Source organism: Colwellia sp. Bg11-28, assembly GCF_002836245.1.
In the GTDB taxonomy this organism is placed as follows: Bacteria; Pseudomonadota; Gammaproteobacteria; order Enterobacterales; family Alteromonadaceae; genus Colwellia; species Colwellia psychrerythraea_A.
Window position 1 is genome coordinate 807400 of sequence record NZ_PJBA01000006.1, and the last position, 57671, is coordinate 865070.

Here is a 57671-nt window from a genome sequence, read left to right on the forward strand (position 1 = left end):
ATTTCAAAGCGCAGTGATGACATAATAGTTATTTGAGATAATATGCTCAAGCACTTCTATGATAGGTTTAAACGTAATTTCAATTCCTACTGAAATCCTACACTTTGATTGGTAACGGCTATAGAGGTACGTTATGATAACTTTAATTTATACAATGGATTAATTGTCGCAAATTAGTGAATTAAACTAAAGCGCTGTTTTAAGTTTTCTATGATTTATAAATATGATGGTAGAGGAGAGAAATGTCCTGTGCCTTTGGTTAAATTACGTTTATTACTAAAAAAAATGCAAGATGATGATCAATGTATTATCACTATTGATGATACTGGCTCTATTAATGATATTCCTAAATTGTTAGATAAGCAGGGATATTTTTATCAAAAACAAACTACTGAGATCGGTATTGTCGAGATAAGTATTAGTCGAACAAGTCATACAAGCAAAAATTAAAGAATGGGTAGTTATGTTTAAGTTATTTAGTGATTGGTATACACGTAAGTTTTCAGATCCTCACGCGGTCACGTTGGTTGTTATTTTAGTCTGTATAGCATTATTTATTGCTTTATTTAGCAATTTATTGATGCCGGTATTTGTTGCAATAGCATTAGCTTTTTTGTTAGACCTTCCAGTTAACAAACTAATGCAAAGCTCAATGTCGCGTTCTAGTGCTACGGTAGTAGTTGTTGTTACTTTTCTGAGTTTCTCCTTATTAGCTGTATTAGGTTTAATGCCTATTATTTGGAAGCAAAGCAGTAATTTATTGCAAGAAGTTCCTCATATGATCAGTCAAGGACAAGGTTACTTACTGACCTTGCCAGAGAAATACCCTGATTTTGTCCACGTCTCGCAAATTGAAAGTTTCATTGTCATGGTTAATGATAATTTACTTGAATGGGGGCAGGTTGCACTTAGAGCGTCTTTGAACTCAATTTCCGATATTGTCGCCTTAATGGTTTATTTGATCCTTGTACCCTTAATGGTGTTCTTCTTTTTAAAAGATAAAACAGAGTTAATGAGCAGTATTGCCCACTTCTTGCCTAAAGAACGCCGCATGGCAATTAAAGTGAGCCAAGAAATGAACCAACAAATTTTAAATTATATTCGCGGAAAAGTGATTGAAATAATTATTGTTGGGGCATCTACTACTATTGCTTTTATCTTTCTTGATTTGCAATATGCCTTACTATTGGGCGTTTTAGTCGGCTTATCAGTACTTGTTCCTTATGTAGGTGCAACCGTTGTCACCTTACCTGTGCTCTTAGTTGCTCTTTTTCAGTTCGGTGTAAGTAGTGAGTTTGGTTACGTTATGCTTGCTTATGGTTTAATTCAGGCGATTGATGGTAATGTTATTGTGCCTTTGCTGTTCTCTGAAGCTGTTAATTTACACCCCGTGGTCATTATTATCGCGGTGATATTTTTTGGTGGTTTATGGGGATTTTGGGGCATATTTTTTGCAATCCCTTTGGCAACATTAGTCAAAGCTGTCATTAATGCTTGGCCGTCTATTCCGGGACCTGCCGTGACGAGTGAAAGCTAGAAGTAGTGATAGCTAGTAACCATGCTATCAAAAGGCTATAAGGGCGTTAGCTAAATGCCTGTGCCATACGACTTTAAAGTAAAATAACGTAAGTACTTTACTCACTTGTACATTAAAAAAGCCCTAAGCTAATTTTATTTAGCTTAGGGCTTTTTATTTATAACGTTAATTAGCGCTATAACATTTCAATACGTTACTTCTTTAACTCGTTTAAAACGGCTAAGACTACATCATGATGCTCTTTAGTTTTAAACTTATTAAAAACATGGCTGATTTTTCCATCAAGTCCAATTAAAAAACTCAAACGGTGAATACCGTCATATTCTTTCCCCATGAACTTTTTCAAACCCCAAACTCCAAATTGATCAGCTACTTGATGATCAACATCAGATAACAATGAGAAATTTAGTTCATCACGTTGGCAGAATTTAATTAAACGTTTTACTTCGTCAGGACTAATACCAAAAACAACGGTATTTAATTCAGTAAGCTCAGCTTTGATATCACGCAAACCTTGGGCTTGAACGGTACAACCCGGAGTCATTGCTTTAGGATAAAAGTAGATTAATACTTGCTGTTTACCAATATAATCAGTTAACGAGATTGGCTCATCATTTTCATTGTTTAGTGTAAATAGTGGTGCGGTATCACCAACGTTTAGAGTATTCATAATAAAGTCACTTCTATTTGTTTTTAAATTGTTTTCTATGGACTGTTGATCTTTCGATATTACTTTACAGCAGTTTGTTTTATAAGTTAGCAAGGCAGAGTTCATTAAGTGGCTACATGAATGTGCAATAACACAATTTATCTTTCAAACAAAAGCTGCTTTACATTTCAATCCTGAATAATCAAGAGTCTATCACTGTAATAAATTGGCATTAGCTTTGATGATAAAACCTTGTACATCGGTTTGCTGACAAAGCTCTAGAAAATCATATTCCAGTTCATCAATACTAATTTTTTCCGTTAAAGCAAACAATATGTTCGCACTCATATGATTGGTTTTTGGATCTATTTTCGACTTTAACGAAGAAATGTCTATTTTACGAGTGGCAAAAAAAGCGGTCATTGCTTTTAGAATACCGGGTTGGTCTATGCCAGAGTACTCAGCTCGGTAATGTTTTACTAAATCAAATGTTCTGTGACCAGACGTGCGCTTCATCATAGTGATTAAATCTAAACTATGGGCAAGTTGAGGAATCTTCATCTCAATCTTATTAATCGCCCTGGTATCACCTGTAAGTAACATAATGAAAGTAAATTCAGAGCCAAAAATGGCCATTCGGCTATCTAGTATATTACATTCGCATTCACTTGCTAATTTAGTTAATTCACTAACACAACCTGTTCTGTCAGATCCCATCGCTGTTAGTACTAAATATTGTGGCATTTATTACGCCTAAGTTGTCTAGAAAGGCGCATTGTAACTTATCATGATAAAAGTTGGAATCATCTTACATTTTTGTGGTCATATACCTTGTGTTTGTAAAATCAGGCAAGTACCATGGGGCGCAATATTAGCCCTGTCTTATATCGATTTTATTTTAGAGATTTTAAGTATTTTTTAGTGAGCTTAGCAGGTTTTGAATATCAATAACCTAAGCCACAGGAGTTTTAATGAGTTGTAGAGCATTTTATTTATCACTGTTAGCCTTGTCGATCACAGCTTGTGGTTCTGTTAATAACAAGCAAGCAGATGGTGGTTTTGATTATCAGCACAAGCTTGAAGCTAACGATCTCGTGATTCCTGCTAATTTGAGTAAACCAAAGCAAGCGAATGATTTTTTTGTTACCAATAAAATAAATCACCAAGGTCCTGTTGGTGAAGACATGGATATTAGAGCACCTTCATTGGTGATGCCTGTTGCTGCATCTTCACGTGTTGTTGAAGAGTCTGGTATCGCTATTATTTGGTTTGATAAAGTTTTAGAAGATAAAGATTTATTGGCGTTTATTGAAAAGGTTGTCATAGAAAAATTAGCAGAAGATAAAATTACCTATGACTACATTGAAGAAGACACTGAAGTAACCTTAAGCAAGGTTACTGAAGGAGCAACTAGTTTAAAAGAAACTAGCATTAAGAGAGAAGGTATTAAAACGGCCATTATTGAGTCCGATTGGTATCACAACGAAGTTGATGTTGGTTGGATCTTCACAGATATTCAGTTTTCAAAAAGCGTACGTTTTCGTTTTCAATTGTTAGCTAAGTCTCATGGTCGCAGTGTTTCATTACGCGTTTCATTAGTCGACTTTTTACAAACAGATGAAAAGGGCGGCAGTAAAACAATGGATCCAATTGATAAGCAAAGAGCTGAAAAAGCCATGCTTAATGAGCTCATTGCTGCGGTTGATTATAACTATCGTCTTCAACAACGTGCGGATCGCTTAACTCGTGCGAATCAAAAATTAGTGACCATAGGTAAAAACATTGAAGCGGAACAAGCGTATATTGTTGAGATGGGCTTAGAAGACCTATGGGGTAATATGCCATTGTTCTTTGAAAAACATGGCTTTACGATTACCGATTTAAATGAAGATAAAAAGATTTATTATGTAGAGTTTGTTAAACCTGAGTCGAGTGTTTGGGATAGCATCTGGGGTGATGATGTACCCGTCATTGATGTTAGTGATGCTCAGTACCAATTTGTGTTAGGAGCTATAGATGAGCTTAACCAGAAAACCTCGGTAACTATCTATAATTCTGATGGTGAGCCATTGACCTTAGAAGCGCTTGAGCGAATTTTCCCAGTGGTAGAGAAGGGACTATCGTTTAGAGATGTATTCTAATCTTGGCTTTCGCGAAGTAATTATGAAGTAGTTACTTCGTTACTAAACAGGCATAAAAAAAGACATAAAAAAACTCCACTAGTTGGAGTTTTTTTATATCTGAAATCTGACTTCAGTTTTTAAGAACGAGCATTACGTTAGTTCTTTTTTTTAGCGACCGGCTCCATTTTATGCGAACTTTTATTCGTTCTTGGTAGTGTTTCTTCTCGGTCGTTTAAACTGTTTTTACGCATTTTTTGCTTTGAGCTTTTTTGAAATGTACTCAAATTCCCTATGATAATAACGACTGTTATTACGATTATAAAAATAGCTAACCAATTGTCCATTGGAGTGCCTCTTGGTAAGTTTGTGAAGTTAATTCGCTAAAATTAGTATTCTAGGATAATTATTTAGGCAGTATAACATTGGTTGGTGCTGCACAAACATTGTTAATATAACGCTTTGCTATGTCATCTAAGTTTTCAATAATGACATGCTTGCCTAAGATACTGCTGTTACTTAATGTTAGTGTTAATAATTCAATATCAAAAGCTTGCTGGTACTGCTGAGCTAACGGCAGATATGATATATGCCAAGGCTCTTCGGCAACACCACCTTGGAAGCTCTCATAAGGGAAATAAAAGCCAAACTGGTGCGCGTGGTGAGCAAGCCAAACAGATAGCTTTGCTAGTGGCCCTTGTTCACTGTATTCCCATGGTTCAAGTTGAAGTTGATAATCTTTAGCTAATAAATTTGGCGCATAAACATCAATATCACAACCCCAATGATGACGGCTCGCACCGGGGAGCGCGGAATAAAGTAAAATATTATGAATTAATTCAAGTGGAGATAAGTGCTCTGGAGAAACAACTTCTCCAGCTCTATTTTTAATCGATGTTTTCCCAGAAAATTTGTTATTCCATAGCATAAGTTGTCGTTCGAAAGATCTAAAACCACTAGCAATCGTTAACTCAATAGCGTCAGCTTTAGCCGCATTCACCATATCATCAAAGGCGTCTTTCATCTCTTGATGAATGGCAACTCGTTCACTTACATAGTAGAGATGCTCTTCATTTTTCCCCAATAATTGAGTTGGATTTACACTCTTAATGTGATTGATCGTTCGCATTGCTAAATGAAACCTTATAACTAACTAATGGTTTTATGCGTACATAAAACATTAACCAAACAATGATAATAAATATCAACGAGCTTTTCTAAATCATCACATGAAACAGATTCATTTACTTGGTGGATAGTTGCGTTACATGGTCCAAGTTCAATGACTTGTGCCCCCGTTGGCGCAATGAATCGACCATCGGAGGTACCACCTGAAGTGGATAACTGAGTTTCTGTACCGGTAACTGAAAGTATTGCTTGGCTTACGGCGTTCAAAAATCCATGTTCTGATTCAACATGTTCTGTGATAAACGGCTTACCATTAAAAGTCCACTTTATATCATAATCAAGTTGATGTTTATCAAGAATAGACTCTACTTGTTCAACAATAATTTGATCAGTTAATTCAGTGCTATAACGTAAGTTAAATAAGGCGTTGATATGCCCAGGAACAACATTTGTTGCACCAGTACCCGCATTAATATTAGACAGTTGAAAACTGGTCGCCGGGAAATAATCATTACCATTATCCCATTGTACCTGACTTAATTCTGTTAATGCTGGCATAGCTAAGTGAATCGGATTTCTCACATGATCAGGGTAAGCAACATGACCTTGTTTACCTTTAATATCTACTTCAGCAGAAATAGAACCGCGTCGGCCATTTTTCACGATATCGCCGACGGCGTGAGTACTTGAAGGTTCACCGACTATGCAGTAAGTGATTTTTTCATTACGCGCCTCTAACGTATCAATCACTTTAGTGGTGCCATTGATGAAGGGGCCTTCTTCATCACTTGTGATTAAATAAGTGATTGAACCTTGATGATCTGGGTGGTCTTGAACAAAGCGTTCTGTCGCCACTATCATTGCCGCGAGACTACCTTTCATGTCTGCTGCGCCACGGCCATATAACATACCATCAATAATCGTTGGCTCAAATGGCGGGGTATTCCATATTTCAAGGTTGCCTGCTGGTACTACATCGGTGTGGCCAGCAAAACAAAAAACTAAGTCATCTTCTTTCGTAGCATTAGTGCTGTCACGACGAGACCAAAGGTTTATGGTATCGGCAAAAATCATGCTTTCATTAGTAAACCCAAGTTGTGCCAATCGTTGTGCCATCAATTTTTGACAGCCAGCATCTTCTGGGGTAACTGAGGCTCTAGACATTAAGTCTATTGCCAGCTCAATAACTTCACTTTGATTTTTTTGTTCAATTTTACTCACAAGGACTACCTTTACTTAGTTTTTGATGATGTGGCTTATTTTATGTAAATATATATTTATTTGTCTGCGAAAAGTGTTTGGTACTGATCAACTTTAAAGCCGAGGTTGAGTTCACCATTTAATGGTAACAGAGGTCTTTTAAGTAAGGTGGGTTGCTCAAGTACCGCAGCAAACATTATTTCATCTGTTAAGTTATTCTTTATCTCATCAGGTAGATTACGAAATGTTGTACTACGTTTGTTTAATAATAATGACCAATCACTTTGGCTGACAAACTCTGTTAGTAGTTCGGCTGTTAGCGGTTGCTTTTTAAAGTCATAAAGTTGATGAGCTATATCGTTTGCTTCAAGCCATTTAGTGGCTTTTTTCACGGTATCGCAATTTTTTATGCCGTATAAAGTGATCATAGTATTCCTGTTTGAATGTTATTTATTAATTGAATGATAACGAGTATAAGTTTGATTTTATATTACCAGATAATGATTAACCATAGTGCTTCAATCGCTGTATTTATAAATTCATCTTTAACAAAAGGTAGACTGTTCAACTATAGCACTAGTTGCTTGTTGTAATGTTTAATTTGTCGAGATTACCTGACATTCTGCTAAGGGCTGCGTCTTAACAAATGCATGGTTCTAGGGGAAAGCTGTTTAAAGTGGCTATTTACGAAGGTTTTACTAAGATATTTAATATAAACCCTGCTAGTTATCTTTGAAATTTATATCCACAGAAGCTGTGTGTATGGTTGTGGATAAGTCTCAATGTACGTCTTTATCGATTGATTTTAAAGAAAAAAATAAGCAGTACGTTTTTTGTCTAACAAGCGTTTAAATACTAATGAATAGGATAAGTGATTAAAATATGACGTTGGATCTGTTTATCTATAAAAATAAAGATTTAATACGGTTAAACCTCTTGAAAGTAAGTTTAACCGTGGCTTCATAAAAAATAGCGAGTATATATCAACCGTATCTGTTGCTACATGGTCGCTTGTATCGCCGTTAAGGCAATAGTATAAACAATGTCATCGACTAGGGCGCCGCGTGATAAATCATTAACAGGTTTATTCATTCCTTGTAACATGGGTCCAATGCTCACTAAGTCAGCTGAACGCTGTACTGCTTTGTAAGTAGTATTACCAGTATTTAAATCAGGGAATATGAATACTGTCGCTTTACCTGCGACTGGGCTATTTGGCGCTTTTTTCTTAGCAACATTCTCCATAATGGCCGCATCATATTGCAGTGGTCCATCAATAATGAGATCAGGTCGCTTCGCTTTAGCAATTTCAGTGGCCTTAGCAACTTTCTCAACGTCAGCACCATGACCCGATCTGCCGGTACTGTAGCTGATCATGGCAACTCTTGGTTCAATATCAAATGCTCTAGCTGAGTCAGCAGATTGAATGGCTATATCAGCCAACTGTTCTGCATTAGGCTCAGGGTTAATAGCACAGTCACCATAAACAAGTACTTGATCAGGTAGTAACATAAAGAAAACTGATGAAACTAATGAGCTGTCAGGTGCAGTTTTGATTAACTGCAAAGCGGGTCTTATGGTGTTTGCTGTCGTATTTACTGCGCCAGAAACTAGGCCATCAACTTGGCCAAGTTGTAACATCATAGTCGCTAAAACAACATTATCTTTTAAATTTTCTAGGGCAATAACATCCGTTAGGCCTTTATTTTTACGTAGCTCGACCATAGGTCCAACGTAATTATCTCTAATGGAGTCGGGATCTGTTATTAATAAGTTATCTGGTAAGTTAATACCTTGATGTTCAGCAATCTGAAGTATTTCTTCTTTGTTACCTATTAGTTGGCAGCGAGCAATGTTTCGTTCGCAGCAAATTGCAGCCGCTTTAATGGTACGTATATCTGTTCCTTCAGGTAAAACGATTAATTTATTTGCTTGGCGAGCTAGCTCGGTTAATTTATGTCTAAAAGCAGGCGGTGATAATAAGTTATAACTATTGTTTTTCGAGGTCAGGCTTTCAAGCCAACTACTACTTAAATTATCGGCTACATGTTGCTTTACTTTATCTTGGCGTTGGATATCGTCTTTAGGTATTTCAGGATTAAAGCCCATGATATGACGTGATGTTTGCCAAGTATCCCAAGGTACAGATAAGACAGGTAAACCCGCATCAAGTGCTTGCTTACATAGCTCCCAAACTTGCTCGGATGGTTCAAAGCCATTGGTTAAAATCAACCCGCCTAATTTAGTACCATTTAACGCGGATAAACAGGCAGCAATAATAATATCGGTGCGATCACCTGGCGTAACAATGAGTCGACCAGGAACCAAGTAACTCACTAGGTTTGATACGGTTCGGGCGCAAAATGCGACACTGCGAAAACGGCGATGTTCCATATCGCCATTATTAATTACTTTAGCTTCAAGGTAGTTACTGATATCACAAACACGTGGAGCGATGAGATCAATTTCCCATTGAACCGTGCCAAGTAAATCAAAGTGTCTGCCTTTAAAAATTGATAAATCTAACCAATGGTTTAGATTAAAATCATTTTCAATTTCTTCTTCTTTGGGTAATAAACCAAATTCTTCTTGGTCAGGGCAATTGAGCTTGTTGATAACACAACCAATGAGGTGTCGGTTCTTTATACCACCATAGGTCTCGGCACTGACTTCAAGTCTATCTTCAAATTCTTCGGCGCTGTCATTTCCCGGGCTAGCAACTAAGACAATATTTGCCCCAAGTGCTTGAGCTACATCACGGTTAATGCGACCAGCATAAGGTTGTCTTGGTGTAGGGACTAGACCTTCAATAATGATGACGTCGTGATCTTCTTTAAACGCATTGAAATTCGCAACGATTTCTTCTAAAACAACATCGTGAAGTCCATCGCCCATTTTCCCCTCTACATAACTAAGCGAAACGCTAGTGCTATTTTGAGACAGGCTAATGGCATCAATGGTTTTGTTTTTTTTAGCTAAGCTGTTCCGCGAAGGTTGGCTAATGGGTTTGAAGTGTCCTACTTTAATTCCTTTTTGCTGACAGGCATGTAATAAACCTAACGATACGCTGGTTAAGCCGACACCTGAGCCAACAGGGATTAACATAATTCTATGTGGCATAAATTAAATCCTACTTATATTGAGATACCCGTTCTACTTCCAGATGAATAATGCATGTTGAAGTGAACGAGTATGTAGTCATCTACTTGACTAAATTTGTTAGTAATTGGGCTGATTGTTCGGCAATTACCCATTCTTCGTTTGTTGCAATAACCCAACAAGCTCTTGAATCTTTAGTGGCAATATTACCTGAAGCACCAAAGCGTGTTGCTTTATTTTGTTCTTCATCTAAAGAAAAGTTTAATAACGCAAGTTGCTTAACTATTTCAGTACGCACCCAGTTTGAATTTTCACCAATGCCACCGGTAAATATAAGGCCATCTAATTGCGTTAAGCTGGCGCTATAAGAGGCAATAGTTTTGGCTATACGATAACAAAAAATTGTCAGGGCTAATGTTGCTTGAGCATGATTATCTTCTAACATGGCATTTTCTAAGGTACGGCCGTCGTTGCTTAGGCCAGAAACGCCTAATAAACCACTTTCTTTATTGACTAATTTATCAACATCACCAATTGAGTAACCTAAATTTTCGACTAGATGAAAGATAATTCCGGTATCTAGATCGCCACAACGAGTACCCATAATGACACCTTCGCCAGGTGTCATACCCATACTAGTATCAACACTTTCACCATTTTTAATAACAGTTACACTACAACCATTACCTAAGTGAGCGCTGATTAAATTACATTGTTCAAGCGGCTTGTTTAACTGCTCTGCAGCTTGCTTCGCCACAAAATAATGGCTGGTGCCATGGAAACCATAACGTCTTATGCCATGCGCTTTGTACAATGAATAGGGAAGGCCGTAAATGTAAGCCTTTTCAGGCATACTTTGATGAAAAGCGGTATCAAAGACTGCGACTTGTGGCAAATTTTCAAAGGCTTGTTGGCATGCTTTTATACCAATTAGATTTGCGGGGTTATGCAATGGTGCAAGTTTTGCCAATTGGCTAATAGCTTGTTCTACATCCTCAGTAATGAGCGTAGGTTGTGAGTATTGTTCACCACCATGGACAACTCGGTGACCGATAGCTGTGATATCTTTGACTAAGCCAAGTTGCTGTAGTTGCTCTACCAATACAGAGAGAGCTGTTTGATGATTAAATGGCTCGGGTAACTTATAGGTCTGTTTTTCTCCGTTAAGTTTGACGATGATTTTAGCATCAGGGGTGTGTAGGCATTCGGCTAAGCCTGATAATAGTGTTTCACCGCTTAATGGTTTTATCAAAGAAAACTTAACAGAAGAGCTGCCACAGTTAATTACTAAAATAGCACCAGTACTAGCGGGCTCTTTGCGTTGAGGTTTTTGTTGAGTCATGTTTATTGTCTTTTAAAAAAATGAAAAGTTATCGAATAATTATAGCAATAATAATATTGTCGGCATTATAGCGATGGAGTTAGTTAGAAATCTTGATGCAATACAATAAAAACGGTTTAATTTAACTTTTAATAATTGTTATTCGTAATAAAAGCTTAGTTACATTTCTAACTGTTGCTTATAAGGACTAGCTGCTATAGTAATGGTATGAATATCTCCGTAGTACAACTCATTAAATTGGGTCAAAAATATTTATCTCTCTGGCCTGACAAGCCAGAATTAACTCAATATTTTGAAGATTATCGAGGCGTGCAAAGCGCGCGCTTTGTTTGTCGATATTTTCCTGCGTTAGCTATGTTTACTGTTATTATGCAGCTCTATATCGCTTCAGGATATCCCCTTGGCCAGGGCTCAATAAGTAATGCGTTAAATGCACTACCTCAAGCACTTGTTTATGGTTTGTTTTTATTAAGCCTACCTGTGCAGGCATTAGTTTTTTCAGGTGTTAAAGCAGATAAGTTATTACCACCATCATTAGCTTCTTGGTATCATAGTGGTTTAGAAAAGGTAAAACAGCAAGTTGCTGAGCAAAATCAGCGCAGCAATGGCGATAACAACGATACCGCTATTGCTAATTTAGCAAAATATAAACCACGGTATATCGATCTTGCTCAACTTTTACATTTAACTTTCGCGACCACAAAGTAGTTAATCAAACTACTATTCCACAATCTAATGCTTCTTTTGATACAAACGTAAAACAAAGTCTGCTTGGCAGCTGAAGTGCTTTTGTTGTGTCAATTGAGCAATTAATTCATCATTGGCTTTAAAGGCAAAAGGTGTCATTGCTAATAAGTTCAGTACGTCGTCACTATTAGAGAAGTTCATCGGGTAATTTAATCGTTGCTCTTCAACTAACGTTAATTTTTCAATGATTTGCTTAGTCGTATCATGTTTATTTGCTTGACGGTATATCAGCGATTTAAGCTCAAATAAATGATTGTCGGCAGGGGTAACTGTTAAAAAGTACCCTTCATTTTTCAAAATCCGAGTAAACTCATTTTCTAAAATTGGCGCATAAACACTATAAATCCAACCAAATTTCTCATTAGCGTAAGGTAAATCAGAGAGGGTAGCTACGCTAAAAAAGCACTCTTGATAACGTTTTGCTGCAATCTTTATTGTTTCTTTAGCAATATCTACACCGTAGACACTGTTATGCTCAGTTTTATGCTGATTGGTATAAAAACCCTCACCGCAGCCAGCATCAAAAATGTCTGCATTTTTATCACTGTATTTTTGATATAACGCGAGCATACTGTCTAACAAAGGCTGATAATAACCTTTGTCTAGAAACGCTCGTCTAGCTTGTACCATTGCTTTGTTATCACCAGGTTCTTTTGAGTGCTTAAATTGAACGGGTAATAAATTAACATAGCCTTGTTTTGCTTGATCAAAACTATGATTGTTTTCACAACGATAGCTCTTTTCATTGAGCAATAAAGCTTGTTGGCACAAAGGACAACGGTATTGAGCTATTTCTTTAGTAGAGATGTCAGTATGCATTGACAGTAAACCTTATGAAAATGTTGACCAAATTGGCGCATGATCTGAAGGCTTTTCAATAGCGCGTAATTCATAATCTATATCGGCTTCAATACATTGCTCAGCCATATTTTTGGTCGCTAGTACCACATCAATACGAAGACCGCGGTTGTCATCAAAGCCACGCGAGCGATAATCAAACCAAGAGTAACGCTCGGTAGTGTCGGGATGTAATTGACGGAAGGTGTCAACAAAACCCCAATCCATTAACCTTGTTAACCATTCTCTTTCTTCAGGTTGGAAAGAACATTTACCGCTTTTTAACCAGCGTTTACTGTTTACGTCACCAATACCAATATCTAAGTCTTGCGGAGAAATATTAATGTCACCCATTACAACCACATTTTCGTCATTGACGTGATTGTCATTAAGGTAGGTCATTAAATCTTTATAGAATTTTCTCTTATAAGGATATTTAGTCTCATGACTAATATTCTCGCCTTGAGGAAAATAGCCATTTAATACGGTTACTTTCTCACCTTTATCATTAGTTGTTGTGACCATAATCATTCTACGTTGGGCTTCATCATCGTCTGTAGGAAATCCCCGTTGTACTGACTCAGCTTCTTTTTTGCATAACATGGCAACGCCATAATGGGCTTTTTGGCCATGAAAATATACGTGATAACCCATGGCTTCAACGGCTTCTAATGGGAAAGCTTCATCATGAACTTTGATTTCTTGTAAACCAATGATATCGGGCTGATGTTTATCGATAATCGCTTGTAATTGGTGAAGACGAGCACGAAGGCCGTTAATATTAAAAGAGATGATTTTCATAGTATTCCTAAAGGCTTTTAGCAAACAATATCGTAATGTATTGTTTGGTCATTCCATTTCGCATAAAGAAGTGAGTACTTTCTTATACAAACGGGTATAAATTAAGACAATGATCTTGCGTGTTTATCTAGCTTCTCGCAAGTTTTATTTTTCACATCCTGTTATAAAATGTAATTTATTCGTAACAACTGGTAGAGCCTATTGTTTAACCGTAATAACTTGTTTAAGCTAACCCTAAATAAGCAACACGATATAGAAAACTGTTAATACAGTTGTCAGAACAGTTATTTATCAATTTACATTAAGAACGCGTAATAAATAAGGAAATGAACATGCCAGATAGTAACTCAAGCGTAAAAAAAATATTATTGGTTGAAGATGACCGTCAACTGTCCGATTTAGTCACTGACTTTCTAACCAGTGAAGGTTTCCACGTTAAACAAGAATTTCGTGGTGATACAGTAGCTAAACGAGTAAAGCTTTTCTCTCCTGACCTTATTATTTTAGATGTCATGTTACCCGGTAAAGATGGTTTTGGTGTTTGCCGTGATTTACGCCCAGAATTTAATGGACCCGTGTTAATGCTGACAGCAAAAAGTACTGACTTTGATCAGGTACTTGGCTTAGAAATTGGTGCAGATGATTATGTTATCAAACCCGTTGAACCTCGCGTATTGCTAGCAAGAGTAAACGCCTTGCTACGCCGCGGAGATTTACCTAACCAAAGTGAAGAGAAAGGTGAAATTACTTGTGGTGGTTTATACATCAATAAAGCATCACGTAAAGTGACTTTACAAGATGAAAATGTCGACTTAACTAGTCAAGAATTTGATTTGTTATGGTTACTTGCGGGTAAAGCCGGAGAAGTGCAAAACCGCGATTATATATACAAGGCAGTAATTGGCCGTGAATATGATGGTTTAGACAGAAGTGTAGATGTACGTATTTCTCGTTTACGTAAAAAATTACATGACAGTACAGATACACCCTTTAGAATCAAAACTATTTGGGGCCAAGGTTATTTATTTGTTCCAGATGCATGGAGCTAGCCCTCTAAATTAATGTCACTGTGATGTTATAGTCATTAAAATATCAAGGCTTTGTTTACCTACTCGTAGTAACAAAGCCTTTTTCTTAAGCTTATACCCAAGCTACCTGAAGATGCAGGTTTCAGCTGGAATTAGAAATGCCTTTAGATAAGGCATTGATTGAAGAGAAGGGTTGGTCCCTTGTCGAAATCAATAACGCAGAATAAAGTTTTTCTAAACCAGCCCTGTGGGGACGTCCAAGCAAACCATGCTCTTCGTTGCCTCCTTTTTTAAGGGAGTAACCCTTAATAAAATGAGGCGCCTTGATCATGAATAGCTTAGTCGTCCTGAAACACGCATCTTCAAGTGGTTTGGGTATATTGTTATTACAATCTCTTGATAAGGTACGTCGATGAAATTAGGTCGTTCGTTTTTCAATCTCTATTTCTTTATTATCTCCACATTCATCATTTTTTCTTGGGCACTTGATGAAGTATGGAATTCTTATCTTGAGCAAGACATTGAGTCTTATACGGGTTATAAAACCCTGATGATGGCCACAGGCGATTATGTACAAAAACATCCTAAAGAAGAATGGGAAGAGATAATAGCTGGTGCAGCAGAGCGATGGGAGTTACCTTTAAAGTTAGTGTCTTTAGCTGAAGTGGAAGCTATAGACCACACTGATCACAATGCGTTATCACACTCAAATGCCCATATTTATTATTTTGACGATCAAGTGATGATTCATTATTTACTAAAAGATAGTGATTCAGTCATTACGTTAGGCCCCGCAAAAATGCCAACAAGGCCGCGAGTAAAAGCAACTTACCGTGTAATGATTTTGGCAACCTTTGGTATCGTTATTTTTATTTGGTTATGGCCTATGTCTCGTGATTTAGAACAGCTCAAAAGGGCAACCAGAGATTTTGGTCAAGGGCAATTTGATAGTACGGCACCCGCAGCAAAGTCGACTATGATAGCGCCTATGATCTCCTCATTTAACATGATGGCGGCAAGAATAAAGCGGCTTATTGAAGCACATAAAGAATTAACTAATGCGGTTTCGCATGAGTTAAGAACACCATTAGCACGAACAAAGTTTGCCTTGCAGATGCTCGATACAATCAAAGACGATGAAAAGCGTGCTAAATATCAGAAGCAAATTAGTAATGATGTTTGTGAACTGGAAGAGCTTATCAATGAGATGCTTATTTATGCTGCTTTTGATAATGACAAACCAGCGCTTAATTTTACTAGCACTAATTTAAATGATTTAGTTAAGTTTCAAATAGCCAGTCATGATCAATTTGTAAACTCGATTGAGTTTATTAATAATATGCCTGACAGTTATGTTTGTTGTGACGGGCACTTTATGGACAGAGCGGTGAATAACTTTATCAGTAACGCCATTAAATACGGCAATGATAAAGTGAGAGTGACTCTTTCTATCGAAAACGGACAATGCATAATTTGTGTAGAAGATAATGGCGATGGCGTGTCTGATGAGTTCAAACAAGTTATTTTTGATGCCTTCTCACGTGGGGACCAATCAAGAAACCGTGAAACAGGTGGTTTTGGCCTAGGGTTAGCGATTGTGGCCCGTATTATGGAGTGGCATCAAGGTCATGCCTCTATCGGCGATAGTGAGCTTGGTGGGGCAGCATTTACACTGACTTGGCCCATTAAGATGAGTTAGTTTAACTTATTAAGATAGAGTAATTATTGATTAAATAATTACTCTATAATTTATTTTAAATTTATTGCCTTATTGGCTAAATATTTTTTACATTCAGCCGATAACTTAATTATCAAAGCACCGATAAATAAGTAGATAGGCATTGGCAGTAGAGCTTTCACAGCAGTTTTCAACAAATAACATCTCACAAAGTAATGACGTGATAAAGAACTGTGCTGGGCATTTAGCCACTGACTTTTCATCAACTAACGTTTTACTTCATGAGTTGCAACTTGGTGAACAACTAAATGAAAGTGTTGAACAAACCCGTCGTGCTGATTTTAGTTTGATGTTGGCTATGTTAGCTGAAGATGTACGTGAACAAAGCCAATTTTTGTTACCGAAAACCAAAGAGGTAACACCTGCTGATTTGTCGACTGTTGCTTTGAGAAAACAGTTTAACCTACCCGACGAAGCCGCATTGGCATTAACCACGCCGGAAGATGTTAACCAATTCAATCAAGCGCATACTATTGTAGGTAATGACCTAGCTAATATACATTTAACTAACGCTATGATGCCTAAACCTTTGGCATTTCGTGATGATAAAAAACATATTGAAAGCCAAGTCTTAGAAAATACGAGTTTATTTACTCAACTCAAGCATAAGCAAGCAGCAGAGTTAAGCAAAGCATACAATAACCAGTTACAAGAAGAACAATTAAATTCAGCAACAATTGAAACAGATAAACCACTTAGTCAGTCATTAAACTTTAATGCCAAGGCCTGGTTAGATGGCATTCAACAGTCTTTAGTTAAAGCGCCATTGCTTAACTAAATAAGCGTTATATAAACGTTTAAATACCTATTTGCTTAGCGCAGCAATGTTTAAATTTTTTATTTCTTTTTGCTGACCATGCCGTTGGATAATTGTTGCATGGACAAATTTCATTACGTTTAACCGTCACAATCTCATTGTGTACGGTGATATCGCCATCAATATAGCGCCACTGACCTTGTTCAATAGTGAAGTTTGACTTTTCACGTAATTCACACAAGGTTTGATCAACCACGTAATAGGCTGAAAATTCTACGGTAGTCTCATCGCTTTCATGTATTTTCAATGCCAACCAAATACATTCATCCGCCCACGTTTGAATTTCAGTGACAGACTGCTTCAACCGCTGGGAGGCAGCATAAGTGTCAAAAACATATTGACCATTTTTTGTTGCATAGGCACTAAAGCGCGAGCGCATTAATTGCTCAGGGGTGCTGGGGTGTTTTTGTTGTGTAATATAAAGTTGGCAACAAGCATTAAATGGCAACGACGAACCGCAAGGGCAAAGCATAACAATATGTCCAATGATGATAGTATGTGTAAACCATTATATTTTAACGCAGATAAAGCGCTATTGGTCGTTTTCTTTTACCCTTTGTTGATTTTTTCGATTAGGATATCGGGTTAATTACATGCTCAATAGTTGCCAGTATTAGTGATTAATACCAATCTCATTGGTATAACTTAGCGTCTCCTCATTCATTTTTTAACAACAGAACTCAACAAAAGAATTTATTTTATGAAATTACAATTTATTGCCGCAGCACTTAGCTTTTCATTAGCCGCTTGTAGTAATACTCAACTTAATGAGCAGTTAAATACCAGTGCGCCAGAGAAAATTCAAGGCGCTGTTGCAACCAATGCACAAGCAACGGATATCATCACTTTAGAGCAGATAATGGCAGATCCAGATTGGTTCGGTCGCGCGCCAGAGTCTTGGTATTGGGGAGATGATAGTAGCAGCATCTATTATCAGCAGAAGCAACTAGGTAACCCTCTACGTGATTTGTATGCAGTAAACCTGTTAAATAATAACGAAGCTTCACCAGTCAATTTATCAAGTAAGCATACTGTTTCCTATCAAAACGGAGTGCTGAATAAAACGCGCACTCATAAAGTCTACACTTTTAATGGTGATGTTTTTGTAAAAACGCTGCTCAGTAATACGATAAAACAGCTTACCTTTACCTCAAATGCTGAACGTAATGCACTCTTTTTGAATAATGGAGAGATAGCTTACCAAGTAGGTAATGTTTTTTATGCTCATAATCTACAAACAGGTCAAATTAAAGAGCTGGCCAGTTTAAAAATGTCAGCAAAACCTGCTAGAACTATTGCACCTAAAAGTTACTTAGCAGTAGAGCAGCATAAGTTAATTAACTACATTGCTTTGCAACAACGCAACACTGCGTTAAAGCAAACACAAAAAGAACGTCTAGCTATTGAAAACACAGCAGTTAATGACAGTAAGTTTTATTTTGGTAAAGACAATAGAGTAGCACATGCAAGTTTATCTCCATCAGGCGATAAACTATTGGTGAGTATTACATCAGCAAAATCAAGTCGTGATAAAACAGATATTATGCCTAATTACATTACTAAAGATGGTGTGATTGCTGCTGAAAAAGTCCGTGCTCGCGTTGCGAACAATCGACAATATCAAGAGCAATTGTTCCTGCTTGATTTAGTAACAGGCAAACAACAAGCGTTAAGTTATGACAACTTACCAGGCTTTCGTGATGATGTTTTAGCTAGCGTAAAGTCTGAAAACTTTGCTCGTAAAGGTAAGACATACAAATCAGAAAAAAAAGCACGTAATATTCATGTACTTCAAATGAATAACCCTATTAAGTGGAGTAGCGACGGTCAACACCTAGCCTTAATGTTAGAAGCTTGGGATAACAAAACCCGCTGGTTAACTACGGTTGATTTTACAAAAAATGAATTAGTTACCCAACATAAACTACATGATGATGCCTGGATTAACTGGAGCTTTAATGAGTTTGGTTGGTTAAACGCTAGCAATAAAGCCAGCCTTTACTATTTATCTGAAGAGTCAGGTTATTCTCACTTATATTATAAAGGCCTGAATTCAAAAGCAGTTAAGTTAACGTCTGGTAAGTTTGAAGTAAGCAGTGTTACACCAATGCTTGATAGTCAACGATTTATCTTTAAAGCAAATAAAAAACACCCAGGTATTTATGAAATATACCAAGTTGATTTAGCTAAAAAATTAACTGCGTTGACTAATTTAGGGGGTAAAAATAATTACACCTTGAGTCCTGATGAATCAAAACTGTTAATTGAACATTCTACGGTAACAATGCCGCCAGAGCTTTATGTACAAAGTTTAAAAGCGGGTGATGCAGCACAACGAATTACTCACACAGTATCTGAGCAGTTTCTAGCGATGCCTTGGTCTGCTCCATCTGTTATTGCTATTGCGTCAAGCAAACAAAAAGAGCCGATTTACTCAAAAGTATATTTTCCTAAGAACTTTGATATGACCTCAGAAAAAAATCGTGCGGTAATGTTTACTCATGGTGCCGGTTATCTGCAAAATTCTCATTTAGGTTGGTCAGGTTACTTCCGTGAATTTATGTTCCACTCTATGTTGGTACAACAAGGTTACGTTGTTATTGATATGGATTACCGAGCATCTGCTGGTTACGGACGAGAGTGGCGTACTGCTATTTACCGTCACATGGGTAAACCTGAAGTAGAAGATATGCGTGACGGTGTTAACTGGCTAATTGAAAATGCTAATGTAGATGCAAAACGTGTTGGTACTTATGGTGGTTCTTACGGCGGGTTCTTAACGTTAATGTCAATGTTCACTGACCCTGACTTATTCGCTTCTGGCTCAGCTATTCGTTTAGTCTCTGATTGGGCATATTACAACCATGGTTATACTTCGAATATTTTAAATACACCTGAAGATGATGCTATCGCTTATGAACGTAGTTCGCCTATTTATTTTGCAGAAGGACTGAATAAACCATTATTAATCAATGCGCCTATGGTCGACGACAATGTGTTTTTCGAAGATACTGTTCGTCTAGTGCAACGTTTAATTGAACTTGAAAAGCAAGATTTTGAAACGGCTATTTACCCAGTAGAACCACATGGTTTTGTACAACCTAGCTCTTGGTTAAATGAATACCGTCGTATTTATAAATTATTTGAGAACACCTTATAATTTGAAGTAGGTTTTAATGCGCTAAAATAAAAAAGCCCTGATAGTACTATCAGGGCTTTTTTTATGTGTTAGTGAAGTGTTCACTTTGCTATATTGCGATTAGGTGATGAACCTTGAGGGTAATATAGTTATATAGACCAAGACACGGTATCACTGATACTTTGTTGCCACTGTCCTAAAGACTCATTCTTATCTCCGACAACAATGATATTACTGCGATTAAATTCAAGAGAACTACCAAAAAGAGCTTTATCATTAAAAGAATCAGTAAAGTTTAATTGTTCATTTTTTGGAACAATAAAAACAGTAACAGGACTAGTTTTACCTTGGTAAACTAAATGCAAACTCTTCATACCGTCAAATCGGCAGTAATCAGCCCACAACAGTTTCCCTAAAGATTGGCTAAAGTTACCATCAAAAGCCGCCATCTTCTGGTTTAATGACGCTAACGTTACTTGACTGCTGGCATTGTTGGCAATATTTCCTTGCTCATGATAAACATGGGCTAACGCATAATCACCTAGGTTGTGATAAGCACTCGAAAACTGCATAAAATTAAGTACTAAGCCGCCCACGATGGCAACAGATGCTGCTAATGCGAGATGCACGCGAGTTTTACGCTTTTGCACTTGGTGAGTTGCTAAGGTCTGTCGCAAAATCAATTTATCGACTAAATCATCAGGTACAGGAATTTGTAATGCCTGTTTAATTTTTTCATCTAACTGACAAATCTCTTGAGCAAATTGTTTTTTGCTTGGATCTTGTTCCTGAGCCAATATAGCATCAGCATCCTGATTGTTGGGATCGGCATATATAGCGCGTCTAAACTGCAAATCATCCATTGTACATACCTCGTTTTACTGGCTCTGCTTCTAAAGCTTCTTTAAGCTGGTTTCTTGCTCTAAATAAACGTGTCATTACTGTATTTTTATTTAGATCTAACATAGCGGCAATATCTTCTCCGCTAAAACCACCTAATACTTGTAAAATTAACGGTTCAGAATATTCAGGCGGCAATTGTGAAATTTTTTCCCTTAACCAGTGATTTTCAAGCTCTTGCTCTGTAGTCACTGATTTAGTATCGGTTATGCTTGCCTCTTCATATTCACTCATGTCAAAACGTTTTCTCTCAAAACGTCTGGCATTCTCTCGTCGTAAAATAGTGATTAACCATGACTTGGCCGCTTTTTCATCTTTAAGCGAATCAAGGGCACGCCAAGCTCGTAAAAAGGTTTCTTGCACCAAATCTTCAGCCACTTGTTTTTCGTGGCATAGCCAATAGGCATAGCGATATAAATCACCGTGTAGCGCCTTTACTAGCGCCTCATATCTAACTTGTTTTGTCATCATATGTTTATAGACCCTAGTAGGGTGAAGATTATTTCAAAGAGTAGTGATTATTTAGTAAATATTTATCAAATAAGTTATCAAGCTACTTGATGAACAATCAACCAAGTAACTTAATAGAGTATAGGCAAGACTTAATCTTTATGGATTGAGTGGTAATAAATGATGATTATTTACTTTATCACTTTGTTGCTTATGAACAGTTTGAATAGCGTTTAGCAATGCCAAACCTTGCCAGGAGGGGGCTCCATTGATCGCGCTTTTTCCATAAAGGTGTTGCTGTAGATCATTAAGAGCAGTGGCAAAGCTTTGGTCTTGAACAATTGCTTGAGCTTGAGCAATATTATTTATTTCTAAGCCTGATTTATTAACCGGTAATAATTGTCTTAACCAAGGCAAGATTAAATTTAATGCTTGTTCAGCGTTGTTTTTCTTACAGGCAGCTAAAAGTGCAAGGTAATTATTACCCGAATTAACAACATTTTTTGCATTATCAGATGGATGATTGGTGTTTTTCTGATTGTTTTGCTTCAAATAAAAGAATTGAACCAACCAGGCCAAGCTTGTTAATAACCATAAACTAAGAAACAACCATTGTAGACGTTTGTCTTGAACAAGTACCTCAGTAACAGCAGCAGGGGACTGGGCTGTTAAGTTTTCAGAACTATTAGCAGAATTACTAACAGAGCTAGCAATTTTATTAGTTGCATCATTGAAGTTATTCGCAATAACTCCTTCTCCGGCTTCAACCGTGATCGTTTTTGAGGGCAGTGTCGCCACTTCGATTTTATTGGTAATGGTGTTAAACCACGTAATACCCATTTCAGGTAATACAAAGTTTCCGGCAGTACTTGGCACTAGGGCAAAGTTTTGAACTTTTTGGCTGACCAATCGATCATTTCTTAGGTTGGCATTTAACTCAGCTTGGTCAGGATAAATTTTTAAACCACGACTACTTTGCATTTCAAGTTTGGGTAACTGTGATTTTGAAAGGCCCGCAGCTGTCAGCGTAATAGTGCGCGTAATTGGCTCGCCAACGGTAAATTGATCATTTCCCGTTGGCCACTCTTGATGCAGAGTCAGTATATCAGTAGGTAACCATTGTGCATTACTTGGATAGTTCGCCGGTATTGGTAAAACAACGATATTTTGCGCATCACCTAAAATACTGACTGGTTTAGTTTGGGCAAAACTTAGAAAGCTCGAACGTCGTTTCGAGGGTTGGAGTATTTCACCGGAAAATAGTGGAGCTTTTAAGGTAAATTCGCCACTTTGTTCTGGAGTTATGGCATAAGTTTGCTCTATTACGCGGTAACGCTTGCCGTTGATAATGTTATCTGATTGTTTGTCTTGGCCTATCTTTTCTATGGTAGCGCCCGTTAAGCTTGGCTCAGTTAAATTGCCACTTTTAAGGTCAACGGCAAAGTGTAGCTTAATTGATAAAGTTAATAGTTGCTGAACGTAAACTTCATTACTGGATAACTCACTAGTAACAAAAATATCAGTTTGCGTGTTGCTGCCTGTATCCTTGGCTGCGATAACCGTCAGTTCAACCGGCTCACTTTGCTGGTTTTCAATAGTAAGAGCAGGAATAATGAACTGCCCCGCGCTGCGGGCAATTAAAACTATTTGCCACTTGGTAACTCGGCTAGTTTTAAAGTTGATCATACTCGTTTGCGAACTAACCGATGTTTGACCGACAATAAAATCACGCAGTAATGGGGTGGTGTCTAATGCATTACGGTTTACATCATCATCAGCAGTGACCGTTAAAAGAATCGACTCGTTAATCATCGCGGGATTTTTATCAACAACTGCTGTAACTTTTGATAAAGCGAAGGCGTTATTGCTGAACAAAAATGTAGCCATAATCAAGATAAATAGCATAAGGCTTTGCAGGAAATAAAACGGCCCGTTAACTGTTATCTTATTTGAAAAATTTGTTACCACTTTTTGGTTACTCCTTGAGATGAACCTTCACTTCGGCGCTTTTGATATTCGAGACGCATTTTATTTCGTAATAATAAATAAGGGTCGTCAGTCACCTTATTTAATAGTTGTTGATGTTTTTGCTCAGTTTCTTGTTTTTTGCTATCACTGGCTTGTTGAGCTAAAGATTTCTCATCACTTGGGTCTTGCTCATCATCAGAAGCTTCGGCTTGCTTAGCTTGTTCTTCTTTTTGTTGCTGTTCATTTTTCGCTTGCTGCTGAGCATCTTGATCCTGCTTGTCCTGCTTTTCCTGTTTATCGTCTTGTCCTTGTTGCTGCGGGTCACTCTGTTCTTGGTCACCTTGGGACCGATCTTGAGGTTCTTTTTGACCGTCCTTACTTTGTTGACTCTCTTGATTCTCTTTTTTATCTTGTTCATCCCCCTCCGATTGATCTTGAGAGTCCAGATCTTTCTGATCACCTTGAGACTGTTGTTCTTGCTGTTCTTGCTGTTTTTTAAGTTCTTCTAGTTTTGCTAAATTGTCTTTGGCATCATTTAACTCAGGATTTTTTTTCAGTGCTTTTTTATAAGCATCAATCGCCTCATCAACTTTTTGTAGCTGTGCGAGCGAATTACCTTGGTTATAAAGCGATTGAGCATTATCACTTTGTTTGAAAGCTTGTAATGCTTGTTCATAATTCCCCGCTTTATAGTGAGCACTGCCTTGCCATTGGCTGTCTTTGAACTGCTTAGCAGCTTGCTGATAGTCCTCTTGTTGGTAATGCTGTTGTGCTTGTTGGTCTGAGGTTTTCCACAAGTCTTGCCAAAGTTGACTAGCGCTATTAACGCTAGGCTCACTCGTAGATGGATCACTAGATTTTACTGTTTCAGAATCTGAAGCGGCAAAGCTGACAGGGCTGATAGATGAAAGACTGAACAATAAAGTCAGTGGCATAAGCCAAGTTATTGCCAATATACTGCTACCACGGCGAAAATAAGTTAACAGTAATGGCAATATGATGATGAGTAACCAAGGTCCTTGCTCTTGATACTGATCTCCTTGCATTGCTTGTTTACTTTGTTGTTCGCTTTGCTGATCATTTGAACTCTTTGACGACTGTGAATTAATCTTATCGTCTAGATTTGAATTTAAGTGAGCGGTCAGCGCTTTTATATCGGTGTCGTCATTGGTCATGGTGTGATAGACGCCTCTGCTACGCTTAGATATTGCCGCCAATCTACTTTCGGGTAACTTAGGAATGACAATAGCGCCTTTGTTATCTTTGAGTAATTTACCACTACTTAGCTTTATCGGTGCGCCAGTTTTACTGCCTACACCTAAGATATTCACTTTATGGTCGTTGTCGTTAGCCCAGTCATAAATATCTGATATTTCTTCCTTATCAATATCATCAGTAAACCAATAAATATCGCCCCTCACATGACCGGAATTTTTTAATGTTTTATCCGCTAGAGTCAGTGCAGCCAAAGCATTAGCGCCATAAACCGGCATAATATCAGGTGATAGGGAAGGTAAAAGCAATTCAATGTTTTTAATATCTTGCGTCAAAGGGCTAATAATAAAAGCATCACCGGCATAGGCAATTAGGCCAACATCACCCTCATTTATCTTTTTAAGTAAATCGATGGCTTTATAACGAGCACGGGTTAACCTATTGGGTTTCACATCCGTTGCGTACATGGAGTAAGACATATCCATAACAAGCACAGCGCCACGTTCTAGTTGATAAACCGGTTGTGGTAACTTTTGCCATGCAGGTCCAGCTAGAGCTAAAATAATAGAACTACCCATAATAAAAGGTTTTAACCAAAAACGTGGTTGTGACGAAGAGGTTTGTGCCCCTTTTTTTTGCGAATTTTCCAATAAAGCATTGGCTAAGTGAGCAGGTAAGAAATGTTGCCAAGGTGATTGGTAATAACGAATTTTCTTTAAAATAAACAGTATTAAAAACAAAGCAATAAAGGCTAATAACCACCAAGGTCGAATAAAGTGGAAGTTATTGACTAACCCTTCGAAGCTAAGGCCTTCGAAAGAGAAGTCGTTAGCGAATTGAGTTAAATCAGTGAATAAGTTGGTTTGTTGTGCCGACATGTTATTTACCACCCATAGCGCTGACACCATCTTTATTCGTGCTGGTATTGTTTTTTGTAGTAGCGTTTTTAGTGGGCAATAAAAAGCTGAAATGTAAGCTGAGTAAGTATACAAAACAAAGTAGGGCAGCCAATGCTAGTGGCCAATAAAACAAGGCACTCAGTGGTCGCATTTGTTGTTGTTCTTGTTTAATCGGTTCTAGTTTATCTAACAAACCATAAATCTCACTCATGCTTTGGCTGTCTCGGGCACGAAAATATTGGCCACCCGTTTGCTTCGCGATATTTGCTAAACTTTGCTCGTCTAAATCGCTCGATGGATTAATACGCTGTGTTCCCCACATTGATTTTTGCAGCATAACATCGGCGCCAATACCTACGGTGTAGATAGTAATATCTTTAGCAACGGCTAACTCTAATGCCTGCTCTGGGGTTATTTTTCCTGCAGTATTTTGACCATCGGTCAACAATAATAAAACTTTGTTAGACTCTTGTTTTGCATCAAAACGCTTTACTGCAAGTGCGATAGCATCGCCAATGGCGGTTTTTTTGCCGACAAGATTGAGCTCACTCTCATCTAACATTTGCTTTACTGTTTTTCTATCAAAGGTCATCGGCGTTTGCATGTAAGCATCATCGGCAAATAAGATTAAACCGAGACGGTCACTGACACGACGCGCGATAAAATCACCAAGGACAACCTTAAGCATCTGTAAACGGTTTACATTGCGACCGTTAAGACTCATGTCTTCTATTTCCATACTGCCGGAAAGATCAACAGCAATCATCATTTCACGACCTTCACTGGGGATATCAATTGCTTCACCAAGCCATTGAGGACGACTAACAGCGAGAATCAATAAAACCCAACAAGTCGTTAAAATAATCAAAGGTGCTTTACGCTTTTGCTGATCGCTCATCGCAGTGCTTGATACATTAATAAGCTCCGGCATGATAAGTGCGCTTTGTTGGTTCGTACTTTTTTTAGCCGGTAAAAAATAAATAATCAGCGGCAGAGGTAATAGGGCAAATAACCAGGGCCAAGCAAAACTTATCATTTGCTTAACTCCTTTTCTTTTTCGATGGGCATAGGCGTATTAAAAGTTGATGTTTCATCATTAGGTAGAGCCTCATCAATAACGAGAGGCTGTGTAATAGGAAGCGCATAGTTTAACCACAATTTGGTCGCTTGATGGCAATCACGGTCAATATCAGCTGTTGCTGTTTTCTGTGCTTGGTATTGCGCTTCAAATGCAGTATTAATTAATTTAGTAAAGCTAGCTTGATGCTTTTCAGGTAATTGATTCATTAAAAAATCCTGAAAACCCTGGCCATATAACTTAGCTAATTGTTGACGATTAATGTACTGCATCGCAGCCCATTTCAATAAGGTAATACATTCTTTAGCACTGAGCGTTGGATTGTTTTCTAGTACCGTTAAGGCCTGTTTTTTACTGGCATTTAACTGTATGCGTTGTTTGCGTTTTTTATAAAGCCAAAACGTACCAATAACAAGTAATGCCAGTAAAATCCACCAGCCCGGGGCAATTGGGAAATTACTCACTTGCTCAGGTACATGAATATCATGCAATTGTAATTGAGCCGATTGACCTTGAGGTAGTTGACCAGGAAGAGTAGGCGAGTTTGCTATTGCCATTATAACGATGCCCCATATTTTAATTGCTGCTCGAGGCTTTCCCCTGCACTAAAGTGAATAACTCGGGCGCCTGTTGATTGCAGCAACAACTGCATTTTTTCATGTTGCGCAAGGGCTTGTTGTTGGTATTGCTCTGCGGTGTTGTTATCACCTAATGTTAATTGCTGTCGATTGATACCATCAGTAAATGTTACTGCTAATTTTAGTGAGCTCTCGGGCAGTGCTTGTTCAAGGGGATCACTAATTAAACAAAGTACTAACTCACAATGTTTACTAATCTGGCTTAGGTGCCTTATAGCATGCGGACAGCTTTTTTCATCTCGTAGCGCATGACCGTCGGTGATCAAATAAACAAGTGAGCCGGGTTTAGCAAGGTGTCTTAATCGAGCACAGTGTTGTTCAAAATAATGATTTTTATGTTGTGTTGTGGTTTCTTGTTGTTTATCTAGCGCAGAATCGTTTTCTTCGAGCGGTGTTTGCTTTTTTTGATTATTTAGGGTGGTTAACGCATGCAAGTAATGCAATACACCGGCTTTTCGACTGCGTGGTTTTAATTCAATATGCTGTTCATCACAAAACACTAAACCACCCAAACGATCACCACGGATTTTGGCGTGCCAAGCAATAAGTGCCGCTAAATGAGCGCCTTGGACAGATTTAAAAAGAAGTTTGCTGCCAAAATTCATATTTTGGCTCAAATCAGTGGCAACCAGTACCGGCCTTTCTATTTCTTCTCGAAAAAGTTTAGTGTGGGTTTTTCCGGTACGGGCAGTTACTCGCCAGTCAATGGCGCGAACATCATCACCTGTTTGGTAATGCCGCACTTCGTCAAACTCCATGCCTCGGCCTTTACTACGAGATAGATAATTACCGGCTTGCTTACCTTGAATATTCTTTTTACCAGCCAAGTCAATCAAACGACTCTTATTTTGGTATTGCAATAGTTCCTGCATAGATAAATCAATACCATTACTATATAAGCTTGCAAGTAAGGATTGAGTTGCATCCTTATTCAAGGATTTTGCAGACGATTTTTTTTGACGATTAAACCACATAAAGTAACTCTATTTGCTCATCCGATTTCATAATTTATTCGACACTAAGCAACAGCAACTTGGCTTAAAATATGATCAAGTACTTGATTAGCAGTGACACCTTCGGCTTCAGCTTGATAGCTTAGTAAAATTCTATGTCTAAGGGCATTGTGGAAAACGGCTTGAATATCTTCAGGGCTGACAAAATCTCGATTATGTAACCAAGCGCGAGCTCGAGCACATCTATCTAAAGCAATGGTGGCACGAGGACTAGCGCCAAAGGCAAGCCAAGTGCTTAATTTATCATCATACTTTTCAGGTTGACGCGTGGCGATAATTAAATCAACGATATAGTTTTCTAATGAAGGGGCCATATGTATATTTAGCACCTGCTCACGTGCTGAAAAAATTTCACTTTGGCTTAATGTTCGCAAACTGTTTTCTTTGGTAGATGTTTCTTTTTCGCTTGAGTCATTACCATGATTAGCATTTGATCTTAACGCTTCACCACGGTTTAGTTTCAGTATTGCTAACTCACTTTCGGCATCAGGGTAACCAATTTCAATGTGCATTAAGAAGCGATCTAATTGTGCTTCAGGTAACGGGTAAGTACCTTCTTGCTCAATAGGATTCTGCGTTGCCATGACTAAAAATAACTCAGGTAAGTCATATGTTTTACGACCAACAGTTATTTGTCCCTCTGCCATCGCTTCTAATAAAGCCGACTGTACTTTAGCTGGCGCTCGATTGATTTCATCAGCAAGCACTAAATTTTGGAATAAAGGGCCGGGTTGAAAAACAAAGGTGCCATCTTCTGGACGATAAATATCGGTACCGGTTAAATCAGCGGGTAATAAATCTGGGGTAAACTGAATACGATGAAAATCAGCCTCTAGTCCCTGTGCTAATGCGTTAACGGCACGTGTTTTTGCTAGACCAGGCGGACCTTCAACAATTAAGTGACCATTAGCCAATAGGGCAATAAGCAAATTCTCAACTAACGCTTCTTGACCAATTATTTGTGAAGATAAATGTTGTTTTAAGGTAGAAAAATGTTCAATTGCCATACGGATAAATTCTTTTAATATTGGTCGTTATAATGTGAAACTTAGTGATAACTGGGCTTGGCACTCATTCATAAGAGAGCTTCAGCTGTTTACTGTTAAACTAAGGAAAAAGTTAATATAAATTAAGCTAGTATTTTATATAAGGTTTTTATGTAATAAAACAAGTGAATGGTAACAAAATTTTAACAGTAATTTACAACTATAAAATGTATAAAGTTGTCGTTAATCTTTTTTGAACGCAGGTAATGATTGAATTTTTTCTAGAGTTAGTTAGAATCAAGTTAGTTAAAGAGGTCAGACCTCTTGAGTTTAAATTATAAATACAGAGTGTGTGGAGTAATAAATGACAATAAAAAGACTAACAACTTCGACGGGTGAGCGCATAGCAATTGTTGCTGGCTTGCGTACTCCGTTTGCTAAACAGGCAACGGCTTTTCATGGTGTTCCAGCAGTTGATTTGGGCAAAATCGTTGTTAATGAATTATTACAAAAACACGATGTTGACCCAGGGATCATTGATCAACTTGTTTTTGGTCAAGTAGTTCAAATGCCGGAAGCGCCAAACATTGCTCGTGAAATCGTCTTGGGTACCGGTATGAATACTCGTACTGATGCTTACAGTGTCTCGCGCGCCTGTGCTACTAGTTTTCAATCAACGGTTAACGTTGCTGAATCTATTATGGCTGGGCACGTTGATGTTGGTATTGCTGGCGGTGCTGATTCATCATCAGTGGCACCTATAGGTGTTTCTAAAAAGCTTGCACGCACGTTAGTTGATTTAACCAAAGCAAGATCACTAGGGCAGAAACTTTCACTACTTAGTCGTCTTGGTTTGAAAGATTTATTACCCGTTTCTCCAGCTGTCGCTGAATACTCTACCGGTATTTCTATGGGACAAACGGCAGAGCAAATGGCGAAAACTTATCAAATTTCTCGTCAAGATCAAGATGCATTAGCCCACAGATCGCACACTTTAGCGACCAAGAGTTGGCAAGAAGGTAAATTAGCAGGTGAGGTCATGACAGTTCATGCTGAACCTTATAAAAGCTTTATCGATAGAGATAATTGTTTTCGAGAAAATTCTGTTTTAGAAAGTTATGCTAAATTAAAACCAGTTTTTGATCGCAAGCATGGCACAGTTACCGCTGCTACAAGTACGCCGTTGACCGATGGTGGTGCAGCTATCCTACTAATGCGTGAAGGACGAGCGAAAGAGCTAGGTTATAAACCATTAGGTTATATTCGTAGTTTTGGTTTTGCTGCCATCGATGTTTGGCAAGACATGCTCATGGGTCCAAGTTATGCCACTCCTATTGCATTACAACGTGCGGGCATGAATTTAGCCGATTTAGATTTGATTGAAATGCACGAAGCATTTGCAGCCCAAGCACTAGCGAACATGAAAATGTTTGGTAGTACTAAGTTTGCTCAAGAGCAACTTGGCAGAGATAAAGCTATTGGTGACATTGATATGGATAAATTTAATGTTATGGGGGGCTCGCTCGCCTATGGACACCCTTTTGCTGCTACGGGTGCAAGACTTATCACACAAACCCTTAATGAATTAAACCGTCGTGGTGGTGGTGTTGGTTTAACAACAGCTTGTGCTGCAGGTGGTTTAGGCGCGGCAATGATTGTGGAGACAGACTAATGACTCAAGAAATAAAATCAAATGATAGTGAAGGTACTATTAAAGATAATGCTGAAGAAAGTAATGAAGTGAATAATGAAGTAAATAGCACTGCTGAAAATAGTATTACCAAGGCTTATGGTAACGATGCTGCTGAAGCAAAAGTCACTGACGAAAAAGTAAGTGAGCATAATGACCCAGTAGAGCCAACAGGCAGTGCTTTTACTATAGTTCGCCATGATAATGGTATCGCTCATTTAGTGATTGATGTTATTGGTGAAAATGTAAATACTCTTAAAGCAGAGTTTACTGAGCAAGTTAATGCGGTATTGGCTGAAATTAAAGTTGATAAAGCAATTACCGGCATAGTGCTGTGCAGTGGTAAAAAAGGCTCTTTTGTAGCCGGTGCTGACATTAATATGCTCGATGCTTGTCAAAGCCGCGATGAAGTTGTTGCTTTATCTCGACAAGGACAACGAATATTTTCTTTGCTAGAGCAATTACCTATTCCTATTGTTGCGGCTATCGATGGTGCATGTTTAGGTGGCGGTTTAGAGCTTGCTATGGCATGTCATGCTCGAGTTTGTAGTGATAATAGTAAAACTGCTTTGGGTTTACCTGAGGTGCAATTAGGCTTATTGCCAGGTAGTGGCGGTACTCAGCGTTTACCTCAGTTAGTCGGTTTACAAAAAGCCTTAGACATGATGCTTACGGGCAAGCAATTACGCGCTAAACAAGCATTAAAATCAGGTTTAGTTGATGATGTTGTGCCAAGCAGTGTGTTGCTTACGGTTGCTGAAGATTTAGCAATATCTTTGCGTCAACGTGGTAAAAAGACAGTTAAGCGCAAACAAGGCTTAATGGATAAGTTGCTAGAAAATAATGCTGTTGGTCGAAAAGTTGTTTATCAACAAGCGCAAAAAACTGTGCTAGCAAAAACCCAAGGTAATTATCCAGCACCAGCTAAAATTATTGATTGCATTCGCACTGGTATCGAATCTTCAGCTGAAAAGGGCTATAGAGTAGAAGCTGAGCATTTTTCCGATCTGGTGATGAGTGATGAATCTGCGCAACTACGTCAGTTATTCTTTGCGACAACAGCAATGAAGAAAGAGCAGGGCGTTGCAGATGTTATGCCAGAAAAAATGACTAAAGCGGGTGTTTTAGGTGGCGGTTTAATGGGGGGCGGTATTGCCTTTGTCACTGCAACTAAAGCGAATATGCCTGTACGTGTTAAGGATATTAGCCACAAAGGTATTGGCCAAGCATTAAAATACAGCTATCAAATACTGAATAAAAAAGTTAAGCGTCGCTTTTTACTTAACAGCGAAATGCAAAAACAGTTAGCTATGATAACCGGTAGTGTGGAATATACGGGTTTTAAAGCCCTTGATATTGTTGTTGAAGCAGTATTTGAAGATTTAACATTGAAACAAAACATGGTGGCTGAGGTTGAAGCGCAAGGGCATGATAAAACTATTTTTGCCAGCAATACCTCTAGTTTACCAATAGGGAAGATTGCTGCTAACGCAAAACGACCTGAAAATGTAATTGGGCTACATTATTTTTCGCCGGTTGATAAAATGCCGTTAGTGGAAATAATTCCTCACGATAAAACCTCTGATCAAACTATTTCAAATACAGTGGCTTTTGCTAAAAAACAGGGTAAAACTCCTATTGTTGTTAAAGACAAAGCAGGTTTTTATGTCAATCGTATTTTAGCACCTTATATGAATGAAGCCGCTATTCTGCTTCTTGCTGGTGAGCCCATTGATAAAATAGACAAAGCACTGGTAAAATTTGGTTTTCCTGTAGGACCGATGCAACTGCTTGATGAAGTGGGAGTTGACGTTGGCGCTAAAATTGGACCCATCTTGCAGGCAGATCTTGGTGAGCGTTTTGCAGCACCAGCGGCGTTTGATAAATTACTTGCAGATGGTCGTTTAGGTAAAAAAGTAAAGAAGGGTTTTTATCAGTACGAAAAGCCAACTTTTACTAAGAATTTACAAAATACTTTCAAAGGTATTAAATCAGGCCACAAACAAGTAGATGAGACTATCTATAGCTTACTAAATATTAAGCCTATGGGAAGTCTATCAGCAGTAGAAATTAGTAAACGTTGTACTTACATGATGCTAAATGAAGCGGCACGCTGTGTTGATGAAGGTATAGTGAGAAATGCTAGAGATGGTGATATTGGTGCGATCTTCGGTATTGGATTTCCACCCTTTTTAGGTGGACCGCTACGTTATATTGATAAAATTGGTGCTAAGTCAGTGGTTGCTCAATTAAGTCAATGGGCTGAGCAGCATGGCGAGCGTTATACTCCATGTGAAGCTTTGATTACTATGGCAGAAAATGATGCAGTTTATTACCCAAAATAAGATTGTGGAGTAATAAAACAAGTAAAGGGCTGTTGAGACTTTTCGAACATAACTGTTCTAATATGCTCAACAGCCTTTTTTGTATCAACGAGACTAGTTAATTTTCTGTCAGTTATTAAGTCTGTCAGTTATTAAGTCAGTCAGTTAATCTGCTTATTAACTTTAGTACTTGAGAGGACTGGCTTTAATAAAAGCGTCAATATCTGTAATTATCTCACCATTGGGTTTTTGTGTTTGTTCTAGCAAATCACTTTGTGAATACAGGATAAAGCGATCAGGCTTACAAGCATTAACTACACTATTTTTCACGAAGGTTTTAACTTGCGCTAATGTTAAGGTTAAAACCGCTTCCAGTAAGTTTTCTTTCTGTTTAAATTCTTCATCTTTATTACAAATAGCAGCCCAAAAACGCTGGCTTCTAATACGTAAGTTATGATCTTTTTCTTGTAATTGACTCGCCAAACCTTGCAATAAATGTTGCCATTTCTCGGCAGAAATATTATCGAGTTCAAAAATACTGCTGCTGATAAATTCATCCATAGCGTGTGCTAATGTAAAAGCATCACAGTGGGGGGATTGAATATAAAACGCGATGCCAGGGTAGCTATTAATTGGCACATAACCGACTCCTACTAAGTAGCCATATTGCTTTTCTGTACGCATTTTCTGAAAAAATAAGGGCGATAATATATGGCTAGTGATCATTGCGAGTGCCACCGCGTTATCATCTTTGTGCTCAAATGCTGTATAGATGACACAAGCGTGATCATGTTCAGGTAAGCTAATGGGTAATAACAATGTTTCTTTGGTTGAAATATCGGTTACTGGACACTGTATGGCATATTTTTCATTAACATTACCGTGAAAACCTTGTTCAATAACCTCGCATAATTGTTGGGCATGCTCAATCAACCAATTGCCATGAATGAGAACTTCTAATGTTACTTTTTGGAATAGTTGCTGACTAAAGTGCTGATATTGACTAAAGCTCACCTCACTAAGTGCTTGCGCTAACGCTTTACTGGTAGGGTTATTAGGTTGCATTACTGAGCTTAGGCTAGCGAATAACTGTGAAATTGATTTACTTTTACCACTGTTTTGCCAATGTTGAACCAGCTGTTGTTTAAATAAAGCAAAGTGTGCTTCAGTGACATTGTGGTTTTTTAATCGTCTTAATAGTTTACTTAACAACAGATGTTGGTTTTCACTATAACCTGATAGTTGCATGGTTACGCCGCCTTGATGGGCATATAAGTGATAATGTATGCCTGCTAATTCTGCTTCGTAATTTTCTTCAATAACGGTATCTGTATATAAATCAGTAAATAGACGGGTCATGGCAATATTAGCGACACTTGCAACAACAAAAGGGGCATCAATACCTATATATAAGTAACCCTTAGGGACTTTAAACGTGTGATCTTGTTTATACCAAACGACCAACCCATTTTTATTAATAATTTTTTCAGGAAGTTCGGGTGCTTCCTGCATATTTCCTAGATGCTTTTTACTAGGGTAAACGGTTGGCTCTTCGACAATATAAGGGTTAGGTGCAGGTAAGTACAAACCTTTGATGTGCGCTTTATCGCTTAGAGCAATATGACGCCAATGAATCAATTGTTGTTCAGAAATAGGGGCCATATGGTAAGGCACTTGGTACCAAAAACTATTCTTGGAAAAATTATTTTTCTGACTAACATGCATGAGTCGCATATTATCGACCTGTAAAAAACTAAGTAGTTTTTTGATGTTCTCCGTCGACATACCTGACATAACATAGTCACCAAAAATATAATCTTCTTCTGGGTAATACTGCATGTTGATGACTAATTGACTGACACTGTCGAGTGGTCGCATTTTTTCATGGTAAATAAACGCTAGGTTACTAATTTTTTGTTTTTCTTGATAATAGTACTCAGCGATTTCTGTATTATTTAGCAGAGCAATATAAGTTAATATTATATCGACAACGTCATTAAGGTGCTCTTCACCTAATTCAGTTAATGCGATGCTAATATTGAAGTCTTTAAAGTTAGAGCCATTAATACCTGAACCAGCGGTTAGCGCTAAGGCCCACTGATGCTTTTTAAGTAAAGATAAAGCACTGCCTTCACCTTCATGACCTAATAAATAAGCAAGAATCGATTCAGGTTTATCTAGGTAATATTGATCAATGCTGTCCATGGCAAAACTGATAATAAGCTGATGATCATTTTTAACAGGGCAGACATCTATTTTAATTTTTTGATGTTCAGGTAAATATAAGGGATGCTCAATCTCAGGCAGCGGCGAGTCAGCTGACTTTATCGGACTAAAACGCTGCTCAGCTATGCTTTTAAGTTCGGCTAAGTTTTGCGGCCCTTCAAGGGCTAACGTCATGTACTCTGCACGGTAATACTGTTGAAAAAAGGCTTGTAATTCTTGGCTTATATTTTGTCCGTCTCGATCCGCTAAGGTATCTAGATTCCCAACAGAGAACTGAGAAAAGGGGTGTTTAGGGTTAATTGTGTCTTTGTGAACATCGTATAAACGTCTGATATCATCTTTTAACTTTAAGGTGAATTCAGCATCAATATTTTCACGCTCTTTTACGACAAAGTCATCCGCCAATAGAGGTTCAATAAAAAACTCACTAAACCGTTCTAGTGCAGCTGAAAAGTGCGTAGCGGCAATATCAAAGAAAAAACACGTATGCTCTGTGCCAGTCCAAGCATTATGGTTACCGCCGTGTTGATTAATAAATTTTTGATACTCACTGCCATCAGGGAAGTTTTTTGTCCCTAAAAATAACATGTGCTCTAAAAAGTGCGCTAAACCCTGCCTGTCATTTGGATCATTAAAGTGACCGACATTAACGGCTAAAGCCGCTGCCGATTTAGCGGTTTCATCATTATGAATAAGCAGTACGCGTAAACCATTGGTAAGAGTAATTGCTTGATATTGTTTTGAATCATTGGGGCTTTGTTTCAACACTAAGGCTCCTAAGAACACTTTAAACGACAAAGCGTATGACGAGAATATGGATAGTTTCTGAATTCAACAGGGAGATAAAAAAATTCCTTAATTACTTAAAGGAATAAAAAAAGCCTATTTATTCTTAACTGTTGTTATTAATGCGCGTTCAATTCTATTACTATAGCCGCAAAAATAACTTAGACTCAATACTTTAGCCGATAAAATTCATAAATAAGCTAAAAGTTGAACTATACCGTTATTGTAACCTACAAGTAGTCGTTGAGAGAATTAATGCAAGTTTATATAATGCGCCATGGTGAAGCTCAAAACTTTGTTGAGCAGGGCAGTCGTGATGACAGCCAAAGAGCGTTAACCGCACAAGGTAAAATCGAAGCGAAAATGATGGCGACATGGTTGCAAAAAATGAAGATAAGCCCTATGCAAGTCTTTGTCAGCCCTTATATTCGAGCGCAACAAACTTGTGCTATAGCAACGGCTTTGATGCAAACCGCTATTACGACGTTAGATTTTATTACCCCCGCTGGCGACGCCAAACAGGTACATGACTTTATTGATGGTTGGTGTAGTGAGCAATTAGAAGCAACAACTGAGCAAGAACACAGCTTGCTCATAATTTCTCACATGCCTCTAGTTAGCTACTTAGTCGCAGAATTAACACAATCGAGTAACGCCCCAATCTTTGCTACTGCAGGTATTGCGCACATTGATTATGATACGGAGAAAATGCAAGGTATCTTGCAACGTCTCGTTTCACCTATCGAACTTTGTTAATGCTTAGCTGTTAATTCCGATTATATTTATCTTTTAATTCGATTAACGCTAAGATAGCACCGTTTCCGCCCCATTCTAAGGGTGCTTGATGAAAGGCCATCACATCAGGGTGTTGTACCAACCAATGGGGCACTTTATTTTTTAAAATATGTGATCCTATACCATGAACAACGCATATACATTGAGCGTGTTCCTTTTGGCAGGCAAAGAGTAACGCAGCTAATTCTTTTTTAGCTTGATGTTGATCTAGGCCGTGCAAATCAAGGATAAGGTCGGGGCGATAATGGCCGCGGCGAAGGTTTTTGACTTCAAAACTGTCAACACCCTCTCGAACATATTTCATTGGACCTTGTTTATTTAAATTAGGTTCAAATTCATCAGAAAAATGAAATTGCGCGATGGCCTTATTTGCCTTGTTATACTCTTGGTCATTTTTTTGGGAAGTGTTAGACTTATGGCCACTTTTAATTAAGCGAACTGTGTCGATAACTAAAGGCTTAACTTGACCGATAGCATCGGCAAAAAGTTGCTTTTCATCAGGCAAAACTTCTTTAATTGACTCATTAGTTTTTTGTAATGATTCATCAGCTTTTTTTTGCTGGCTCTTACTTTGCGCGCTGGCTGCAATATTCGCGCGAACTTTGGCTTTTATTGAAGAAAGTTCGGATTTTAGGGCTTTGTTTTTCATTGACGCAGTGTAAAACATTTTAGTGTTAATACATATTAATTATTATCGTTAAGTACCAAACCTAAATACCAAGATAAAACAGTAGAGTTAAGCTAAGAAGTTAAGTTAACAACTTAAACTATAAAGCAAACCTGAAAATATAGAGATACCTTTTGAGGAAGAGAATGTGAGCAATACCAACATTGAAAACATAACCACGCAATTACATACTATTGCTGATTATTGTCGTTATGGGGCCAGTATATTTAATCAAGCAGAACTTTTTTATGGTCATGGAAATGACAATGCGTTAAATGAGGCACTTACCTTGGTGATGTTTGCTTTATCCTTGCCCGAGGAAATGAGTGAAGACGTAATGACTTGTCGCTTAGTTGATTACGAGAAGCAAAATATTCTAGCACTTTTTGAGCAACGCATTGAAACGCAGCAACCTGTTGCCTATATCACCAACCTTGCTTATTTTGCGCAATTACCATTTTATGTGGATGAGCGTGTTTTAGTGCCTCGTTCTCCTATTGGTGAATTAATTGAAAAACACTTTGACCCTTATTTTAGTGAACAAAACCCACCGCAAAGAGTTTTAGATTTGTGTACTGGCAGTGGTTGTATTGCCATTGCTTGCGCCAGTTACTTTCCTGATGCTGAAGTCGATGCGGTCGATTTATCACTCGATGCATTAAATGTTGCAGAAATTAATATTGAAAACCATGGTTTAAGTGAACAAGTTATTCCAATTCAATCTGATGTTTTTTCTGGGGTTACTGCACAAAAATATGATTTAATTGTCACTAATCCGCCTTATGTTGATCAAGAAGACATTGATAGTTTACCTGCAGAATTTACCCATGAACCCGAAATGGGTTTAGGCTGTGGTGAAGACGGTTTAGATATTGTTAGAATTATCTTGGCAGAGAGTGCGCTGTACCTCAATGATGATGGCGTACTCATTTGCGAAGTGGGTAACTCACAATATCATGTTGAAGCTCTCTACCCAGCGGTCGATTTTACTTGGTTGACCTTTGAACGCGGTGGTCATGGTGTCTTTATGCTAAATAAAACGCAGTTAGAGCAACATGCAGAAACTTTTTTAGCTGCACTTAAAACAGCATAAACGTATAAAATAAAAGTAAGCTAAGTAATAACATCTATCTAAGCTGATAGTGAAAATTAGTTAGTATTAAAAATAGCGGATACAAAAAATAAAGTGTATTCGTAGCTTTAAAAATTAAATTAATAGGCGGTAATGTTCAATGTCAGGTAATACCTTCGGAAAATTATTCACAGTCACCTCATTTGGTGAAAGTCATGGATTAGGATTAGGCGCCATTATCGATGGTTGTCCACCAGGGCTTGAGTTAACTGAAGCTGACTTACAAATTGATTTAGACAGACGTCGCCCTGGCACCTCTCGATATACTACTGCTCGCAGAGAAGCGGATGAAGTAAAAATTCTTTCAGGTGTATTCGAAGGTAAAACCACAGGCACGCCTATTGGTTTAATGATTGAAAATACCGACCAACGTTCAAAAGATTATGGCAACATTGCTGACAGTTTCCGTCCGGGTCACGCAGATTACACTTACTGGCAAAAATACGGACTACGTGACTATCGAGGTGGTGGACGTTCTTCTGCACGTGAAACAGCGATGCGTGTTGCTGCCGGCGCAATAGCAAAAAAATACCTCGCTGAAAAATTTGGCATGACCATTCAAGCCTGTGTTACTCAAATTGGTGATATTGTTGCCAGTGGTCCAAAGGGTGCTCCGTTTGATGTTAATACCGTTGATTGGTCGAGCGTAGAAGACAACCCATTCTTCTTCCCTGATGAAACTAAAATTGAACAACTTGGTGAGTACCTTCGTGACATCATTAAAGAAAAAGACTCTATTGGCGCGAAAGTGACTGTTGTAGCCACTAATGTACCTGTTGGCTTAGGCGAGCCTATCTTTGACCGTTTAGATGCTGATATTGCTCATGGTTTGATGAGTATCAATGCCGTAAAAGGTGTTGAGGTCGGTGATGGTTTTGCCGTAGTAAATCAAAAAGGCTCAGAGCACAGAGATGAACTTACCCCTGAAGGTTTTTCAACAAACCACTCAGGTGGTGTTTTAGGTGGTATTTCATCAGGTCAGCAAATTATTGCGCATTTGGCTCTTAAACCAACTTCAAGTATTGGTGTAAGTGGTAAAACGGTTAATTTAACGGGCGAAGCGACGGACATCATCACCAAAGGTCGTCATGACCCTTGTGTCGGTATTCGCGCTGTACCTATTGCTGAAGCAATGTTAGCGTTGACCTTAATGGATCACTTCCTTCGTCATCGTGGGCAAAATGCTGATGTTCAATGTAATACACCTGACATTGAAGCATAAACAATAACAATCTTTAGTTTAGTGAGTAGGCTTCAGTTTACTCACTAAACCCCTGCATTAGTTCCTTTTCTTTTCATCGTAAGGCTCATACGCTTGATTCCTTTCAACATGATGTTTGTTCGATTATCTTCGAGTTACTTTTTTTATTTTGCTCTGCTGGGTTTAATCTCACCTTACTTGGCTATTTTCCTTGATGGTCAAGGTTTTAACTCTCGCCAAGTCGGTGAAATTCTTGCCATTATGACTGCAACAAAAATTGTTGCGCCAAGCTTATGGGCAACATTTGCAGATAAATCAGCACGACCTCTATTTATTATACGACTCGGTGCTTTGTTAGCACTGGTTAGTTTTAGCTTACTCTATTGGTTCAGTCAGTATTGGCCAATTACCTTTTGTCTGGCGCTTTTTACCTTGTTTTGGACCGCAATTCTACCGCAACTGGAAGTGCACACGTTAAATTCAACTAAACACAGCAGTAAAATCTATGCACGTATTCGTTTATGGGGAAGTTTGGGTTTTATTGTCTTAGCAGTAGTGGCAGGTGAGGCAATAAGTCGTTTAGGTTATCAAGTATTTACCAGCTTAGGTGTTATTATTTTGGCCGGTCTATTTATCAGCACTTTGTTACTAACGCCTAAAAAAGGGGTAGAGTTAAATAAAGGCAAAGCCAATGCTCCTGAGCCTATTGTTAATAAACTCATTGATGGTCGTTTTATAAGCTTCTTTATCGCGGGTTTATTATTACAAATTAGCTTTGCGCCTTATTATGGTTTTTTTGCACTGTTTTTACGTGATTTTGACTACTCTGGTGTGGCCGTTGGCTTATTCATTGCTCTGGGCGCTGTAGCTGAAATTGTTGCTTTTATCTATATGGGGTCATTGTTTAAACGCTTCTCTTTGAATTCATTATTAGTTTTTAGTTTAGCTATTACCGCCTTGCGTTGGTTTTTGATGCCAGTGGTTGCCGACTCAGGACTCTGGCTTGCAATAAATCAATTAAGTCACGCTGCTAGTTTTGCCATTTACCATAGTGCGAGTATGAAGTTTATTTCTTCGCACTTTACTAAGAGTCAACAAAGTAGAGGGCAGGGTGTCTATTTAGGTGGTGTATATGGTGTTGGTGGTGCTGTTGGCGCTTATATCACAGGATTACTTTGGCTAGGCGGAGAAGGGGCGAGTAACGCTTTTATCATGGCTGGCATTAGTGCTTTACTTGGCGCAATCATTATGATTTTTAGTAAAAAATAATGGCGAGATTTTTTAGCTGAACCAAATTGCAGTATAATATCTAGCATTGATAAATTATAAATAAGGAAGACTTACACATGAAACATATTTTAGTTAAAAAAATTGCAACCACAATCGTCTTTGTTTTGGCCGTAGCCACTACATGGCTGGTTTCGGCTAAAGATATTAATCAGACTGAATTGCAACAGATTATGAAAAATGACAAACAGGTTATCTTACTCGATGTCAGAACAGTGGAAGAATTCGAAGAGGGTCACATCCCTAATGCGGTGAATATTCCACATAAAGAGCTCGAAGCTCGATTAGCTGAATTGACCGGTGCTAAGAACACACAAGTCGTTATCTATTGTCGTTCAGGTAGAAGAGCCGAAGTTGCTAGAGAAGTATTGGTAAAAAATGGTTTCAATGAGTTAGACCATTTGTCAGGTGACTTTAATGAATGGAGCAGTAACAATCTGCCTATCATTAAAGTGAAGTAAACACTGATAATTACTTGAAGCGAATAAAAAACCACAATCTTTATTAACTGATTTTAATAAAGATTGTGGTTTTTTCGTATTCATTAAGCTTTAAAGTTTTTTTCGAAAATTAAGGGCTAGCGTTAAACCGTGCAATAGCTAAGCAATATAGGCTTTTACCGGTGACCAAACAGCCAGCTCATTACCACTAGGCTCAGTAAAATGAAACCGACGTCCACCAGGGAAAGAGAAAATAGCTTGGCTAATAATACCTCCCGCACTTTTAACGCGTTGTTCGGTAGCCTCTAAATCGTCACTGAGTAAAACCAATAAGCAAGCGCCATTAAGGGTACTTGAAACGAGTTCAGACAAAAAGAAACCGCCTTCGATACCTGAATTGCTAAAGGCAGTATATTCTTCACCATAATCAATAAATGACCAAGCAAAGGCTCGTTCAAAAAAAGCTTTGGTTGCTGGAATATCCTTCGCGGGCAACTCTACATAATTAATTACTTCACGGGGTGTCATAAACAAACGCTCCTATTTCAATTGGTATTACTATAGCTCAGTGTTTTTTTGGATTATGGTAGAGCTAGATTCAAAGATATTTTCTATATTTGCCCATATTATGACGTAATGATAATTTTTATTGCCATTACTATCAAAGTGATACCGCCGAAAAATTCAGCCTTATTCTCCAACCATGTTCCACCTTTAGTACCTACTAAAACGCCTAACCAACTAAAAATAAAGGTAACTGAAGCAATAATCAAACAAGCGATTAACGGGTTTACAGGTAAAAGCGTTAGGCTAAATCCCGCTGCCATAGCATCAATACTGGTGGCAATGGCTAGAATTAATAACACACGATGAGTAATCTTACTGATATCCTCTTCTATTCCTTCAGAAAATGAATCAAAAATCATTTTGACGCCAATGAGCAAGAGCAACAAAAAAGCAATCCACGGCGTATAAGACTCAGCCCAACTTAATACCCCTTTGCCACCAAGGTAACCAATGATAGGCATTATGCCTTGAAACAAGCCAAAATATAGCGCAACAATGATGCCTAGTGGCGCAACTTTACTCTGTTGTTTGGTTGCCCCTAAACCAATAGAAACGGCAAAGGCATCCATACTTAATGCAATAGCAAGAATAATGACTTCTATCATGTGAAAAATGTCCTAAATTATAAAAGCAGTAATTAATTTATTGATGGGCGGATCGTTGCTAGTCAACTAAACACTTATTAAAAAATATCATATCGAAAGAGTTTATAAGTCATTTGTCATGAGTAAAGTGGCTTTATCAGTAGCATTGAGCAGCTAGTTTTCAACTAACTGTTGCCTTTTAACTCTTATCTTATTTATACCAAATACTTACCACAATTGTTGATGGTTGAAAGGATCCACCACTTTGAGATTGGGTAATATTCTCAATTTTAATATTTGGTTGTGTTGCAAGCCAAAGATTAATATCACCCTCTAAACCGTGATCTGTTGCGGTATCTGATTTGGGTAAAAAGCCTACTTTTGGTCGTAAAATTTTAGTAAATATTTTAACTTCCATAATATTCTCATCTTTCTAATAGCGTAGAGTAATAAGTTAATAAGTGACTAAACAATATAGTCAATCCCCCTACAAAAAGGTTATGACAAAAAATAAGATATGTCATTAAAAAGTTACCTGTAGGAAATATTGCTAATTAAAGGCCTGTTAACAGACTCAATAGAGTGACTATAATTTTAGTTGGAAACGAATGGCCAAGTTGATCTATCGGGGGCAATTGCCTTATTACTGCTAACTTGTTAACCAATAACCATTAATCCAATGAGTTTAGTAAGATCTTTATTTCTTCTCTCACTGAGTCAATAGAGCCTACAATGTTATCTACGGTTTGCTGGCTAGTAGCAATCGTTTCCCAATTAACGGACCAAACATCCTTTAATTCAGTGGTTTTTGTTTTAACTTCATCATCGGTAAGGACACTCAAATCATCTATTAATCCGACAATAACCCATCCTTTCCTAGGATTTCCTTCCTTTAGGTCTTCATCATAATAGGCTGAATAAACTAACTGTTCTAAAGACGATAGATTTATCAACATCTCAAAACTGGCGGTTCTAATATTGTTATTATTTTCAGACACTTCCATACGCCACACATTGTATGAAAAACCCATTAGCGTAAACAATAGGCTAAAGATTACCGTTCTCTGGTATAAATTAATTCGGTTATCAATTTGATTTTCCATAGTTGACCTCACAGTTAACGCGTTAATAACAAGCAATAAAATAGCTGATTCAAATAAGTAATGAATGAACAAAACCCAATGGTGTTTTGTCTTTCTTTATGAGTTGTATGCTTTGCCTAATACCTGTAGCAAGTCTAAATATTTATTTCACCAGACATATAATCTACCGCATTTCCTGTCAAAACAACGCGATCACCTTTCAATTCGCAATGCACGATCCCACTTCGCTTCGAAATTTGGCGACCTGTTAACAATGATAGCCCCAATTTGGAACTCCAATAGGGGGCTAACTCACAATGAGCAGAGCCGGTGATAGGATCTTCATCTACGCCAAGTTTAGGAAAAAAGCATCGACTGACAAAATCGACATCGGTTCCAACAGCGGTAACAACCACACCTCTGAGATCGAGTTGCAACCACTTAGATAAATCAGGGTCAAGATTCTTAACGGCTTCTTCACTATCTAAAATAATTATATAGTCGAAAGAGGCGATAACTTGTTTAGGTATAACGTCGCCTAAACCTGCTAATAAATTAATGGGGGCATCAATAACTGCAGGGTGAGAGGCCGGAAAGTCCATACTAAAACCTGAATCATTTTTTGTGACAACCAATTCACCGCTTTTAGTTTGAAATTTTACCTTTGGTGATTTAAAACCTAAGTGCTCATAAAGTACGTGAGCAGTGGCTAAAGTGGCATGGCCGCACAGATCGACTTCACCTCTTGGTGTAAACCAACGAAGCTGAATTCCTGCTGCAGATGATACAAAAAAAGCGGTTTCAGATAGATTGTTTTCTTCTGCTATTTTTTGAAGAACTTCATCATCTAACCATTCGTTTAATGGACATACTGCCGCAGGATTTCCTTCAAATACGTGTGATGCGAAAGCATCAACTTGATATATTTTTATTTTCATGAAACTCCAAGATGTGATTTGTTAAAAACCTAACAGTGACTTAATAGCTAAATATAGTGGCTAATACTGTTGAGATAAGCCGAGCATACTTTATTCATTTGATACCTTCTAACTTTCTACTGTTTCACTAACGCTGATTTTACAATAGCCAAACCAATAAGGCCTAATAATGCACCCGTAACCTTATCAATGTAATAGGCGGCTTTGGTAAATCTTGATCGTATAGTTCGTGTTGAAAGCAGATAAATAATGGCTAAGTCCCATAAAAATACAACCACGGTCATCCAAATACCTAATCCCAACTTAAAAGTAAAACCTACGTCAGGAGTGAGAACAACGGTAAATAGGCTGAGGTAAAATAATAAATTCTTTGGATTTAATATTCCAGACATAAATCCAGTAATGAACTCCTTTAAAAACGTTGATTTATTGGAAGTATCGTTAGTCGATTCAGCCAACGCAAAGTTGTTGTATGAGCTTTTACTAGCACGTAAAGCTTGCACCGCTAGATAAATTAGAAACAGCCCTCCAATAATTTTTAGTACCACCATTATCGTGACTGAGGCGGCTAAAATCGAACCGACACCAATCAAACACAACCCAATATATAATGCGTTAGCAGATGATATACCCAGCGCAACACCAATAGCATTTTTACCTTCGTTTCTGATTGCGCTTTTTACAACGAGCACGAAATCTGGTCCAGGACTTAACAACGCAAGAAAATGCGCTATAGCAACCGTTACGAAAATACCAAATAAACTAATATCCATATAAAACACCTTTATTAATCGTAGAAATGAGCGCTAAGTTTGAATAACAAACAACGCCGTTATTATTGGAGTAAATATTGTTGGCTAAATTTTTCTTGATAACCAAAGCATAATATTTAATAAAAATTGTTCGTTTTGTTCAGCACCTTCAGCAATCACGCCCATCTTCATTTTTTCTTTGCCACTAACTTGCGCGGTAAACATGGCCGCTTCACCGAAAACGACAATTCTGCCTTTATCAAACTCCAAGGTCGCACCTTGATTCCAACCCTTAACTGATATTTCAGGGGTATTATCAGGAAAATCCCATGACTTTGTTGGCATATATGAAATGGCCGAATGACCAAAAACCAGTAAAGGTTTAGCGTTTGGCGGAGATAAAAAAGCTTGCCCTGTAAATGCTTTTACCGATGTAATCTCTTCTTTTAGACCGGTCCCTTTTAAAATTGGATGAGCGAGTAAAGTACCGTTATCCTGTTCAAATAGCTGTGCTTTGTTAGTTACCTCTTCGACATAACCATTATTAAATTGAAAGCCAAAAATAGCAGCCATATTCTCTGCTGCCCTAGGGAATGGCATATGGTCCGCAATTAGAAAGAGTGAGCCGCCATTTTTTACCCATTGATAAACAGCCTCAATTTCCTCTCTGGAAAATGCAGAGTAATTAGGTAAGTCCCAATCATTTACATTTTTTACGCTCAATGCATTAGATATTATTAAGATATCAGCATGGGCTAATGATTTTTTAGTGAAGCTCTCTTTGTGTTTTTTAACTAAATAACCATCACTTTGCAATATATCAACAAAGGGTCGATACCTACCATCCATGGTATGAAAGTTATGATGTGCTTCATCTAAGAGCACTATGGGGGCTTGTGCGGCTGAAAAAGTCTTTATGGTGTTTTTAGCTTTAAAACTGGTATCACCGAGTTGCTGCGCATGAATAGATAATGACATAAATATCATAAAGCTAGATATTAATTTAACCATAAGAGTATCCTTATTCTGAAAGTAAAATTGACCATAGATGAATACATGTATCTTGATTGATAACGGGTGTAAATAGTTGATTACTATTGTTTAGACGAAACATAATCAACTATTTAAATTCTGTTTAATCGCTTTTTATTGTGTCAATTATGCCTCTTTCCGTAAAGACTTCTTTTGCTACCAACATGCCATTTAAAGCTGCTGGGAAACCAGCGTAAACCGACATTTGTATAATAACTTCAATTATCTGTTCTGGTTTGCAGCCTACATTCAAAGCACCGTTAATGTGTACATTCAGTTGAGGCTGGCAATGTCCTAAAGTAGTTAAGGCGGCAACTGTTGCTAACTCTCTTCTTTGTAAATCAAGCCCTGGCCTTTGGTAAATATCACCAAAAGGAAATTCTATCGTATATTTTGCTAAATCTGGTGAAATTGATGCCAAACTATCAATGACTTTTTGACCTGCTTCTCCATCAATTTCTCTTAACTTATCAAGACCTGATATATATCGTTGATTATTCATTAATACTCCGATTCTAATCTTTGCGTAAATTCAAAGAACTAGAATCTATTACTTAGAGCTAACTCTAAGTCAAGTAGTTAACGTTTACGTGATGATTTTACTGTAATGCTGTATTTTCGTTTTCAACATTTGAAGGTGAGACTGTTCTTCTGCTATTTTCTCTTCTAGCATCAGCGCATGCTCTTCTAGAATTTGCATTCTCAACCCTGAGGTTGAAATACCAATAGCTCGTAAATCTGCATACTTTAAGATCTGCTTTAGAGGCATTCCAGTCTCTTTTAATCGCTTGATGAACTCAACCCACACCACATCTTTTTGAGTAAAATAGCGATGACCACTTGAGTTCCGTTCAATTTGCTTTAACAAACCTATTTTTTCGTAATATCGAAGCGTATGAGCCGATATATTAGTGACTATTGAAAATTTTTTAATGTTCATGATTTTGCTAAATGTAAATTTATTAATTAATGATTTCAACTGAATAAGTAATATCAATGGTTGGTTGTAGCATTAAACAGACATGACAATACTTATTAATGGCTTCTTCGATTGCTGCTTTAACTTGAGGTTCTGTAACCTTAGCTTCAATCGAAAAATGTAAATTTATCGATTTATATAATCTAGGTTCATTCTCTGTCAGATGATAGGTTACACAGTTATTTAGCGCTTTAAGTTCAATATCATTATCTTTGAAGTAAAGGGTGACATCGGTCGCACTGCAGGAGCCTAATGCGGATAATAATATTTCCGTTGGGCAAGGGGCTGATTTACTGTCAGCATCAATGAAAACCTCGAATCCATCTTCTGTAATAACCTTGAAGCGACAATCTCCTTGCCAATTAACATTAATAGTCATAATTATCCTTTTAAATCGCGCTACATGATCCAAACTCATTGTCGCGGGTCATGATGGATTACTCGTTATATTTACTTACTCTTAGCGAGTAAGTGTGTAGTAAGGGTAGGGGTTAACTCTGTAATTAAACTAATAACATTGTCACTGGCGTGATTTAGTAAAACCCAACCATCTGTGCCCATCAGCTCAATTGAGGTTATATCAATTTTCAGTGTCTTGGTTTTCATTACACCAACAACCGGAAACACGGAAAATACCTAAGCTTGTATCAATACCAAACGGATTAATTTATTGGCCAACTTAGAGCTTCAGTAGCGAGCTTATAACAAACAAAATAACGTAAACATAGTTATTCTATATTTCATTTATTTTGAGATGTTATCAGTTTGCTAATGAGCTCCCGACGGGCGAGTTGAAAAGGCTTACCTGCGGCGTTATTGATTTTGACAAGGGAATAACCCTTCTCTTCAATCAATGCCTTGCCTCTAAGCCTTTTAATTCTCGCTAAGTGATCAATAAATTAGTCCGATTGGTATAATATGACTGATAGTAAATTTTTTCACAAAACCTCAGATAAATATAATGCTGTTAACTCACTGATAATACTTGGCTAAAATAGTACATAACGAATTAAGCCAAGTTGGAATTCTGTCAGTTTATCGTGTTAACTACAAAATTCATTTAAGACTTTCATTGCTAACTCAGCCTTGTCTGTTTGTACAAATATATGGTCGTGATAATAAGCGGCTATTACATTAGCGCTTATATTATTAGCGGCTAACTTACCTGAAACTGCCGCAGTTAGACCAACAGCATCAAGGCTTGAATGTATGGTTAAGGTAATACCTCGAAATACAGACTCAAAAGGAAGTTGGTTAGCAAGTGCCATCTCTTTCGATATGACTATCGTTAATCCTTCTGATTCACGAAAAGACGCTAATGGCGATAAGGCATTGAAATCAAGATAATCACCTTGAACTGAGCAAAACACATATTCACCTGCCATCAAGTTAGGTGACATCGAGGCCAACAGCGTATCTAAATTGATTTCACCAGTCATGTAAATATCCTTTGTTGTTATGCCCTTATATTGGGCTAAATATTGCTGAACAAACAGTAATAAAAAATTCAGTCACTATATTCCTATGCTCGAAGGTCTGGCTAACTTTTAGAAATCAAATACGGGCTTTTAACATCTTGATGAAACCTACCAAGTGTTTTTTTATAAACATAGGTAAAGAAATCATTGAATAAGTACTTTCTATGCTCGGTCAGTTGACCAAAAACGTATGTAGAAATAGCAATAGCACTAATTAACAAAAAAATATCTACAAGACTATTTGAATCATGGTTATAAAGGTTTGCCCAAATAGACATAACTAAAGCATGCACTAAATATAGCGTAAACGTATAGGTAGAAAACCGTCTAATTGAATTTTTATAACTTAATAATAAGTAAAATTTTGAATGCTTTGCGCATAAAAAATTTAATACCACAATAAATGTTAAAAAATAATCATTTAAATAACGATCAGCACTTCCTAAATTCAAAAAGCCAAATGGCCAAATTTCATTCCCATAGACACGAAGTGAATAATCAAAATCAAGGTACTTGTAAATTATAAGAAGTAGAATGCTCAAGAGCCATCCAAGTCGCGCTGGTATAATATTTAATGAAACATTTTTTTGGTATTTATATAATGCTACCCCGGCTAACCAAATAGGTAATAGTAGCCATAATTTATGTCCTATAAATAAAAATATAACACCTGAAATTATGACTCTTTTAACCCCAGAATAAAAATAAATACTAGCGAATAAAATGTAATACCAAACTTCGTAACTCAATGACCAGTATGGTGCAAGCCATGTTGGTGTTTCAGATATGTTCCAAATTTCGCCAAGAAATAAGCTGTGAAAAGGTATATACAGGTAAGCTTTAGTTATTTGGTAATATTCTTTTTCATTAAAAATTGAATATAAGTAAACAATAAAAAATGAAACTAATAATAAGGGTAAAGCTACGGAATAAATTCTGGCTGCTCTAGCTATAGCATATTCGCTGAGTGATGGTTTCTTAATATCACATGTATAAGCTATTACAAACCCAGAAAGCACAAAGAAAATCATAACTGCTTCTCGGCCTAATTCAGGCACGTAATATGAAATAGATTCATTTATAATTCCATACTGAATAAAATGAGCTATAACGACAAAAAGGGCAGCTAAAAACCTAATACAATCTAAATAAAGTGAGTATTCTTCTTCTAATTTCACAACAGAACCCTAAATAAGTATACGCCACCTTAAGTGACTAAATATAGTTGGCTAAACGAATCCAAGCGTTGAGCGTCAAATATAATGCTTTGTTAGTTGCTTGAACGCGTAACTTTAAAAATTAGTGCAAATGATTATTAAACATGAAGAAGATAGATGGGCATAATATGACATAAGCACTTCCATTGCTTGGTAATCTATTACAACAAATAGATTCATCGTAGTAAACCTAAAATGTTATATTTTTAAGGAGATGCTGAGGTTATTGTAATTAGCTAAATATTTCCGAGCAAAATTTGAGGGATGAATACAGATATCAGTATCTTATCCATTTTTTAGATTGCTCGATTAACCTTACTTATAAACTTGCCCATTGCTGTTTTAAGCCAATGAGGTGAATAAGACCAAAACCTAAACAAATCAATGAACTCCATACCCAAAATTCAGGAGAACGGCCCATAGGTGAACTAATGAAAAAGAAACCAGCAATACCGCGAACGAAATAAATTAGAGTAATCAGAATCAGGGCTAAACGGATTAATGGTAAGCGAAAAGTAATACCTGCTGCATAAAGCGACCAGAGAGAGAGAACAAGCACAATACCACTGGTGATTAAGGTAGGTTGAATACTACCTCGCTCAGCAAGAACAGCCATTTTCTCTCCGGCACCGAAGAAACGATACCAAGGAGCACCAAAATAAATGCAACCAATATGGATAATGGCGACTATCGCATTTAAGGTACCTGCAATAACTAAAAATCCATTCATATTCTGATAGAACCTCCGTGTTATCTAACGCTTATTTAAGCGGAAAAAAATAGCTGGTTATTCGTCAATGATGAAAGTTAAGCAACTATCTTTGTCTATTTCAATTATTTTTTAGTCTGCATTATTGTGCTAATTTTAACTCACATGCTTCAACAGTCTGATAGATCAAGGTATTTATTGTCATTGGCCCTACGCCTCCAGGTACAGGAGTATATGCCTTAACACGACTCATAAGGGGCTGTAACTCAATGTCTCCGATACCACCTTCATGATACCCAGCATCTATCACTACGGCATCATCTTTAATCCAATCAGCTTTGATGAATTCAGGCTTACCGACAGCGCCTACAACGATATCAGCAGTCTTGATGATTTTATCAAGTCCAACTGTTTTTGAATGACAAATAGTAACCGTGCAGTTTTTATTAAGCAGCATCATTGCCATTGGTTTGCCAAGAATAGGGCTTCTACCAACGACAACAGCATGTTTACCTTCTAGTTGAATATCATATGCCTCTAAAATTCGAATTATTCCTTTTGGCGTAGCGCTGCCATAAGAGGTTTCATTCATTGCCATACGACCAAAACCCCAACAAGTTACCCCGTCAACATCTTTAGATAAATCTATGGAATCAAAGCACTGTCTTTCATTAATTTGTGGTGGCACAGGGTGCTGTAAAAGAATGCCATGAATATTTGGATTGGCATTTAGTTTTGCAATTTCAGCTAATAGCTCTTCTGTCGTTGTTTCTTCAGACATTTCAACTTTCAACGAGTCCATACCAACTCGGGTACAAGCATTCGACTTCATTTTTACATAGGTTGCCGAAGAAGGATCATTTCCCACTAGAATTGTGGCTAAGATAGGAACGGCACCATTACTCAATTCCTTAAGGCGTGCAACTCTTGAGCGCAAATCTTCTTCAGACTTTTTAGTAACGCTTTTCCCATCTAGAATCAATGCTGACATATATACAATCCTTAACTACTACGTTATTTGTTTAAAAACTAACACCCAAATAATGGGCAAAATTCAGGTAACTAGAATAAGCGACACAGAAGAAAAAGCCAAATATATTTTATCCTTATTTAACAGTTTGTTATGAAAAATTACCAGTTTTCTACTGATAGTTTAGGCCACTGTTCTTTCCATTTTATCGCTTTGCCTTCGTAAATGGTTTGGTTTACCAAAATTTTATTTGGTCTCACCCTAAGAGAAAACATATCTTGGAATCCAAAAGGAGCTATAAACTCTAATTGGCCTTTGTTCATCCGCATCGCCATACACGCACCAATAACAGGCCAAGTAGATATTGATTCTTGAACACTATGATATCGAGCTTTCGGTATACCAAAACGCTCTTCATACCATAAATGTACTCTAGCAATATTTTTGACATCGAATGGAATATTCATCTCAGAGAGAGATTCAGTTAACGCTTGAATATAGCTATTTTCTGACTGCCAACTTAAATCATTCTCGTCCCAATATAAGACATCAATATCCTTTATAAATGTATTGAAATCATAGCCATGAATTACATTCCATACATTTTGAAATATAATGCCAGCACCTACCCATGCGTTGGGAAGGTGATTGATTTTCTCTAATATCTGGGGCATTCCATCAATTGTCATTACAAATTCAGACAATAAAGCTATCTGTTCATCGAGAGACAGATGTTGACCATTTAATAAATTTTTTTTCATATAAAGGTAAGTCTATTTTAAGTTGAAGACACCTCATTAAGAGGCTAATAATTGGTAGCTAAAATGTTAAATGACGAAACTAAAGCAACTGTTCTGTCTGGTTTTAAGTAAGTCTTATTAGATACTATTTTAATGATTCTCGAATGCGACTTCGAAGCACTGGCAGTAATTCTATCTCAAACCATGGATTCTTCTTAAGCCAAATGTTATTCCTAGGGCTAGGGTGAGGAAGAGGAATGATATTTGGCCAATAGGTTTCCCACGATTTGACCAAATCAGTGACCGAAGCGTTCTTTAAGCCCATATGGTATTTTTGTGCATAACTGCCAAGCACAATAGTGACCTCTATTTGCTTGAGGTGGGCGAGTATTTTCTCTCTCCAAGCTGGCGCGCACTCTTTTCGCGGCGCAAGATCGCCTGTTTTTCCGGATCCAGGAAAGCAAAAACCCATAGGTAAAATAGCAACCTTTTCTGGATCATAAAACTCTTCTCGTGATAACCCCAGCCACTCACGTAAACGTTTACCGCTTGCATCGTCAAAAGGCACACCTGATGTATGAACCTTCAGGCCAGGAGCTTGACCAGCAATCAATATCTTTGCCTTCGGGTGAACCTGTAGAACAGGTCGTACTCCATGTTCTAGTTGAGAAGCACAAATGGTGCAGCGTCTTACTTCGTTAAGTAGAGTGGAAAAATCTGACATTTGTATCTCAATGCCTCATTAAGAAGCTAAATGTTAAGGCTAAATTATAGCTGAGTTGACAAGTCTACTGTCTTTAAAGACTTATTGATAACTAAGGGGGTGGTTTCGTGTTAAGTGCTTCTAGTGTTGTAATTTAATCATCTTTTTCGATAATTAGTTTTACGATATCTTCCATTGTTGTCGCATATATATCAGGTTGGCGGTACAGCGGATGATAAACAGCACCTGAACGATTAATGTAAGCTGCTCTCATTTCTACAGACAAAGCGCCATGAGTGTCCCAATCATGAGTAGCGACAAGCCTCAAAGACTCCAGTGGTTGATTTAATCGTTTAGCCGCAAATTTATAGACAGTAGGATCAGGCTTAAAGCTACCTGTTTCCTCGACTGAAATAATATCGTCAAAGTATTCCTTTAAACCTGCATTGGTAATTTGAGTCGATATTAAATTAAGAGATGAATTTGAAAAAGCGACAGTGCGAAAACCGGCAGACTTTAACTGAGCTAGCGCTGGCTTAATATCATTGTGAGGGGGCAGGTTAGCAAAACCAGCAAGAATATCATCACGCGCTGCCTTAGACAGCTTTATACTCATGCGAGCGGCAATCGATTCAAGCATAGTACCCGCTAAAGTAGCAAAATCAGTCTTTACGCTTGTCATGATACAAACGGTAGATGAGTGCAAAAGCATAGAAAACCATGTTGCCATCACGCTTTCATCACCAAAAGTAGCTTTGAATTTGGGTTTTAATGCACTGAGATTAAGTACCGTCTCATTTATATCAAACAATATTATAGTTCGTTTCATTACAACCTCATCATTTTTTCATAGAAAAAAGTATTTAATATAATGCTTATCTTGATATTTTAATAGGGAACCAAGCTCCTATCAAAGGAATAAACATTACGTCGAGTTACGTTGAATTTTTCTGGTATAAAATAACTTCCATTTTGTAATAGGGTAGGTCTGCTTTATAGAAACGCTCACTAGATGCTTGCATACCAAAGCGCTCATAAAAGGGTATAGCTGATTCTCTCGCATCACACCAAAATATTTCTATGCAGTTATTTCTTAACGTTTGAATAATATGTTCCAACATTTTGGAGCCAATTCCTTGATTTTGATATCGGGTATCGGTAGCAAATTTACGTAAACGAGCACTGTTTGAAGTTAAATAAATAGAAGCGACACAAATAAGTAATCCGTCAATAAATACACCAAAATGTGATGCGTCTAAATCTCCCTCTACATGGCAATATTCAGGCGGTTCATTTGGCCATAATACACTCTGACGAAGTGATATAGTTTGTTTCCAAGAAATAGCTCTAATTTCCATTTACTTTTAACCTCATTAATTAATACAACGCCTCAGCATCAAACAGCTGTAAATTATCCGTTTGAATATCTTATTAGCTTTTTGGTGTAAACGTGCATGAGTATTTTGGAATAAGGGCTTCAACAATTAAATCACTACCAGAGGCATTAAGTTTTTCAGGATTATTAGCGAGGTAATTTATTACGGTATCTAATAAGGGAGTTAACTCATTTGGTGGAACATCTACACATAAGTTATTTTGTTTATTTGAATCAATAACTCCAACTACATACCCTACAAATTGCAGATGGGCATTTTCGCTAACTGGAGCAACAGACATTGATTTCAATAAATTACCATCAATATAACTGGCACTCGCCGAAGAAATAAAAAGGCTGAATGAAATAATAGTAAGAAAGATATTTCGCATTAAAAGTTCCTGTAATCGATTGAATAGGGTAAGCAAAGGTTAGATTTATAGGCTAAATATGATTAACTAAATTGTTGAGGAATAAAAAAGCCAATTGCTCTCTGTCATATCAACTAGCTTATTATGACTTATTTTTACGTAGTGTTATTTGTTTAATAAGTTGAACAATACAACCCAATAAAAAGTACTCTACAAATTGGCCAGAAAGAAAAAGTATCATTTTTGGCGCAAAATAAGTTTCTTCACTAAAAAAACGTAGAGTGAATATAGCAGGAGAAACTAATACTTTATATCCTGGTAATGATATTGGGACCATGTAGTAATTAAATAAAAAAGCACATAATCCAATTGCCATTCCGGCAAATCCCCATATGGAGGAAAGTTTAAAATTTAACACTACTCTATCGACTCATCATAATGCCCAAATAAAAGGGGGATATTTGTTAACTGTTATACGTAAATATATTGCACAACTAATCCAATCACAACAAATACAAAACCGAATAGTTGAATTATTAAGTCAACTTTACGACAATTTTTTTCAGGTTTTTTAGCAAAAGAAAGTTTTTGGGTAAAAAATTTTGAGGGGAGAAAACGGATACTTGAATAACCCATACAACAAAAACCAATGGCTAATAAAAAATTAGATGGCATTGATTGATAAATACCTGAAATGAAATTAGATATTGCGATTGAAAAGAAGAATAAACTCGGCCAATGAATTTCTTTTTTAATGACTACTTGAGACATTTGATAATCCTTTACAGATAAACCTCTCATCAAAAGGCTAGCAATAGTAAGCTAAAATGTTAAACGAAGCGAAACCAAGGGCTGCGCATTATGTTGATTAGTGATGATATTTTAATATATATCAAATACAACTTTCGTTGTAACTATTACCGGGGCCTTAATTAAATTGGTTTCAGTATTTATATATGTTGTTCGTTTTAACAACTTAAGTGCAATTTTATTCCATGCGTCACTAGGAGTAGAATTGACAACCTTTAGATTAAAAACCTTACCGTTTGAATCAATAAGGTAGTTTATAAATACTGTGCCATTTTCACTTGGTAGTTTACCGGAAGATGCTTTAAAGGAAATTCCACCATCTTTTGCTATCCAATATTTAGATAGCTCAGGTTCCTCTATTTCAATGGCTGGTTGTATAAGGTATTGGGATTGGCAACCAATTAATACAGAACTAAAAAATAACGATAATGCTAAATGTTTCATATAACTTCCTTGTAAAATATAACGCCACCTTAAGTGACAGATAATCGATGGCTAAAATGTTGAGGACCAAAAAAAGTTAACTGTTTTGTATCCTTATTTATTAGCTTTCAAGTGTACATTAGGCGCATCATCAATCTTCTTTATCAAATAAATGCCAAGGAATAAAAACGCAGATAATAATAATCATAAATATCGCACCTTCCTTGAATCTAGATAAACTAAATTGATCGAGGTTATCACTTATTAAAAGGTGAGTACCAATCAATAAACCTAAAGCAATTAAGAAAGCTCTAAATTTAATATCTCGTTTTAAGTAACTCAGACAATTCCACAAACCTAAACTTTCCTTGTACACATGAACTCCAAATAGCAGACCAAGTAATTGTTGGCTAAAATTTTAAGTATCATTGAAGCCGAACGCTGCTTTACAGCAAGCCATGAATTTGAGTCGTTTATATAAAACTGATTTAGCGAAAATATAAACAGTCGTTATAAAACCTAGGGGGAGTTAAGCGAAGTGCACTAAATCCATTTAGGCAAAAACAGTGTAACCAAAAATACAAAATATTTTATGTTTCTAAAATACCACAAAAGGAAACAGAAACAAGGACCACACTATAAATAAAATGTCGAAGCGATAAAGGCTAATCATTTGAATAGATGGCCTGCATTAATGGCTACTTTAAGCGGAAAAATAGTTGGCTAAAAGGTTATCGCAATGAAAACATACATCTATGTTATTACGTTTGAAATTCTTGTTAGCTCAGTTACCAGTAACACTTTCTATTTTTTATCTCTTATTTTCTGGAGAGGCCGAATATAACCATCCAAAAAACTTCTTAAATGGATAGAGCACTAAAGCAAAAATAATAAAGCTTATTAACCCAGGAACAATATCAAATGAACTAATAAAGAAACTATAATTTATTTCATAGCCACTCATAGTGGATCCAGTCAAAATACTAGCAAATACAGCTGACATATCACCAGCAAAACTAGAACGGGCTTCCTTAATATTTAATTGCATAAAACCTCCTCGTTAA

Annotated in this window: 59 protein-coding genes; 15 read left to right on the forward strand and 44 right to left on the reverse strand. The window is 37.4% G+C overall.

The genetic code is table 11. The features are described 5' to 3' along the window. Positions 1–210: 210 nt before the first annotated feature. Both CXF79_RS10495 and CXF79_RS10500 read left to right on the forward strand, forming a co-directional pair. A complete protein-coding gene (locus tag CXF79_RS10495) occupies positions 211–450 on the forward strand; it encodes a sulfurtransferase TusA family protein (RefSeq protein ID WP_101154877.1) in 240 nt (79 codons plus the stop codon). Between the two features lie 13 nt (positions 451–463). Beyond that, on the forward strand, positions 464–1537 hold the full coding sequence (locus CXF79_RS10500) for an AI-2E family transporter (RefSeq protein WP_101154878.1): 1074 nt from the start codon (positions 464–466) through the stop codon (positions 1535–1537). Positions 1538–1730: 193 nt separating this feature from the next. On the opposite strand, the gene bcp is transcribed toward CXF79_RS10500, so the two are convergent. Both bcp and CXF79_RS10510 read right to left on the reverse strand, forming a co-directional pair. Continuing rightward, positions 1731–2207, reverse strand: a complete 477-nt coding sequence (gene bcp, locus CXF79_RS10505) for a thioredoxin-dependent thiol peroxidase (RefSeq protein WP_101154879.1) — start codon at positions 2205–2207, stop codon at positions 1731–1733. Between the two features lie 192 nt (positions 2208–2399). Beyond that, positions 2400–2930 (reverse strand): glycine cleavage system protein R, encoded by a 531-nt coding sequence (locus CXF79_RS10510; RefSeq protein WP_011043968.1) that lies wholly within the window; start codon positions 2928–2930, stop codon positions 2400–2402. A gap of 227 nt (positions 2931–3157) precedes the next feature. Between CXF79_RS10510 and bamC the strand changes: the two genes are divergently transcribed. Next, positions 3158–4327, forward strand: coding sequence for an outer membrane protein assembly factor BamC (bamC, locus tag CXF79_RS10515; RefSeq protein ID WP_101154880.1), 1170 nt, complete (start codon positions 3158–3160; stop codon positions 4325–4327). Positions 4328–4712: 385 nt separating this feature from the next. Here the strand turns inward: bamC and CXF79_RS10525 are convergent, their stop codons facing one another. From CXF79_RS10525 to CXF79_RS10545, 5 genes are all read right to left on the reverse strand, one after another. Continuing rightward, on the reverse strand, positions 4713–5435 hold the full coding sequence (locus CXF79_RS10525) for a M15 family metallopeptidase (protein WP_101154881.1): 723 nt from the start codon (positions 5433–5435) through the stop codon (positions 4713–4715). 20 nt (positions 5436–5455) lie between these two features. Beyond that, complete coding sequence (dapE, locus tag CXF79_RS10530; protein WP_442871898.1) at positions 5456–6646, reverse strand: succinyl-diaminopimelate desuccinylase; 1191 nt, start codon at positions 6644–6646, stop codon at positions 5456–5458. Between the two features lie 65 nt (positions 6647–6711). Next, positions 6712–7062 (reverse strand): arsenate reductase, encoded by a 351-nt coding sequence (locus tag CXF79_RS10535; protein WP_011043961.1) that lies wholly within the window; start codon positions 7060–7062, stop codon positions 6712–6714. Between the two features lie 571 nt (positions 7063–7633). After that, complete coding sequence (gene pta, locus CXF79_RS10540) at positions 7634–9754, reverse strand: phosphate acetyltransferase (protein ID WP_011043960.1); 2121 nt, start codon at positions 9752–9754, stop codon at positions 7634–7636. Positions 9755–9836: 82 nt separating this feature from the next. Next, positions 9837–11075, reverse strand: coding sequence for an acetate/propionate family kinase (locus tag CXF79_RS10545; RefSeq protein WP_101154883.1), 1239 nt, complete (start codon positions 11073–11075; stop codon positions 9837–9839). Between the two features lie 207 nt (positions 11076–11282). Here CXF79_RS10545 and yfbV point away from each other — a divergent pair, with 207 nt between their 5' ends. Further along, positions 11283–11783 carry a terminus macrodomain insulation protein YfbV gene (gene yfbV, locus CXF79_RS10550; RefSeq protein ID WP_041737053.1) on the forward strand — a complete coding sequence of 167 codons (501 nt, stop codon included), beginning with the start codon at positions 11283–11285 and terminating at the stop codon, positions 11781–11783. A 24-nt stretch (positions 11784–11807) separates the two neighbouring features. On the opposite strand, the gene rlmA is transcribed toward yfbV, so the two are convergent. Further along, the gene (gene rlmA / locus CXF79_RS10555; protein ID WP_101154884.1) at positions 11808–12641 is read right to left on the reverse strand and encodes a 23S rRNA (guanine(745)-N(1))-methyltransferase; all 834 of its coding nucleotides are present in this window, start codon (positions 12639–12641) and stop codon (positions 11808–11810) included. Between the two features lie 12 nt (positions 12642–12653). Further along, positions 12654–13460: an exodeoxyribonuclease III gene (xthA, locus tag CXF79_RS10560; protein ID WP_011043956.1), complete on the reverse strand. Its 807-nt coding sequence runs from the start codon at positions 13458–13460 to the stop codon at positions 12654–12656. A 332-nt stretch (positions 13461–13792) separates the two neighbouring features. Between xthA and CXF79_RS10565 the strand changes: the two genes are divergently transcribed. The 3 genes from CXF79_RS10565 (at position 13793) to CXF79_RS10580 (ending at position 17004) form a co-directional block, all read left to right on the forward strand. Further along, positions 13793–14509 (forward strand): response regulator, encoded by a 717-nt coding sequence (locus tag CXF79_RS10565; RefSeq protein WP_011043955.1) that lies wholly within the window; start codon positions 13793–13795, stop codon positions 14507–14509. 391 nt (positions 14510–14900) lie between these two features. Further along, positions 14901–16187 carry an ATP-binding protein gene (locus tag CXF79_RS10575; RefSeq protein ID WP_101154886.1) on the forward strand — a complete coding sequence of 429 codons (1287 nt, stop codon included), beginning with the start codon at positions 14901–14903 and terminating at the stop codon, positions 16185–16187. A 142-nt stretch (positions 16188–16329) separates the two neighbouring features. After that, a complete protein-coding gene (locus CXF79_RS10580; protein WP_232769139.1) occupies positions 16330–17004 on the forward strand; it encodes a VC2046/SO_2500 family protein in 675 nt (224 codons plus the stop codon). A gap of 19 nt (positions 17005–17023) precedes the next feature. Here the strand turns inward: CXF79_RS10580 and CXF79_RS10585 are convergent, their stop codons facing one another. Next, positions 17024–17515, reverse strand: coding sequence for a YchJ family protein (locus CXF79_RS10585; protein WP_101154887.1), 492 nt, complete (start codon positions 17513–17515; stop codon positions 17024–17026). A 228-nt stretch (positions 17516–17743) separates the two neighbouring features. Here CXF79_RS10585 and CXF79_RS10590 point away from each other — a divergent pair, with 228 nt between their 5' ends. Further along, positions 17744–20203: a S9 family peptidase gene (locus tag CXF79_RS10590; protein ID WP_101154888.1), complete on the forward strand. Its 2460-nt coding sequence runs from the start codon at positions 17744–17746 to the stop codon at positions 20201–20203. 128 nt (positions 20204–20331) lie between these two features. Here CXF79_RS10590 and CXF79_RS10595 read toward each other — a convergent pair whose 3' ends face one another. The 8 genes from CXF79_RS10595 to CXF79_RS10630 all read right to left on the reverse strand — a co-directional run bounded on the left by CXF79_RS10595 (position 20332) and on the right by CXF79_RS10630 (position 29350). Next, positions 20332–21045 carry a DUF3379 family protein gene (locus CXF79_RS10595; protein WP_011043949.1) on the reverse strand — a complete coding sequence of 238 codons (714 nt, stop codon included), beginning with the start codon at positions 21043–21045 and terminating at the stop codon, positions 20332–20334. Then, positions 21038–21553 (reverse strand): sigma-70 family RNA polymerase sigma factor, encoded by a 516-nt coding sequence (locus tag CXF79_RS10600; RefSeq protein WP_011043948.1) that lies wholly within the window; start codon positions 21551–21553, stop codon positions 21038–21040. The genes CXF79_RS10595 and CXF79_RS10600 overlap by 8 nt, the downstream gene beginning before the upstream one ends. Before the next feature lie 138 nt (positions 21554–21691). Beyond that, complete coding sequence (locus CXF79_RS10605; RefSeq protein WP_232769140.1) at positions 21692–23407, reverse strand: BatD family protein; 1716 nt, start codon at positions 23405–23407, stop codon at positions 21692–21694. 86 nt (positions 23408–23493) lie between these two features. After that, a complete protein-coding gene (locus CXF79_RS10610; RefSeq protein WP_101154889.1) occupies positions 23494–25593 on the reverse strand; it encodes a VWA domain-containing protein in 2100 nt (699 codons plus the stop codon). 1 nt (position 25594) lies between these two features. Then, a complete protein-coding gene (locus CXF79_RS10615; RefSeq protein WP_101154890.1) occupies positions 25595–26650 on the reverse strand; it encodes a vWA domain-containing protein in 1056 nt (351 codons plus the stop codon). After that, on the reverse strand, positions 26647–27249 hold the full coding sequence (locus CXF79_RS10620) for a DUF4381 domain-containing protein (RefSeq protein WP_011043945.1): 603 nt from the start codon (positions 27247–27249) through the stop codon (positions 26647–26649). Before CXF79_RS10620 ends, CXF79_RS10615 begins: the two co-directional genes overlap by 4 nt. After that, entirely contained in the window at positions 27249–28304 is a 1056-nt protein-coding gene (locus CXF79_RS10625) for a DUF58 domain-containing protein (RefSeq protein ID WP_101154891.1), read from the reverse strand. Before CXF79_RS10625 ends, CXF79_RS10620 begins: the two co-directional genes overlap by 1 nt. Positions 28305–28348: 44 nt before the next feature. Beyond that, a complete protein-coding gene (locus tag CXF79_RS10630) occupies positions 28349–29350 on the reverse strand; it encodes an AAA family ATPase (RefSeq protein ID WP_101154892.1) in 1002 nt (333 codons plus the stop codon). A 343-nt stretch (positions 29351–29693) separates the two neighbouring features. Between CXF79_RS10630 and fadI the strand changes: the two genes are divergently transcribed. Further along, positions 29694–31001 carry an acetyl-CoA C-acyltransferase FadI gene (fadI, locus tag CXF79_RS10635; RefSeq protein ID WP_101154893.1) on the forward strand — a complete coding sequence of 436 codons (1308 nt, stop codon included), beginning with the start codon at positions 29694–29696 and terminating at the stop codon, positions 30999–31001. Next, positions 31001–33364, forward strand: coding sequence for a fatty acid oxidation complex subunit alpha FadJ (gene fadJ, locus CXF79_RS10640; protein WP_232769141.1), 2364 nt, complete (start codon positions 31001–31003; stop codon positions 33362–33364). Before fadI ends, fadJ begins: the two co-directional genes overlap by 1 nt. 162 nt (positions 33365–33526) lie before the next feature. On the opposite strand, the gene CXF79_RS10645 is transcribed toward fadJ, so the two are convergent. Further along, positions 33527–36337, reverse strand: coding sequence for an insulinase family protein (locus CXF79_RS10645; RefSeq protein ID WP_101154894.1), 2811 nt, complete (start codon positions 36335–36337; stop codon positions 33527–33529). Positions 36338–36610: 273 nt separating this feature from the next. Here CXF79_RS10645 and sixA point away from each other — a divergent pair, with 273 nt between their 5' ends. Next, positions 36611–37111 (forward strand): phosphohistidine phosphatase SixA, encoded by a 501-nt coding sequence (sixA, locus tag CXF79_RS10650; RefSeq protein ID WP_101154895.1) that lies wholly within the window; start codon positions 36611–36613, stop codon positions 37109–37111. A gap of 10 nt (positions 37112–37121) precedes the next feature. Here the strand turns inward: sixA and smrB are convergent, their stop codons facing one another. After that, on the reverse strand, positions 37122–37799 hold the full coding sequence (gene smrB, locus CXF79_RS10655) for an endonuclease SmrB (RefSeq protein WP_232769142.1): 678 nt from the start codon (positions 37797–37799) through the stop codon (positions 37122–37124). 166 nt (positions 37800–37965) lie between these two features. Between smrB and prmB the strand changes: the two genes are divergently transcribed. From prmB to CXF79_RS10675, 4 genes are all read left to right on the forward strand, one after another. Next, positions 37966–38910 carry a 50S ribosomal protein L3 N(5)-glutamine methyltransferase gene (gene prmB, locus CXF79_RS10660; protein ID WP_101154896.1) on the forward strand — a complete coding sequence of 315 codons (945 nt, stop codon included), beginning with the start codon at positions 37966–37968 and terminating at the stop codon, positions 38908–38910. A gap of 139 nt (positions 38911–39049) precedes the next feature. After that, positions 39050–40171 (forward strand): chorismate synthase, encoded by a 1122-nt coding sequence (gene aroC / locus CXF79_RS10665; RefSeq protein ID WP_011043934.1) that lies wholly within the window; start codon positions 39050–39052, stop codon positions 40169–40171. Positions 40172–40264: 93 nt separating this feature from the next. After that, the gene (locus CXF79_RS10670) at positions 40265–41419 is read left to right on the forward strand and encodes an MFS transporter (RefSeq protein WP_101154897.1); all 1155 of its coding nucleotides are present in this window, start codon (positions 40265–40267) and stop codon (positions 41417–41419) included. A gap of 77 nt (positions 41420–41496) precedes the next feature. Then, entirely contained in the window at positions 41497–41898 is a 402-nt protein-coding gene (locus tag CXF79_RS10675) for a rhodanese-like domain-containing protein (protein WP_101154898.1), read from the forward strand. A gap of 138 nt (positions 41899–42036) precedes the next feature. Here the strand turns inward: CXF79_RS10675 and CXF79_RS10680 are convergent, their stop codons facing one another. From CXF79_RS10680 to CXF79_RS10800, 24 genes are all read right to left on the reverse strand, one after another. Next, positions 42037–42405, reverse strand: coding sequence for a VOC family protein (locus CXF79_RS10680; RefSeq protein WP_011043931.1), 369 nt, complete (start codon positions 42403–42405; stop codon positions 42037–42039). A 98-nt stretch (positions 42406–42503) separates the two neighbouring features. Further along, positions 42504–43049, reverse strand: a complete 546-nt coding sequence (locus tag CXF79_RS10685; protein WP_101154899.1) for a manganese efflux pump MntP — start codon at positions 43047–43049, stop codon at positions 42504–42506. Between the two features lie 190 nt (positions 43050–43239). Continuing rightward, positions 43240–43446 (reverse strand): hypothetical protein, encoded by a 207-nt coding sequence (locus CXF79_RS10690; protein WP_011043929.1) that lies wholly within the window; start codon positions 43444–43446, stop codon positions 43240–43242. A gap of 253 nt (positions 43447–43699) precedes the next feature. Next, positions 43700–44131 carry a hypothetical protein gene (locus tag CXF79_RS10695; RefSeq protein ID WP_232769143.1) on the reverse strand — a complete coding sequence of 144 codons (432 nt, stop codon included), beginning with the start codon at positions 44129–44131 and terminating at the stop codon, positions 43700–43702. A gap of 134 nt (positions 44132–44265) precedes the next feature. Then, positions 44266–45048: a PhzF family phenazine biosynthesis protein gene (locus CXF79_RS10700; RefSeq protein WP_101154901.1), complete on the reverse strand. Its 783-nt coding sequence runs from the start codon at positions 45046–45048 to the stop codon at positions 44266–44268. A 116-nt stretch (positions 45049–45164) separates the two neighbouring features. After that, positions 45165–45821, reverse strand: coding sequence for a LysE family translocator (locus CXF79_RS10705; protein WP_101154902.1), 657 nt, complete (start codon positions 45819–45821; stop codon positions 45165–45167). Positions 45822–45905: 84 nt separating this feature from the next. Beyond that, positions 45906–46811 carry a hypothetical protein gene (locus CXF79_RS10710; RefSeq protein WP_101154903.1) on the reverse strand — a complete coding sequence of 302 codons (906 nt, stop codon included), beginning with the start codon at positions 46809–46811 and terminating at the stop codon, positions 45906–45908. A gap of 124 nt (positions 46812–46935) precedes the next feature. Beyond that, positions 46936–47334 (reverse strand): carboxymuconolactone decarboxylase family protein, encoded by a 399-nt coding sequence (locus CXF79_RS10715; RefSeq protein ID WP_101154904.1) that lies wholly within the window; start codon positions 47332–47334, stop codon positions 46936–46938. An 84-nt stretch (positions 47335–47418) separates the two neighbouring features. After that, positions 47419–47772, reverse strand: a complete 354-nt coding sequence (locus CXF79_RS10720; protein WP_101154905.1) for a MerR family transcriptional regulator — start codon at positions 47770–47772, stop codon at positions 47419–47421. A 22-nt stretch (positions 47773–47794) separates the two neighbouring features. Further along, complete coding sequence (locus tag CXF79_RS10725; protein ID WP_101154906.1) at positions 47795–48190, reverse strand: OsmC family protein; 396 nt, start codon at positions 48188–48190, stop codon at positions 47795–47797. Between the two features lie 71 nt (positions 48191–48261). Further along, on the reverse strand, positions 48262–48438 hold the full coding sequence (locus CXF79_RS10730; RefSeq protein WP_232769144.1) for a hypothetical protein: 177 nt from the start codon (positions 48436–48438) through the stop codon (positions 48262–48264). Between the two features lie 416 nt (positions 48439–48854). After that, on the reverse strand, positions 48855–49250 hold the full coding sequence (locus CXF79_RS10735; protein ID WP_011043919.1) for an ACT domain-containing protein: 396 nt from the start codon (positions 49248–49250) through the stop codon (positions 48855–48857). Between the two features lie 101 nt (positions 49251–49351). Continuing rightward, positions 49352–50467: an acyltransferase family protein gene (locus CXF79_RS10740; protein WP_101154907.1), complete on the reverse strand. Its 1116-nt coding sequence runs from the start codon at positions 50465–50467 to the stop codon at positions 49352–49354. A 358-nt stretch (positions 50468–50825) separates the two neighbouring features. Further along, complete coding sequence (locus CXF79_RS10745) at positions 50826–51236, reverse strand: hypothetical protein (protein WP_101154908.1); 411 nt, start codon at positions 51234–51236, stop codon at positions 50826–50828. 121 nt (positions 51237–51357) lie between these two features. Continuing rightward, positions 51358–52206 carry a bifunctional methylenetetrahydrofolate dehydrogenase/methenyltetrahydrofolate cyclohydrolase FolD gene (folD, locus tag CXF79_RS10750; RefSeq protein WP_011043917.1) on the reverse strand — a complete coding sequence of 283 codons (849 nt, stop codon included), beginning with the start codon at positions 52204–52206 and terminating at the stop codon, positions 51358–51360. Between the two features lie 140 nt (positions 52207–52346). Next, positions 52347–52946: a nucleotidyltransferase family protein gene (locus CXF79_RS10755; RefSeq protein ID WP_101154909.1), complete on the reverse strand. Its 600-nt coding sequence runs from the start codon at positions 52944–52946 to the stop codon at positions 52347–52349. Positions 52947–53070: 124 nt separating this feature from the next. Then, positions 53071–53649: a uracil-DNA glycosylase family protein gene (locus tag CXF79_RS10760; protein ID WP_011043915.1), complete on the reverse strand. Its 579-nt coding sequence runs from the start codon at positions 53647–53649 to the stop codon at positions 53071–53073. Between the two features lie 133 nt (positions 53650–53782). Further along, complete coding sequence (locus tag CXF79_RS10765; RefSeq protein ID WP_011043914.1) at positions 53783–54457, reverse strand: haloacid dehalogenase type II; 675 nt, start codon at positions 54455–54457, stop codon at positions 53783–53785. 106 nt (positions 54458–54563) lie between these two features. Next, on the reverse strand, positions 54564–54986 hold the full coding sequence (locus tag CXF79_RS10770) for a GNAT family N-acetyltransferase (RefSeq protein ID WP_101154910.1): 423 nt from the start codon (positions 54984–54986) through the stop codon (positions 54564–54566). Between the two features lie 73 nt (positions 54987–55059). Next, entirely contained in the window at positions 55060–55395 is a 336-nt protein-coding gene (locus tag CXF79_RS10775) for a Rap1a/Tai family immunity protein (protein ID WP_101154911.1), read from the reverse strand. A gap of 121 nt (positions 55396–55516) precedes the next feature. Continuing rightward, positions 55517–55750, reverse strand: coding sequence for a hypothetical protein (locus tag CXF79_RS23515; protein ID WP_232769145.1), 234 nt, complete (start codon positions 55748–55750; stop codon positions 55517–55519). A gap of 95 nt (positions 55751–55845) precedes the next feature. After that, entirely contained in the window at positions 55846–56145 is a 300-nt protein-coding gene (locus CXF79_RS10785) for a hypothetical protein (protein ID WP_011043910.1), read from the reverse strand. Between the two features lie 111 nt (positions 56146–56256). Then, positions 56257–56628 (reverse strand): energy transducer TonB, encoded by a 372-nt coding sequence (locus tag CXF79_RS10790; RefSeq protein ID WP_101154913.1) that lies wholly within the window; start codon positions 56626–56628, stop codon positions 56257–56259. 790 nt (positions 56629–57418) lie between these two features. Beyond that, the gene (locus CXF79_RS10800) at positions 57419–57655 is read right to left on the reverse strand and encodes a hypothetical protein (protein WP_041737048.1); all 237 of its coding nucleotides are present in this window, start codon (positions 57653–57655) and stop codon (positions 57419–57421) included. Between the last annotated feature and the right edge of the window lie 16 nt (positions 57656–57671).

Excerpts from the sequence above, each read along its gene's own strand:
- CXF79_RS10510 (WP_011043968.1), bottom strand. The coding sequence starts at position 2,930 with ATGCCACAATATTTAGTACTAACAGCGATGGGATCTGACAGAACAGGT.
- CXF79_RS10760 (WP_011043915.1), bottom strand. The coding sequence starts at position 53,649 with ATGTCAGATTTTTCCACTCTACTTAACGAAGTAAGACGCTGCACCATT.
- CXF79_RS10710 (WP_101154903.1), bottom strand. The coding sequence starts at position 46,811 with ATGGTTAAATTAATATCTAGCTTTATGATATTTATGTCATTATCTATT.
- CXF79_RS10565 (WP_011043955.1), top strand. The coding sequence starts at position 13,793 with ATGCCAGATAGTAACTCAAGCGTAAAAAAAATATTATTGGTTGAAGAT.
- CXF79_RS10600 (WP_011043948.1), bottom strand. The coding sequence starts at position 21,553 with ATGATGACAAAACAAGTTAGATATGAGGCGCTAGTAAAGGCGCTACAC.
- CXF79_RS10735 (WP_011043919.1), bottom strand. The coding sequence starts at position 49,250 with ATGACTGGTGAAATCAATTTAGATACGCTGTTGGCCTCGATGTCACCT.
- CXF79_RS10700 (WP_101154901.1), bottom strand. The coding sequence starts at position 45,048 with ATGAAAATAAAAATATATCAAGTTGATGCTTTCGCATCACACGTATTT.
- CXF79_RS10585 (WP_101154887.1), bottom strand. The coding sequence starts at position 17,515 with ATGCTTTGCCCTTGCGGTTCGTCGTTGCCATTTAATGCTTGTTGCCAA.
- CXF79_RS10725 (WP_101154906.1), bottom strand. The coding sequence starts at position 48,190 with ATGACTATTAATGTTAATTGGCAAGGAGATTGTCGCTTCAAGGTTATT.
- CXF79_RS10575 (WP_101154886.1), top strand. The coding sequence starts at position 14,901 with ATGAAATTAGGTCGTTCGTTTTTCAATCTCTATTTCTTTATTATCTCC.
- CXF79_RS10625 (WP_101154891.1), bottom strand. The coding sequence starts at position 28,304 with ATGTGGTTTAATCGTCAAAAAAAATCGTCTGCAAAATCCTTGAATAAG.
- rlmA (WP_101154884.1), bottom strand. The coding sequence starts at position 12,641 with ATGCATACTGACATCTCTACTAAAGAAATAGCTCAATACCGTTGTCCT.
- fadJ (WP_232769141.1), top strand. The coding sequence starts at position 31,001 with ATGACTCAAGAAATAAAATCAAATGATAGTGAAGGTACTATTAAAGAT.
- CXF79_RS10495 (WP_101154877.1), top strand. The coding sequence starts at position 211 with ATGATTTATAAATATGATGGTAGAGGAGAGAAATGTCCTGTGCCTTTG.
- CXF79_RS10610 (WP_101154889.1), bottom strand. The coding sequence starts at position 25,593 with ATGTCGGCACAACAAACCAACTTATTCACTGATTTAACTCAATTCGCT.
- pta (WP_011043960.1), bottom strand. The coding sequence starts at position 9,754 with ATGCCACATAGAATTATGTTAATCCCTGTTGGCTCAGGTGTCGGCTTA.
- CXF79_RS10615 (WP_101154890.1), bottom strand. The coding sequence starts at position 26,650 with ATGATAAGTTTTGCTTGGCCCTGGTTATTTGCCCTATTACCTCTGCCG.
- CXF79_RS10525 (WP_101154881.1), bottom strand. The coding sequence starts at position 5,435 with ATGCGAACGATCAATCACATTAAGAGTGTAAATCCAACTCAATTATTG.
- smrB (WP_232769142.1), bottom strand. The coding sequence starts at position 37,799 with ATGAAAAACAAAGCCCTAAAATCCGAACTTTCTTCAATAAAAGCCAAA.
- aroC (WP_011043934.1), top strand. The coding sequence starts at position 39,050 with ATGTCAGGTAATACCTTCGGAAAATTATTCACAGTCACCTCATTTGGT.
- CXF79_RS10690 (WP_011043929.1), bottom strand. The coding sequence starts at position 43,446 with ATGGAAGTTAAAATATTTACTAAAATTTTACGACCAAAAGTAGGCTTT.
- xthA (WP_011043956.1), bottom strand. The coding sequence starts at position 13,460 with ATGAAAATCATCTCTTTTAATATTAACGGCCTTCGTGCTCGTCTTCAC.
- CXF79_RS10680 (WP_011043931.1), bottom strand. The coding sequence starts at position 42,405 with ATGACACCCCGTGAAGTAATTAATTATGTAGAGTTGCCCGCGAAGGAT.
- CXF79_RS10705 (WP_101154902.1), bottom strand. The coding sequence starts at position 45,821 with ATGGATATTAGTTTATTTGGTATTTTCGTAACGGTTGCTATAGCGCAT.
- yfbV (WP_041737053.1), top strand. The coding sequence starts at position 11,283 with ATGAATATCTCCGTAGTACAACTCATTAAATTGGGTCAAAAATATTTA.
- CXF79_RS10695 (WP_232769143.1), bottom strand. The coding sequence starts at position 44,131 with ATGGAAAATCAAATTGATAACCGAATTAATTTATACCAGAGAACGGTA.
- CXF79_RS10770 (WP_101154910.1), bottom strand. The coding sequence starts at position 54,986 with ATGGAAATTAGAGCTATTTCTTGGAAACAAACTATATCACTTCGTCAG.
- CXF79_RS10715 (WP_101154904.1), bottom strand. The coding sequence starts at position 47,334 with ATGAATAATCAACGATATATATCAGGTCTTGATAAGTTAAGAGAAATT.
- CXF79_RS23515 (WP_232769145.1), bottom strand. The coding sequence starts at position 55,750 with ATGGCAATTGGATTATGTGCTTTTTTATTTAATTACTACATGGTCCCA.
- CXF79_RS10630 (WP_101154892.1), bottom strand. The coding sequence starts at position 29,350 with ATGGCAATTGAACATTTTTCTACCTTAAAACAACATTTATCTTCACAA.
- CXF79_RS10535 (WP_011043961.1), bottom strand. The coding sequence starts at position 7,062 with ATGATCACTTTATACGGCATAAAAAATTGCGATACCGTGAAAAAAGCC.
- CXF79_RS10800 (WP_041737048.1), bottom strand. The coding sequence starts at position 57,655 with ATGCAATTAAATATTAAGGAAGCCCGTTCTAGTTTTGCTGGTGATATG.
- CXF79_RS10755 (WP_101154909.1), bottom strand. The coding sequence starts at position 52,946 with ATGAAAAAAAATTTATTAAATGGTCAACATCTGTCTCTCGATGAACAG.
- folD (WP_011043917.1), bottom strand. The coding sequence starts at position 52,206 with ATGTCAGCATTGATTCTAGATGGGAAAAGCGTTACTAAAAAGTCTGAA.
- sixA (WP_101154895.1), top strand. The coding sequence starts at position 36,611 with ATGCAAGTTTATATAATGCGCCATGGTGAAGCTCAAAACTTTGTTGAG.
- CXF79_RS10745 (WP_101154908.1), bottom strand. The coding sequence starts at position 51,236 with ATGAATGGATTTTTAGTTATTGCAGGTACCTTAAATGCGATAGTCGCC.
- CXF79_RS10500 (WP_101154878.1), top strand. The coding sequence starts at position 464 with ATGTTTAAGTTATTTAGTGATTGGTATACACGTAAGTTTTCAGATCCT.
- bamC (WP_101154880.1), top strand. The coding sequence starts at position 3,158 with ATGAGTTGTAGAGCATTTTATTTATCACTGTTAGCCTTGTCGATCACA.
- bcp (WP_101154879.1), bottom strand. The coding sequence starts at position 2,207 with ATGAATACTCTAAACGTTGGTGATACCGCACCACTATTTACACTAAAC.
- CXF79_RS10620 (WP_011043945.1), bottom strand. The coding sequence starts at position 27,249 with ATGGCAATAGCAAACTCGCCTACTCTTCCTGGTCAACTACCTCAAGGT.
- fadI (WP_101154893.1), top strand. The coding sequence starts at position 29,694 with ATGACAATAAAAAGACTAACAACTTCGACGGGTGAGCGCATAGCAATT.
- CXF79_RS10790 (WP_101154913.1), bottom strand. The coding sequence starts at position 56,628 with ATGAAACATTTAGCATTATCGTTATTTTTTAGTTCTGTATTAATTGGT.
- CXF79_RS10590 (WP_101154888.1), top strand. The coding sequence starts at position 17,744 with ATGAAATTACAATTTATTGCCGCAGCACTTAGCTTTTCATTAGCCGCT.
- CXF79_RS10785 (WP_011043910.1), bottom strand. The coding sequence starts at position 56,145 with ATGTCTCAAGTAGTCATTAAAAAAGAAATTCATTGGCCGAGTTTATTC.
- CXF79_RS10775 (WP_101154911.1), bottom strand. The coding sequence starts at position 55,395 with ATGCGAAATATCTTTCTTACTATTATTTCATTCAGCCTTTTTATTTCT.
- CXF79_RS10595 (WP_011043949.1), bottom strand. The coding sequence starts at position 21,045 with ATGGATGATTTGCAGTTTAGACGCGCTATATATGCCGATCCCAACAAT.
- CXF79_RS10545 (WP_101154883.1), bottom strand. The coding sequence starts at position 11,075 with ATGACTCAACAAAAACCTCAACGCAAAGAGCCCGCTAGTACTGGTGCT.
- CXF79_RS10765 (WP_011043914.1), bottom strand. The coding sequence starts at position 54,457 with ATGAAACGAACTATAATATTGTTTGATATAAATGAGACGGTACTTAAT.
- CXF79_RS10685 (WP_101154899.1), bottom strand. The coding sequence starts at position 43,049 with ATGATAGAAGTCATTATTCTTGCTATTGCATTAAGTATGGATGCCTTT.
- CXF79_RS10675 (WP_101154898.1), top strand. The coding sequence starts at position 41,497 with ATGAAACATATTTTAGTTAAAAAAATTGCAACCACAATCGTCTTTGTT.
- CXF79_RS10720 (WP_101154905.1), bottom strand. The coding sequence starts at position 47,772 with ATGAACATTAAAAAATTTTCAATAGTCACTAATATATCGGCTCATACG.